The sequence below is a fragment of the Phenylobacterium sp. genome (genome assembly GCF_035569475.1).
Taxonomy (GTDB): domain Bacteria; phylum Pseudomonadota; class Alphaproteobacteria; order Caulobacterales; family Caulobacteraceae; genus Phenylobacterium.
The window spans coordinates 1-57357 of the sequence record NZ_DATMNA010000075.1; the positions used below are offsets into that span (position 1 = coordinate 1).

Annotated in this window: 46 protein-coding genes and 1 tRNA gene (1 of these 47 only partly in view); 17 read left to right on the forward strand and 30 right to left on the reverse strand. The window is 69.4% G+C overall.

Going from position 1 to position 57357, the window contains the following annotated elements; all coding sequences use genetic code 11:
• Positions 1 to 255: 255 nt before the first annotated feature.
• The 9 genes from VNW53_RS10905 to parE form a co-directional block, all read right to left on the reverse strand.
• Positions 256 to 1908 carry a DEAD/DEAH box helicase gene (locus tag VNW53_RS10905; RefSeq protein WP_325555666.1) on the reverse strand — a complete coding sequence of 551 codons (1653 nt, stop codon included), beginning with the start codon at positions 1906 to 1908 and terminating at the stop codon, positions 256 to 258.
• A gap of 188 nt (positions 1909 to 2096) precedes the next feature.
• Positions 2097 to 3689, reverse strand: a complete 1593-nt coding sequence (locus VNW53_RS10910; protein ID WP_325555667.1) for a M56 family metallopeptidase — start codon at positions 3687 to 3689, stop codon at positions 2097 to 2099.
• Entirely contained in the window at positions 3682 to 4059 is a 378-nt protein-coding gene (locus tag VNW53_RS10915; protein WP_325555668.1) for a BlaI/MecI/CopY family transcriptional regulator, read from the reverse strand. The genes VNW53_RS10910 and VNW53_RS10915 overlap by 8 nt, the downstream gene beginning before the upstream one ends.
• A 161-nt stretch (positions 4060 to 4220) precedes the next feature.
• A complete protein-coding gene (locus VNW53_RS10920; RefSeq protein ID WP_325555669.1) occupies positions 4221 to 6002 on the reverse strand; it encodes a M56 family metallopeptidase in 1782 nt (593 codons plus the stop codon).
• A complete protein-coding gene (locus tag VNW53_RS10925) occupies positions 6002 to 6400 on the reverse strand; it encodes a BlaI/MecI/CopY family transcriptional regulator (protein WP_325555670.1) in 399 nt (132 codons plus the stop codon). Before VNW53_RS10925 ends, VNW53_RS10920 begins: the two co-directional genes overlap by 1 nt.
• 101 nt (positions 6401 to 6501) lie before the next feature.
• Positions 6502 to 8421, reverse strand: coding sequence for a PQQ-binding-like beta-propeller repeat protein (locus VNW53_RS10930; protein ID WP_325555671.1), 1920 nt, complete (start codon positions 8419 to 8421; stop codon positions 6502 to 6504).
• An 81-nt stretch (positions 8422 to 8502) separates the two neighbouring features.
• Entirely contained in the window at positions 8503 to 9576 is a 1074-nt protein-coding gene (locus tag VNW53_RS10935) for an XRE family transcriptional regulator (protein ID WP_325555672.1), read from the reverse strand.
• A 3-nt stretch (positions 9577 to 9579) separates the two neighbouring features.
• Positions 9580 to 10212, reverse strand: a complete 633-nt coding sequence (locus VNW53_RS10940) for a hypothetical protein (protein ID WP_325555673.1) — start codon at positions 10210 to 10212, stop codon at positions 9580 to 9582.
• Between the two features lie 75 nt (positions 10213 to 10287).
• Positions 10288 to 12351, reverse strand: a complete 2064-nt coding sequence (gene parE, locus VNW53_RS10945) for a DNA topoisomerase IV subunit B (RefSeq protein WP_325555674.1) — start codon at positions 12349 to 12351, stop codon at positions 10288 to 10290.
• 150 nt (positions 12352 to 12501) lie between these two features.
• On the opposite strand from parE, the gene VNW53_RS10950 reads away from it, so the two are divergent.
• Positions 12502 to 13413: an alpha/beta hydrolase gene (locus tag VNW53_RS10950; protein WP_325555675.1), complete on the forward strand. Its 912-nt coding sequence runs from the start codon at positions 12502 to 12504 to the stop codon at positions 13411 to 13413.
• 66 nt (positions 13414 to 13479) lie between these two features.
• On the forward strand, positions 13480 to 15336 hold the full coding sequence (locus VNW53_RS10955) for an aspartyl protease family protein (RefSeq protein ID WP_325555676.1): 1857 nt from the start codon (positions 13480 to 13482) through the stop codon (positions 15334 to 15336).
• Between the two features lie 16 nt (positions 15337 to 15352).
• Here the strand turns inward: VNW53_RS10955 and VNW53_RS10960 are convergent, their stop codons facing one another.
• Positions 15353 to 17296, reverse strand: a complete 1944-nt coding sequence (locus VNW53_RS10960; protein ID WP_325555677.1) for a peptidase M61 — start codon at positions 17294 to 17296, stop codon at positions 15353 to 15355.
• A 189-nt stretch (positions 17297 to 17485) separates the two neighbouring features.
• On the opposite strand from VNW53_RS10960, the gene VNW53_RS10965 reads away from it, so the two are divergent.
• On the forward strand, positions 17486 to 17827 hold the full coding sequence (locus VNW53_RS10965; RefSeq protein ID WP_325555678.1) for a Kazal-type serine protease inhibitor family protein: 342 nt from the start codon (positions 17486 to 17488) through the stop codon (positions 17825 to 17827).
• A gap of 53 nt (positions 17828 to 17880) precedes the next feature.
• Here the strand turns inward: VNW53_RS10965 and glnA are convergent, their stop codons facing one another.
• Together glnA and VNW53_RS10975 are read right to left on the reverse strand one after the other, a co-directional pair.
• Positions 17881 to 19293, reverse strand: coding sequence for a type I glutamate--ammonia ligase (gene glnA, locus VNW53_RS10970; RefSeq protein WP_325555679.1), 1413 nt, complete (start codon positions 19291 to 19293; stop codon positions 17881 to 17883).
• Positions 19294 to 19332: 39 nt separating this feature from the next.
• Positions 19333 to 19671 carry a P-II family nitrogen regulator gene (locus tag VNW53_RS10975; RefSeq protein WP_325555680.1) on the reverse strand — a complete coding sequence of 113 codons (339 nt, stop codon included), beginning with the start codon at positions 19669 to 19671 and terminating at the stop codon, positions 19333 to 19335.
• Positions 19672 to 19897: 226 nt separating this feature from the next.
• Here VNW53_RS10975 and VNW53_RS10980 point away from each other — a divergent pair, with 226 nt between their 5' ends.
• From VNW53_RS10980 to VNW53_RS10990, 3 genes are read left to right on the forward strand one after another with little or no spacing between them, the layout of a single operon-like run.
• Positions 19898 to 21436 carry an acetyl-CoA acetyltransferase gene (locus tag VNW53_RS10980; RefSeq protein ID WP_325555681.1) on the forward strand — a complete coding sequence of 513 codons (1539 nt, stop codon included), beginning with the start codon at positions 19898 to 19900 and terminating at the stop codon, positions 21434 to 21436.
• Between the two features lie 8 nt (positions 21437 to 21444).
• The gene (locus VNW53_RS10985; protein ID WP_325555682.1) at positions 21445 to 22014 is read left to right on the forward strand and encodes a histidine phosphatase family protein; all 570 of its coding nucleotides are present in this window, start codon (positions 21445 to 21447) and stop codon (positions 22012 to 22014) included.
• 50 nt (positions 22015 to 22064) lie between these two features.
• A complete protein-coding gene (locus VNW53_RS10990; RefSeq protein ID WP_325555748.1) occupies positions 22065 to 23477 on the forward strand; it encodes an NAD(P)H-hydrate dehydratase in 1413 nt (470 codons plus the stop codon).
• Between the two features lie 52 nt (positions 23478 to 23529).
• Here the strand turns inward: VNW53_RS10990 and VNW53_RS10995 are convergent, their stop codons facing one another.
• The 13 genes from VNW53_RS10995 to lptF form a co-directional block, all read right to left on the reverse strand.
• Complete coding sequence (locus tag VNW53_RS10995) at positions 23530 to 26544, reverse strand: TonB-dependent receptor plug domain-containing protein (protein ID WP_325555683.1); 3015 nt, start codon at positions 26542 to 26544, stop codon at positions 23530 to 23532.
• Positions 26545 to 26789: 245 nt separating this feature from the next.
• Complete coding sequence (locus VNW53_RS11000) at positions 26790 to 27254, reverse strand: Lrp/AsnC family transcriptional regulator (RefSeq protein WP_325555684.1); 465 nt, start codon at positions 27252 to 27254, stop codon at positions 26790 to 26792.
• A gap of 162 nt (positions 27255 to 27416) precedes the next feature.
• On the reverse strand, positions 27417 to 27773 hold the full coding sequence (locus VNW53_RS11005) for a MarR family winged helix-turn-helix transcriptional regulator (RefSeq protein ID WP_325555686.1): 357 nt from the start codon (positions 27771 to 27773) through the stop codon (positions 27417 to 27419).
• A gap of 7 nt (positions 27774 to 27780) precedes the next feature.
• A complete protein-coding gene (locus VNW53_RS11010; protein ID WP_325555687.1) occupies positions 27781 to 27981 on the reverse strand; it encodes a hypothetical protein in 201 nt (66 codons plus the stop codon).
• 204 nt (positions 27982 to 28185) lie between these two features.
• A complete protein-coding gene (locus tag VNW53_RS11015; protein WP_325555688.1) occupies positions 28186 to 29211 on the reverse strand; it encodes a DUF2891 domain-containing protein in 1026 nt (341 codons plus the stop codon).
• On the reverse strand, positions 29192 to 30145 hold the full coding sequence (locus VNW53_RS11020) for a DUF979 domain-containing protein (RefSeq protein WP_325555690.1): 954 nt from the start codon (positions 30143 to 30145) through the stop codon (positions 29192 to 29194). The genes VNW53_RS11015 and VNW53_RS11020 overlap by 20 nt, the downstream gene beginning before the upstream one ends.
• The gene (locus VNW53_RS11025) at positions 30142 to 30834 is read right to left on the reverse strand and encodes a DUF969 domain-containing protein (protein ID WP_325555691.1); all 693 of its coding nucleotides are present in this window, start codon (positions 30832 to 30834) and stop codon (positions 30142 to 30144) included. The genes VNW53_RS11020 and VNW53_RS11025 overlap by 4 nt, the downstream gene beginning before the upstream one ends.
• Positions 30835 to 30882: 48 nt before the next feature.
• Positions 30883 to 31740 (reverse strand): 16S rRNA (adenine(1518)-N(6)/adenine(1519)-N(6))-dimethyltransferase RsmA, encoded by an 858-nt coding sequence (gene rsmA, locus VNW53_RS11030; RefSeq protein ID WP_325555693.1) that lies wholly within the window; start codon positions 31738 to 31740, stop codon positions 30883 to 30885.
• A 5-nt stretch (positions 31741 to 31745) separates the two neighbouring features.
• Positions 31746 to 32759: a 4-hydroxythreonine-4-phosphate dehydrogenase PdxA gene (gene pdxA / locus VNW53_RS11035; protein ID WP_325555694.1), complete on the reverse strand. Its 1014-nt coding sequence runs from the start codon at positions 32757 to 32759 to the stop codon at positions 31746 to 31748.
• On the reverse strand, positions 32756 to 34117 hold the full coding sequence (locus VNW53_RS11040; RefSeq protein WP_325555696.1) for a peptidylprolyl isomerase: 1362 nt from the start codon (positions 34115 to 34117) through the stop codon (positions 32756 to 32758). The genes pdxA and VNW53_RS11040 overlap by 4 nt, the downstream gene beginning before the upstream one ends.
• An 88-nt stretch (positions 34118 to 34205) precedes the next feature.
• Positions 34206 to 36632, reverse strand: coding sequence for an LPS-assembly protein LptD (locus VNW53_RS11045; RefSeq protein WP_325555697.1), 2427 nt, complete (start codon positions 36630 to 36632; stop codon positions 34206 to 34208).
• Positions 36633 to 36754: 122 nt separating this feature from the next.
• A complete protein-coding gene (lptG, locus tag VNW53_RS11050; protein WP_325555698.1) occupies positions 36755 to 37849 on the reverse strand; it encodes an LPS export ABC transporter permease LptG in 1095 nt (364 codons plus the stop codon).
• Between the two features lie 10 nt (positions 37850 to 37859).
• Positions 37860 to 38996, reverse strand: a complete 1137-nt coding sequence (lptF, locus tag VNW53_RS11055; protein WP_325555699.1) for an LPS export ABC transporter permease LptF — start codon at positions 38994 to 38996, stop codon at positions 37860 to 37862.
• A 161-nt stretch (positions 38997 to 39157) separates the two neighbouring features.
• Here lptF and VNW53_RS11060 point away from each other — a divergent pair, with 161 nt between their 5' ends.
• The 3 genes from VNW53_RS11060 to VNW53_RS11070 are packed head-to-tail and all read left to right on the forward strand — an operon-like array spanning position 39158 to position 41452.
• On the forward strand, positions 39158 to 40609 hold the full coding sequence (locus tag VNW53_RS11060; protein WP_325555700.1) for a leucyl aminopeptidase: 1452 nt from the start codon (positions 39158 to 39160) through the stop codon (positions 40607 to 40609).
• Between the two features lies 1 nt (position 40610).
• Positions 40611 to 41072 carry a DNA polymerase III subunit chi gene (locus tag VNW53_RS11065; protein WP_325555701.1) on the forward strand — a complete coding sequence of 154 codons (462 nt, stop codon included), beginning with the start codon at positions 40611 to 40613 and terminating at the stop codon, positions 41070 to 41072.
• A complete protein-coding gene (locus tag VNW53_RS11070) occupies positions 41069 to 41452 on the forward strand; it encodes a peptidase inhibitor I78 (protein ID WP_325555702.1) in 384 nt (127 codons plus the stop codon). Before VNW53_RS11065 ends, VNW53_RS11070 begins: the two co-directional genes overlap by 4 nt.
• Here the strand turns inward: VNW53_RS11070 and VNW53_RS11075 are convergent.
• A complete protein-coding gene (locus VNW53_RS11075) occupies positions 41449 to 42705 on the reverse strand; it encodes a glycosyltransferase (RefSeq protein WP_325555703.1) in 1257 nt (418 codons plus the stop codon). The two genes, VNW53_RS11070 and VNW53_RS11075, sit on opposite strands and share 4 nt — an antisense overlap.
• A 98-nt stretch (positions 42706 to 42803) precedes the next feature.
• Here VNW53_RS11075 and VNW53_RS11080 point away from each other — a divergent pair.
• Positions 42804 to 42886, forward strand: a tRNA-Leu gene (locus VNW53_RS11080).
• A 193-nt stretch (positions 42887 to 43079) separates the two neighbouring features.
• Positions 43080 to 44432, forward strand: a complete 1353-nt coding sequence (gene tig, locus VNW53_RS11085) for a trigger factor (protein WP_325555750.1) — start codon at positions 43080 to 43082, stop codon at positions 44430 to 44432.
• 170 nt (positions 44433 to 44602) lie between these two features.
• On the opposite strand, the gene VNW53_RS11090 is transcribed toward tig, so the two are convergent.
• On the reverse strand, positions 44603 to 44764 hold the full coding sequence (locus tag VNW53_RS11090) for a hypothetical protein (protein ID WP_325555704.1): 162 nt from the start codon (positions 44762 to 44764) through the stop codon (positions 44603 to 44605).
• Positions 44765 to 45103: 339 nt separating this feature from the next.
• Between VNW53_RS11090 and VNW53_RS11095 the strand changes: the two genes are divergently transcribed.
• Genes VNW53_RS11095 through VNW53_RS11105 form a run of 3 tightly spaced genes read left to right on the forward strand, consistent with a single transcriptional unit; the run spans position 45104 to position 49793 of the window.
• Complete coding sequence (locus VNW53_RS11095) at positions 45104 to 46891, forward strand: FAD-dependent oxidoreductase (protein ID WP_325555705.1); 1788 nt, start codon at positions 45104 to 45106, stop codon at positions 46889 to 46891.
• The gene (locus VNW53_RS11100) at positions 46888 to 48741 is read left to right on the forward strand and encodes a 2-oxoacid:acceptor oxidoreductase subunit alpha (protein ID WP_325555706.1); all 1854 of its coding nucleotides are present in this window, start codon (positions 46888 to 46890) and stop codon (positions 48739 to 48741) included. The genes VNW53_RS11095 and VNW53_RS11100 overlap by 4 nt, the downstream gene beginning before the upstream one ends.
• The gene (locus VNW53_RS11105; protein ID WP_325555707.1) at positions 48738 to 49793 is read left to right on the forward strand and encodes a 2-oxoacid:ferredoxin oxidoreductase subunit beta; all 1056 of its coding nucleotides are present in this window, start codon (positions 48738 to 48740) and stop codon (positions 49791 to 49793) included. Before VNW53_RS11100 ends, VNW53_RS11105 begins: the two co-directional genes overlap by 4 nt.
• Here the strand turns inward: VNW53_RS11105 and VNW53_RS11110 are convergent.
• Positions 49774 to 50940, reverse strand: a complete 1167-nt coding sequence (locus tag VNW53_RS11110) for a pentapeptide repeat-containing protein (RefSeq protein ID WP_325555708.1) — start codon at positions 50938 to 50940, stop codon at positions 49774 to 49776. The genes VNW53_RS11105 and VNW53_RS11110 overlap by 20 nt on opposite strands.
• A gap of 305 nt (positions 50941 to 51245) precedes the next feature.
• On the opposite strand from VNW53_RS11110, the gene VNW53_RS11115 reads away from it, so the two are divergent.
• Entirely contained in the window at positions 51246 to 52253 is a 1008-nt protein-coding gene (locus VNW53_RS11115) for a sodium:calcium antiporter (protein ID WP_325555709.1), read from the forward strand.
• Positions 52254 to 52436: 183 nt separating this feature from the next.
• Positions 52437 to 53480 (forward strand): hypothetical protein, encoded by a 1044-nt coding sequence (locus tag VNW53_RS11120; RefSeq protein WP_325555710.1) that lies wholly within the window; start codon positions 52437 to 52439, stop codon positions 53478 to 53480.
• A gap of 257 nt (positions 53481 to 53737) precedes the next feature.
• On the opposite strand, the gene purM is transcribed toward VNW53_RS11120, so the two are convergent.
• Positions 53738 to 54763 (reverse strand): phosphoribosylformylglycinamidine cyclo-ligase, encoded by a 1026-nt coding sequence (gene purM, locus VNW53_RS11125; protein WP_325555711.1) that lies wholly within the window; start codon positions 54761 to 54763, stop codon positions 53738 to 53740.
• 79 nt (positions 54764 to 54842) lie between these two features.
• Here purM and rnd point away from each other — a divergent pair, with 79 nt between their 5' ends.
• Positions 54843 to 56024: a ribonuclease D gene (gene rnd, locus VNW53_RS11130; RefSeq protein WP_325555712.1), complete on the forward strand. Its 1182-nt coding sequence runs from the start codon at positions 54843 to 54845 to the stop codon at positions 56022 to 56024.
• A 453-nt stretch (positions 56025 to 56477) separates the two neighbouring features.
• Here the strand turns inward: rnd and VNW53_RS11135 are convergent, their stop codons facing one another.
• Positions 56478 to 57357, reverse strand: the 3' portion of a protein-coding gene (locus tag VNW53_RS11135) for an NAD(P)-dependent oxidoreductase (RefSeq protein ID WP_325555713.1). Its footprint extends 110 nt past the window's final position; only the last 880 of its 990 coding nucleotides appear in the window; its start codon lies beyond the right edge, outside the window; it ends in the stop codon at positions 56478 to 56480.

A 57357-nucleotide genomic window follows, 5' to 3' on the forward strand; every position in this document is an offset into this window, starting at 1 on the left:
GACTGTCGGCCAGACCTGGTGGGCCTCCATGACCTCAAGCGCCATCCGGGCGAGGTCATAGGACTTGGGGCTGCGGAGCGCGGTCTGGACGTCCACCGACATGTTCAGGTCTTCCCGAGAGGCCGGTCGCCTTATGCAAACCGCCTGTAGTCAGGCCAAACCCTATGACCGGAACACCCAACCAAGCGTTAAGGCGCTCGGTTTCCAGGCGTTAAGGGCGTGATTGTCGCGGCTCCATTGTGGCCGGGCGCAGGTCTAGTCGTCGGACCGCGGCGGGGGCGGTCGTGAGAGGAAGGCCGGCACGTCACGGCCGAAGCCCACCACGCCGTCGTCGCCCTCGTCGCGGTCCCGGCGGCCGCGATCGCCGCGCGAGCGGTCCGGCTGGCGGTCCGGCTGGCGCTCGGACGCGGCGCGGCTGCGTTCCGGCCGCTCCCGTGGTCGGTCGGGCTCGCGGCGGAGCGGCGGCGGCTCGCGGGGCGGCGCGGGCGCGACGTCGGCCGCGACGGCCTCGGGCGCGGCGTCCGGGCGGGGCTCGCCGCGCCGGTTCCGGCCGCTGCGCTCGCGGCGCGCGGGGCGCTCGGCGCGCGGGGCGGCGTCGGGCGAGGGCGCAGGCGCGGTCGCCGGATCGAAGGGCGTCATGGACGCCACCTCGCCGTGCGCCGGCACCGGGCGAGGCCGCCGGTCGCGGTCACGGTCGCGGCTGGACGGGGCCGCGCGGCCCCCGCCGCCACGGCCGCCGCTGCGGGCGTTGCGCGGCTCGTCCTTGATGTTGGCCCAGTCGGCGTCGAGCTTGATCTCTTCCGGCACCTTGCCGATCAGCTTCAGCACCTTGTCGAGGTTGCGGCTGTCGGCGGGGGTGACGATCATGAACGTCTGGCCGAGCTTGCCGGCGCGGCCGGTGCGGCCGATGCGATGGACGTAGTCGTCGGCGTGGTGCGGCACGTCGAAGTTGAAGACGTGGCTGACGTCGGGGATGTCGAGGCCGCGGGCGGCGACGTCGGAGGCCACCAGCAGCTTCAGCGAGCCGTTGCGGAAGCTCTCCAGCGTGCGCATGCGCGTCTGCTGGTCCAGGTCGCCGTGGATGGGTGCGGCGTCCAGGCCGTGCGTCTTCAAGGACTTGGCGACGATATCGACTTCCGACTTGCGGTTGCAGAAGACGATGCCGTTCTTCACGTCGTCGCGGTCGATCAGCATGCGAAGCGCCGTGCGCTTGGCCTTCTGGTCGGTGGTCGGGATGCGGACCAGGTACTGGGTGATGGTCTCCGCCGTGGTCGCCGGGCGCGAGGCCTCGATGCGGATCGGGTCGTTAAGGAACTGCTTGGTGAGCCGGGTGATCTCCGGCGGCATGGTCGCCGAGAAGAACAGGGTCTGCTTCTTGACCGGCGTCAGCTTGAAGATCCGCTCGAGGTCGGGGATGAAGCCCATGTCGAGCATGCGGTCGGCTTCGTCGACCACCAGCATCTGCACGCCGGTCATCAGCAGCTTGCCGCGCTCGAAGTGGTCGAGCAATCGGCCGGGCGTGGCGATCAGCACGTCGACGCCGCGGTCGAGCTTCAGCTCCTGGTCGGAGAAGGAGACGCCGCCGATCAGCAGCGCCCAGGAGAGCTTCTGGCCCTTGGCGTAGCGCTCGAAGGAGGCGGCGACCTGGTCGGCCAGCTCCCGCGTGGGCTCGATCACCAGGGCGCGGGGCATGCGCGCGCGGGCGCGGCCGGCGGCCAGGCGGTCGATCATCGGCAGGGTGAAGGCGGCGGTCTTGCCCGTGCCGGTCTGGGCGATGCCCAGCACGTCGCGCCCATGCAGGGCGTAGGGGATGGCCTCGGCCTGGATGGGGGTCGCGGTGGTGTAGCCGGTGTCGGCGACGGCCCGCAGCGTGGCGGGCGAGAGTCCAAGTTCGGAAAATTCGGTCATTCGGTACGATTTTGTGCGGAGAGGCCGCCCACGGGTGGGCGGGCGCGCCGCGGCGGCGCGAACGGAGATCGTCGCACGGGCCGGAACATACGGGGCGCGACCGTCAAGTCAACGCGCAGAGCGCCTTGCGGGTCCGCCGAACGCCGGATTGCGCCTTTCGCGGCGTCGCCGCAGGGCGCGCGCCGGTGTCAGGCGTCGCTGGGGATGCGCAGGACGTTGATGAAGGCGCGGCGGCCCTCGGCGCTCTCCTGCGGCGTTTCCGGGCGCAGGAACGGCGTCACCGTCACCTTCAGGCCGTTGGGCAAGGTGATGGTCCCTGTCTCGCCGGAGGCGAGCTCGACGCTGCCGGAGACCATGGGGTGGAAGCTGCGGTCGAGGCCGGCGGTGACGGTGAGGCGCTCGCCGTGCTGGGTCACGCTGGTGAACAGTTTGTAGCGGCTGGCCTGGGTGCGGATGCAGCCCAGCCGGTACCAGGACTGCGAGCCGAAGGCGGTGAGGTCGGTGGTCAGGCGGTTGCCCTCCGGATCGCTCATCTGGGCCACGACGCGGACGGCGGAGCCCGGCTCGACCGAGGACCAGTTGGCGACGGCGTGGATCTTGGCCGAGGGGCCGAAGAAGCCGGGCGGCAGAAGGCGGGTGTCCGAGGCGCGCGCCGGGCGGTCGTCCGGGCAGCCTTCAGGGGGCTCGGCGGGGGCCGGCGGGGCCGCGATCGGCTGCGGGTCCGGCTCCGGCGGGGTGGAGACCGGCTCAATCAGGCTGCGGTCGACAAGGCTCGCCCAGGCGGCGTCCGTCAGGCGCGGCGTCGGGGCGGCCGAGGGTGCGGCCGGCGTCGCGCGCATCTTGGGCGAGGACGGCGTCGTCGGAGGCGTCGCTGGGCCCGCGAGGGGCGCTCTCGCGGCGAGAACCAGCACGACCTGCGCGGGCCGCGCGGTCCAGGCCATCCAGCCGGCGCCCAGGACCAGGAGGCTCACGACGACCGCCCCGGCCGCTCGGGCCCGCCGACCCGGCGCGGCGCGGGTGAGCAGGCCGATCCGCTCGGCGAGCGGGTGGGCGGACGGCGCCGGCCAGTAGCAGCCCAGCGGCAGCGGCCGGGCGGCGAGCTGGGTCTTCAGCATGGCCTCGGCGTAGGAGCGCCGCGCCGTCGGGTGGGCGGCCACCACCTGGGCGTCGCAGGCCAGCTCCTGGTCGATCCGCAGATAGTGGGCCAGCAGATAGACCAGCGGATTGAACCAGTTGGCGCAGCGCGCCAGGGCCACCGCGGCGTTGATGGCCGGGTCGCGGCGGGTGATGTGGGCCCGCTCATGGGCCAGGACGACCTGCTGCTCGCGCGGGGTGTAGCGGAGGGCGAAGTCGCGCGGCGTGACGATGCGCGGGCGAAGCACGCCGACCACGGCGGGCCCGGCGCGGCCGGCCCGCACGGCGCGGGCGAACTGGACCTGCCGCCAGGTCAGCCAACCCATGGCGGCGAGCGCGCCTGCGATCCAGAGCCCGGCCAGCATCGTCGGGGCGTCGAGAGCCGGCGCCAGGCCGGGCGTCAGGAACGCCGCGTGGCTCGCTGGGACGGCGGCGCGGGCGGCGGTGGGCAGGGCGGGCTCGACAAGGGTCACGACGCGGGGCGGCGGCAGCATGGCCGCCGCCGCCGCCGGGACCAGCGCCCACAGGCCATAGGCGACGCGCGGCCCGAACAGCCGCCGGGCCGGGCGGCGAAGCAGCAGGACGAACGCGACCGCGCCGGCGAGGGCGAGGTTGATCCGCAACAGGGCGAGCAGGGCCTCACTCATCGTCTTCGAGCTTCGCGATGAGCGACTTCAGATGCTGGATGTCCTTCGGCGTCAGGGCGCGATGCTCTGCGAAGTGGGCGACCAGGGGCGCGACCTCGCCGCCGAACAGCCGGTCGACGAGGCCCTGGCTTTCCGCCTGCACATAGGCCTCGCGGCTGAGCAGCGGACGGTAGACGTAGCCCGCGTCCTCGCGCCGTCCCTCGATCGCCTTCTTGCGAAGGAGGCGGGTGATCAGGGTCTTCACCGTGCCGGGCGCCCAGCCGTTCGCCTCGCCCACTTCGGCCACGACGCCGTCCGGGGTCAGCGGCCCGACGCGCCACAGCGCCTCCATGATCTGGCTCTCAGCCCCGGAAATCCTGACCGCCGGCATCGCTTCGACCTTCCCGAAAATCCGTGCGCACCTTGCCCAAGAATACGCATGTATCATAGCGGCCGGGGGCCGTCCGAGCCAATGAATTCGGGGTAAGATCGGCGACCGACCTGGGCCGGAGTTCGAGCGCCAGACCGGCGGCGGCCCGACGCCCTGGGAGGTCAGGGGATCGCGCGGGACGGGGGCTCGTCGGTGGCGTCGAGCTGGTCGACCTCGTTGCGCAGATGCTCGGCGGCGGCTCGGGCCCGGGCGATGCTGGCCTTGAATTCCGGCGATTGGGTCATCTGGCGAGCGGCCTCGCCGGCCTGGCGCGTGGCGTCGATGCGGGCCTTGAACGCCGGGGACTCCGTCATCTTGCGCGCCATCTCGCCGGACAGCCGGGCCTGCGCGATCTGAGCCCTGAATTCGGGGCTTTCGGTCATCTTGCGCGCGGCCTCGCCGGCCGCCCGCGCCGCGTCGCCGGCCGCGTGTGCGGCGGCGATCTGCGCCTTGAACTCGGCGGATTCCGTGTACTTGCGGGCGGCCTCTCCGGCTTCCTTCGCCTTGGCGATCTTGGCCTTGAACTCCGGGCTCTCGACCAGGGCGCGGGCCGCTTCGCCTTCCTTCTCGGCCTGGGCGACGGAGGCTTCCAGGCGGGCCTTCTGCTCCGGGGTCAGGTCCTTGTCGGTCCTGGTGAAGATGGTGATCTCGTGGCCGTCCGCGGAGGTCCAGCGGTGCTCGTGGCCGCCATCGTCGTCGTTGAGGATCACGCCGCGGTGCGAGATGATCACCGAGCGGTGGTGGTTTGGCGCAGGCTTAGCGGGCTGCGCCGGAGCCGCGGGCGCGGCCGGCGCGGCCGCCTCCGCAGGTTCAGCTTCGATGGCGACCACAGGGGCCGCGGCGGCGGAGGCGGCCAAGGCGGTGCGGCTGACCACCGGCTGCTGGGCGCTGGCCGGCGACACATGCAGGGCCAGGGCCGTGGCCAGGAGGCCCGCGCCCAGGGCGCCCGCGCCGCACAGGCGGATGGCGTGGAGCGGGCCGCGCGCGGCGGGCGAGGGGTTCATCAGGTGCATGACGCGGTCTTCCAGGTCGGTGCGGCCGAAGAGGCCGACCAGCAGGGCGGCGTCACGGGCGGGCGGGTTGGCGCCGAGGGCGCGGGCGAGGGAGAGCAGGCATTTGGCGTAGGCCTGGTCGGAGGCCATGGCCGCGGCGGCCATGGCGTCGCAGGCCAGTTCGCGGCTGCGCCGGACGCCGCGCTTCAGGGCGATCAGCGCCGGGTGCCAGCTCACCGGCAGGGTCAGGACCTCGCAGGCCAGGTTGATCGCGTAGTCGTGGCGCACCACGTGGGCGGCCTCATGCAGCAGGGCGGCGCGCAGGTCCTCTCGGCCCACCGCCAGGCGTTCGGGGATCAGGATGACTGGCCGGAAGGCGCCGACCACGGCGGGGGTGCGGACGTCGCGGGAGCATCGGATCGGCGGAGCCGACCGGCCGTGCGACGCGGCGAAGGCTTCCAGGGCCGCTGTCACCTCGCCGGCCAAGGTGGCCGGGCGCGAGCGACGCAGCAGCCGGCGCGCGGCGAAGCTTGCGGCGATCAGGCGGGCGGCGACCACCAGGGCGGCCAGGGCGAAGAGGCCCATCAGCACCGGCGCGGCGTGGGCCGCCAGGCTGCCGGCCATCTCCCGCAGGGCCTGCCATTCCTCGGAGAGCAGGCTGGGCGATCGGGCGGCCTCGATCGGGGCGAGATCGGCGGCGGCGGCCATCGCCTGAGCCGCGGCCGGCCGGGCGACCGGGGCCTTGAAGGAAAGGGCGGGCAGGAGGGCGGCGGCCAGCAGGAAGGCCAGCCAGACCCGGTTGCGGGCCCGTGGCGTCAGGCCGGCGAAGCGGCAGACCAGCGGCGCGCCGGCCGCGGCCAGGGGGATCTGCCAGGCGGCGTTCAGCAGATAGGCTGCGAGCAGGTCTTGCATCACTCGTCCTCCGCCTTGTCGTCCCGGCCCACGAGTTTCGAGGCCCGCGCGATCTCTTCCGGGGTGATCTGTTCGGCGTCGATCAGGGCCATCAGCAGGGCCTCGCCGGAGCCGCCGAACATGCGCGAGACCAGGTCCTTCAGCGCCGTGCCCACCGCGCGCTCGCGGCTGACGGCGGCCTGGTAGGCGAAGGCGCGGCCCACGGCGGCGCGGCGCACCTTCTTCTTGCGCAGCAGCACGTTCAGCATGGTCTGGACGGTGGTGTAGGCCAGGTCCGAGCCCAGCTTCTCCTGCACGGCCGCGACCGTGCAGGGGCCGGCGTCCCACAGGACCTGCATGATCTGCAGCTCCAGGGGCGTCAGCACGCCGGTCGATCGGGCGCGGGGCGAGGCAGTCATGGCCGGGACTCCTAAGACTTTCGGAGTCATCGCCCCGGCCGGGCGGGATCGTCAACTAAACTTTTAGTAGGAATTGGCGCCGGCTTCGCGGGCCGGCGCCGCTACTTGCCGTCGACCGAGTAGGCCAGCAGCACGTTGGTTCCGTTGCCGCCGGTGTTGGCCGCGCCGTTGAAGCCGCTCATCACATAGACCCGTCCGCCGGCGATGGCCGCGCCGAGGCCGTCCAGGCTGCCGCCGGGCTGGCCCTTCACCTGGTTGACGGTGTCATAGGTGCGCTCGGTAGTGCTGTCGGCCCACACCACCTTGCCGGTGGCCGCGTCATAGGCGCGGAACCAGCCGTCCATGGTCCCGGAGAACACCACGCCCGGCATGGCCGAGGGGGCCTGGGATTGGGCCCGCATGCAGCCGCCGCCGCCCCGGTCGCGGGAGCGGTCGCCGGCGTAGTGGCAGGGCGCCACCGGGGCCGGCACGCTCCACAGCACCTGGCCGGTGGCCGGATCGAGGGCCGAGAGCCCGGGCTTGGCAGGCGGCAGGCCGCCGGCCACCGCCTCGCGGCCCACCTTGCGCAGCGCCTCGTCCAGCAGGTTCACGGTGTCGGCGTTGGCCACGTAGAGGCGCTTGGCGTCCGCCGCCATGCCCCACTCGATGCCGCCCAGGGACGAGCCGGAGCCCACGCGGCGGCTCCACAGGGTCTTGCCGGTGTCGGGGTCCATGCCGAAGGCCACGCCGGACTTCTGGCCGGAGAGCAGGATGTCCTTGCCGGAGGAAAGGTGGAACAGGACCGGCGAGGCGCCGAAGTCGAAGTCCGGGCCGTCGGGGCTCGGGCAATTGGCGGGCTTGTTCGCCTGGTTGCAGCCGACGATGAAGTTGTCCGCCTCGGTCACCTGGTTGGACCAGCGGACCTTCCCGGTCCTGACGTCGATGGCGAAGATCGCGTCCGCGCCCTTGGTGTCGACGTCGGTGTAGCTGTCGCCGGTGGCCACATAGACGAGGCCCCGCTTGGCGTCGACGCTGGGGGCCGACCAGATCGCCCCGCCGGCCGGGCCCTGCATCATGGTCCCGGCGGAGTTCTTGTGGGTTTGGCGCAGCGGCTCGGGGATCACCGAGGTCTGCCACCGGATCGCGCCGGTCCTGAGGTCCAGGGCGGCCAGGGAGCCGCGGAAGCTGCAGCAGGCGTAGGAGGCCTGGCGCGCCGCGCCTTCCTCGCCGGAGGTGGTCGGCACGAAGACCTGGTCGCCAAAGATGACCGGTGTGCCGGTGATGCCCGCCACCGGATTGGCGTCGAGCTGGGGCGAGCGCCAGAGTTCCTTGCCGGTCGCCGCGTCGAAGGCGCGTGCGGTGCGGTTGCGCTCCCCGATCACCGTCAGCCAGCCGCTGGGCGAGACCTCGGACTTCACGATCATCGGCGTGGTGCGCGAGACCGCGCCCTCGACCACCCAACGCACGCAGCCGGTGGCGGCGTCCAGGGCATAGAACTTGCCCGAGCGGTTGGTGATGAACAGCCAGTCGCCGATGACGGTGGGCATGGAGCCGCCGCTCATGGCGAACGACCACTTCACCTTCAGTTTCGGGACGTCGGCGGCGGTGAGGCCGGGCTTCGGCTGGTAGCGGTGCGAGGTGGGATCGAAGCCGACGCTGGTCCAGTCGCCGACGGTGGCGCTGATCGGCGGGTTGGCCGCGCACTTCACGTCGACGCCCACCGGAGCCGGCGGTGCGCGGCCGGCGGGCGCGGCGGCGGCCGTCTGGGCGGGCCGCGCGGCGGTGAGGTAGGCGGCCACCGCCTGCTTGTCGGCGTCGGAGAGGCCGGCGGCCATGGGCTTCATGACGCCGTTGGTCAGCGCGTCGACGATGGTCGCGACCGGGTAGGTCGCCAGGGCCGCCTTGCTGGGCGCACGGTCGATGTTGGGCTCGTGGCAGGCCTTGCAGCGGCTGTTGAAGACACCCTCGCCGGCGTCCTGCGCGTGCGCGGCCATAGGCAGGGCCAAGGCGGCTAACGCCGCCAGCCAGATGGGCGCTCTCATGGTCGTTCCCCCGAAATGCTTTTCTTTGAAATCTTTGCCCGGGAGATTGCGGGCGGATTTCACGCGGGGCAAGGCGCCGGCCTAATCGGAGACGAGTCTCAATGGCGGCTTGATGGACATTTCGAGTTGATCCCCTCGAGCCGCCGCCAGTCCGAACAGTAGGTTCTCTAGCTCCGCCGTGGGAATGTGCAGCTCGCGCGCCACCTCGTCCTTGGTGGTTCGTTCGCTCCACAGCGCCGTAAGAACTTTCTGCCAAACAACTGAGAATTCACGCTGCATACCGAACGGCTCTTGTTTCCGATATCCACGCTCGGTCGCCTGAATTGAGAACGTCCTATACTGCCAATCCGAAATAGCACCCACGCGATGAAGTCTGACGATCAGTGCCATCACTGAAACGCCCCACCGCTTCTTACCTTCAATTATCTGGTTTAATCCATGAACTCTGGGGAGGGTGGCCTCAACATCCGCCGCGGGCATGAGGAATGATGCGGCAAATCGGTCTGCTTCATCCTCGGCGTCGCGACCTTTTGGACCGCCGTGCTTGTGCAAGACCAGATGCCCGAGTTCATGAGCTGCGTCGAACCGGCTTCGCTCGGCAGATTTCATCGTATTCAGAAATACATACGCCCGTTCGCTTCGCCACGCAGAAAATGCATCAACGGTCATCGTATTTTCCGCCATCGAGAAGATGCGTATTCCTTTAGATTCAAGTAGTTGAATCATATTCCTTACAGGCTTCTCGCCGAGGCCCCACTTCTCGCGAAGCGATCGCGCTGCGACCTCGGGGGTATCGCCATCAAGGTCGATCAAGTCCGCCTTCGGAAGGTCAAAACGGGCATCGACCCAATCCGACAACATGTAGGCGAGAGTGCCCGCCGCCAGCGCGGCGTCGCGCTCCTTCGCCGAGATAGCGCTCATGCTGCGAAAACTGGCTGCGCCCTCGGGAAGCTGATCGATATCGGGTTCGAAGAAGAATTGGCGCGGAAACTCAAGGGTGGCGGCCAACCGCTCTACCGCGTCGCTTGTAGGTTCGATTTCGCCGCTCTCGTACCTGAGGACGGTATGGGCGCTCAGCCCAACGGCTTCAGCGAGCGCCTTCTTGGTGAACTGACGGCGCTCCCTCGCAAGGGTGAGTCGAGACGGCGTGAACACGGGCTATTTGCGGCGGACATTGATCTCGAAATCTTGGTGATCCGCGTCAACGTCCGTTTCAAGAATGATCTTTTCCCACTCGCCGTCACGAAGGATGAAAATCCGCTCGCTGAATTTCGTGACGTAGCCGCCTTGATATTCGATCGGCATCGATAATTCGGCCCGAACCTTGCCGCCATCGTCGTGGATGCAAAGGTACCAAAGGGAATAGGGCGCTTCATCCAAGGGTCCCATTTCCTCGCGCTTGAAGAGAAGGCCTTGGCTGTTGAAGTCAGCGATCTGCTCGGAGGCAGATCCTTTCAGCGTCCGGTTGCGGGGCGTGCGGGTCGTGTCGCAGGTACCCGCGTCGGTGTTCATCACAGCGACCATCTTCTTCAGGTCGCTATTCCAAATCGTCTCGATGCCGTTGTGGTCGCCCTTTTCCCAGCCCTCGCGCCTGAAGATTTGACGAGCCCGCACAGTGCCAGCGTTCCAAGCCAAATAGCCGGGTGCCGACCTCGCATCATTTTCGGTGCAGCCGGCCCGGGCGGCGACGGCCGACTTAACGATCTCGATCCACTGCTCGCGCGTGGAGTTGAAATATTGGCGCAAGCGACGGTCGCAGACGCGGGGGTCAGAATGGATCAGCGCGGCCATTGTTTCCTCACGTAACTTTTCTCGACCGCATTTGTGGTCCAAAAAAGTTACGTGGTCAAGGCCGGGGCCAGCCCGTTAGACGTCGAGGTCGGCCGTCGCGAACTCGGCGTTTTCCTGGATGAAGCGGAACCGGCTCTCGGGCTTGCGGCCCATGAGGTTCTCCACCAGCTCCTCCACCAGCTCCTCGGCGCGGGGCAGGGTGACGCGAGCGAGCGTGCGCCTGGAAGGATCCATGGTGGTCTCCTTCAACTGCGCGGGCATCATCTCGCCCAGGCCCTTGAAGCGGCTGATCTCCGGCTTCTTGCCCTTGAACTCACCGGCCAGCAGCTCGTCGCGGTGGGCGTCGTCGCGGGCGTAGACGATCTTGGTCCCGTGGCTCAGGCGATAGAGCGGCGGCAGGGCCAGGTAGAGCCGGCCCGACCGGATCATCTGCGGCATGGTCCGATAGAAGAAGGTGATCAGGAGGCTCGCGATGTGGGCGCCGTCGACGTCGGCGTCGGTCATGATCACCACGCGCTCGTAGCGCAGGTCCTCTTCCTTGAACTTCGATCCGCCCTGGACGCCCAAGGCCAGAAGAAGATCGCTCAACTCCTTGTTTTGGCCGAGCTTGTCGAGGGTGGCCGACGCCACGTTCAGGATCTTGCCGCGCAGGGGCAGGATCGCCTGGGTCTTGCGGTCGCGCGCCTGTTTCGCCGAGCCGCCGGCGCTATCGCCTTCGACCAGGAAGATCTCGCTGTCGTCGGTCCCCGAGTTGGAGCAGTCGGCGAGCTTGCCGGGCAGGCGCAGCTTGCGGGTGGCGCTGGCGCGGGCCACCTCCTTGTCCTTGCGGCGCTTCAGCCGCTCTTCCGCGCGCTCGATGACGAACTCGAGCAGGGCCGAGGCCACCTTCGGCTGGGCGGTCAGCCAGTGGTCGAAGGGGTCGCGAAGCGCGGTCTCCACCAGGCGCTGGGCCTCGGCGGAGGACAGGCGCTCCTTGGTCTGGCCCTGGAACTCCGGGTCGCGGATGAAGACGCTGACCAGAGCGCCCGCCTGGGCGATGACGTCATCGGCGGTGAGGATCGTCCCGCGCTTCTCGCCGGTAAGCTCCGCATAGGCCTTCAGGCCGCGGGTCAGGGCCGCGCGCAGGCCCGCCTCGTGCGTGCCGCCCTCGGGCGTCGGCACGGTGTTGCAGTAGGACTGCAGGAAGCCGTCGGCCTCGCCGAAACCGGCCGGCGTCCAGGCGATGGCCCACTCCACCTTGCCGGCCTCGCCCGGGCGCTCATAGCGGCCGGCGAAGGGCTCGGGCGTGACCGTCTCGATGTCCTTGATCCGCTCGGCCAGAAAATCGGCCAGGCCGTTGGGGAAGCGGAAGGTCGCCTCCGCCGGGGTCTGGTCGTGGATGCGGCTGGGGTCGCAGGACCAACGGATCTCGACCCCGCCGAACAGGTAGGCCTTGGACCGGGCCATGCGGTAGAGCCGCGCCGGCTTGAACGCCACGCCCTCGCCGAAGATCACCGGATCGGGGGTGAACGCGATGGCCGTGCCATGCTTGCGGGTGGGGCCCAGCTTCTCGATGGACCCCAGCGGCTTGCCGCGGGTGAAGGCCTGGCGCCACTCGAAGCCGTCCTTCCAGGCGGTGACCTCGACCCGCTCCGAAAGGGCGTTGACGACGCTGACGCCCACGCCGTGCAGGCCGCCGGAGGTCTCGTAGGCCTTGCCGGAGAATTTCCCGCCGGAGTGCAGGACGGTCATGATGACCTCCAGCGCCGACTTGCCGGGATGCTTGGGGTGCGGGTCGACGGGGATGCCGCGGCCGTCGTCGGTGACGGTGAGCTGGCCGTCGGCGTCGAGGCGGACGGAAATGACCTTGGCGTGGCCGGCCACGGCCTCGTCCATGGCGTTGTCCAGCACCTCGGCGAACAGGTGGTGCAGGGCCCGCTCGTCGGTGCCGCCGATGTACATGCCCGGCCGCTTGCGCACCGGCTCAAGGCCCTCGAGCACCTCGATGTCCTTGGCCGAATAGCCCCCCGTTGCCGTTGGCGCGGCGGGCGCCGGGCGCGGCTCATGGCTCTCGGCCAGCGGCGAGGCCGGCGCGGGATTCAGCGCGTCGTCGAACAGCGACGCCTGGGGCTGAGCGGAAGACTTTGCGGGCGGGGACATGTGCGGGGAGGGTGGGACGATTCCAAAGCTCCGCCCGATATGAATCGCGCCGCTCACGAAGGCAATGCGGCGTACTCGCAAACCCTCTCGACAGCCGCAGATCGCCGGTCTCCTATCCAAAGAAAAGGCCAAGGAAAAAGGGTGGAGCGGATGTCGAGCTGGAAGGACCCGGAAATCGCCGGCGTGCGGGCGCTGCTGGCCTCGCGCCAGCCGGCGCCGGGCGAGCCGCTGCCGACCCGCGCCGAGCGCCGCGCGGCGATGGACGCCTTCGGGGAGATGGGCTCCCTGCCGCCCGGCTGCCTGCACGAGCCGGCGGCGATCGGCGGGGTCAAGGCCGAGCGGGTGGTCCCCATCAACGCGGTCGAAGGCCGCCGCATCCTTTACCTGCACGGCGGCGGCTATACGGGCGGCAGCCCGCGCAGCCACCGGCCGATGGTCGCGCGGCTGGCGGAGGCGGCCCGTTCGGCCGTGGTGTCGCTGGACTACCGCTTGGCGCCGGAACACCCGTTCCCGGCGGCGGTGGACGATGCGGTCGACGCCTACCGCGCGCTGCTGGCCGAGGGGGTCTGGCCGGAGCGGATGATCGTCGCCGGCGACTCCGCGGGCGGCGGCCTGGCGCTGGCCCTGGCGCTGAAGCTGAAGGACGAGGGCCTGCCGCAGCCGGCGGGCCTGTTCGCGATCAGTCCCTGGGCCGACCTGACCCAGGCCCACGCCACCTACGAGACCAAGGCGGCCGACGATCCGATGCTCACCCGCGAGCGGCTGGAAGAGGCCGCGGCCGAGTACCTGGGGAGCGCGGATGCGAAAAACCCCCTGGCCTCGCCGGTGTTCGGCGATTTTTCCGGCGTCGCGCCGATGCTGATCCAGGTGGGCTCGGAGGAGACCCTGCTGGGCGACAGCCTGCTGCTGGCCGAGCGCGCCGGGCATGCCCGCGTCGAGGTGCGCCTGGAGGTCTGGCCGGAAATGATCCACGTCTGGCACGCCTTTGGCGGCCAGCTCGGCGCCGCGCGGCGGGCGATCAGGACCGCCGGCGCCTGGATGGACGAAAGACTGGGCGGGTAGACGGCGAAGCGCCCCACGGGCGTCGCATGTACGGGGTCGGTCGACCCTTTTGGGGGAGCAGTCGATATGAAGGCAAGGACCCGGGCCCTGGCGCTCGCCGCGGCCGCCGCCCTCGTGGCTGCGGCGCCCGCCGCGCAGGCGGAGTGCAAGTTCGAAAAGTTCGCCGAGATTCCGGTGACCATGGAGGGGCTGCGGCCCACCATGATCGCGCAGATCAACGGTCAGGACGCCAAGTTCCTGGTCGACACGGGCGCCTTCTTCAGCGGGGTCACGCCGGACACCTCCGCCAGGTACGGCATGAAGCGCAGCGTCGCGCCGTTCGGCATGACCGTCCAGGGCGTGGGCGGCCAGAAGCGCGACATCCAGGCCGTGGCGGCCGACAACTTCACCTTTGCCGGCGTGGGCTTCCGCAACACCCAGTTCGTGGTTCTCGGCCGGATCGGCGGCGACGGCATCGTCGGCAACATCGGCGAGAACCTGATGGGCCCGTTCGACGTGGAATACGACCTCGCCAACGGGGCCATCCGCTATTTCAAGGCCACCGGCTGCGGCTACGACGCCAATCTGGCCTATTGGTCCAAGGGCCTGGCGGTGTCGCGGGTGTCGATCATCGACCCGACGAGGATCCTGCTGAAGGTCGTCACGTCCGCGAAGGTGGACGGCCACACGATCCGCGTGACCTTCGATTCCGGCTCGTCGCTGTCGGTCATGAGCCGCAACGCGGCCGCGCGCGCCGGCATCCAGATCGGCTCCGAAGGCGTGGTCAGCGGCGGGATCACCTACGGCATCTACGGCAAGGGCCTGGAAAGCTTCCTGGCGCCCTTCGCCAGCTTCGCGATCGGCGACGAGGAGATCAAGAACACCCGCCTGCGGATTTCCGACATCGAGCTGCCGGACAGCGACATGCTGCTCGGCGCCGACTTCTTCCTGTCGCACCGGATCCTGATCTCCAACAGCCAGAAAAAGGTCTATTTCACCTACAACGGCGGCCCGGTGTTCCGGCTCGACCAGGCGGCGCAGCGCTTGGCGCAAGGCGGGTCGACGCCCGCGCCCCCACCCGCCTCCGGTGTGACACCGGGCGCGGTGGCCACCGCCACGGCGCCGGCGCCTGCCATCCCCGGCGAGCAGCCCAAGACGGCGGCGGAGTTCGCGCGGCGCGCTTCGGCCGAGGCGGCGCGGCGCGAGTTCCAGGCCGCCATCGCCGACGACACCCGCGCCATCGAGCTCGAGCCGGACAACGGGCGGCACTACCGCGCCCGCGCCATGGCTCGCCTGGCGGCGCGGCAACCGGTGCTGGCGATGGCCGACCTGGACGAGGCCTTGAAGCGGCAGCCGGACGATCCGGAGGCGCTGATGCGCCGGGGCGAGCTCTATCTGGCGAGCCGCGACCTCGCGCGCGCCAAGTCGGACTTCGAGGCGGCGTTCAAGCTGGCGCCGGCCGACTCCAGCCTGGTGGCGACGGCGGGCGTGGCCTATGCGCGCGCCGGCCAATACGAGAGCGCGATCCGCCAGCTCGACACCTGGATCGCCGCGCACCCGAAGGATGAGGACCTGCCGCGCGCGCTCAGCGCCCGCTGCTATTCCCGAGCCGCCTGGGGCAAGGAGCTCGAAATGGCCCTGGCCGACTGCGACGCGGCGCTGCGCCGCGACCGCACCTCGGAGGTGATGACCTACCGCGGCCTAGTGCTCCTCCGGCTGGGCCGCCTCGACGAGGCGATCGTCCAGTACACGGCCGCCATCAAGTCCCAGCCGCGCGCGGCCCAGGCGCTCTATGGCCGCGGGCTGGCGGAGCTGAAGAAGGGCCAGAAGGCCGAGGGCGACGCCGACCTGGCCGCCGCCCTCGCCATCGGGCCGGGGCTCGCCGCGGAGTACCAGCGACTGGGCCTTGCGCCGGAGGCCGCCGGGCCGCCGGCCAAGTCCTGAACCCGGCCCCGACCGCCTACTTCTTCGGCGCGTAGATCGCCGAGAGCAGGTCCGGGGTTCCCTCGATCCGCTCCAGGCGCGGGTAGCGCAGGCCGCCGTGGTAGTCGACCTCGACGGTCTTGTAATGGTCGCCGTTCTTGACCAGCAGGCTCAAGGGGCCGCCGCCCTTCTTGCCCTCGGTGATCGCCTCCTTCAGCCGGTCGGCGTCATAGGCGATGCCGTTCACCGCCAGGAGCTTGCCGCCGATGGTCAGGCCCGCCTTGAAGGCCGGGCCATCCCACTGGACCTGGGTGATGTCGGCGTCCTTGCCGAGCACCAGGCCGAGGGAATAGGTCAGGTCCGTGGAATGCCGGCGCGCCTCGGTCGACTTGAAGTAGTCGGTGGGCGCCTCGGTGTAGACCAGCTTCCAGCCGCCGCGGGCCAGGCCGTCGAGCGGCGGCTTCGGCGCGACGGTGTTGATCCGGTCGTTGAGGAACTTCGCCCAGTCGTAGGGCTCGACCTTGTTGAGCGCGGCGACCACCTCGTCGAAGGTGTAGGTGACCTCCGACCAGTTGCCGTCCTCGACCCCGAAGAAGGCCTTGGCGAAGTCGTCGAGGGATTTTTTGCCCCCGGACTTCTCGCGGATCAGGGTGTCGGCGTCGAGCCAGACGAGCTGGCCCTCCGAATAGTAGTCCTCGCTGCGCTGGAAGGAGAGCCAGGGCTGCGGCCGGCGCGAGGCGATGATCGGGTCGTTGGTGGTGTCCTCCACCGAGCGCCATTCGCGCCCGACGCGGTTGGCGTAGGTGGCGGCGGTGGCGGCGAGCGCGTCCAGCGCCTCCTGCTTGCTCAGGAGGCCCGAGCGGCCGGAGAGCACGAAGCCCCAGTACTGCGTCTGGCCCTCGTAGACCCACAGCAGGCTGTCGCGCATCGGCACGTTGAGGTTGGGGGTCCAGAGGTCCGCGGGGCGCCGGAACTTGCCGTTCCAGGAGTGGGTGTACTCGTGCGGCAGCAGGTCGCGCGACGCCGGGTTCTTGGCCCAGGCGGTGAAGTAGTCGGGAATGGTGCCGTCCTCGCTGGAGCGGTGGTGCTCCAGGCCGCTGCCGCCCATCCGGTCGGAAATCGAGAACAGGAAGTCGTAGTGGTTGTAGTGGTGTGAGCCGTAGAGCTTGTAGGCCTGCTGCACGAGCGTCCGGTGCTTCTCGATCTGGTCGGGCGTCGCCTCCAGCAGTTCGGGCCGGTCGGCGATGACGTCGAGGTTCACGGGCACGGCGGCGCCGGGGTCCAGGTCGATGCGGCGCGCATAGCGGCCGGCGATCATCGGGGAATCCGCCAGGGTGTCGAAGTCGACGGCCTTGTAGTGGACGACCCCGCCCTCCTTACCGCTGGTTTCCAGGGCCGAGAACGGCGTCCAGCCGTCGGGGAAGCGGACGCTGGGCTCGATCTGGATGCGGCGGGCGAAGTGGCCGGCCGGGTACATGGCCAGGTTGATCCACTGCAGGCTCAGCATCTCCGGCGTCATGACGATGCGGCCTTCGTCGCCGGTGACGGCGGAGAGGAAGTCGAAGTCGACGTCGATGCTGGTCGCGCCGGCGGGTACGTCGATGTGGAAGGCGAAGACGTCGACGGGGTCGCGCACCCAGGGGACCGCCTGGCCGCCCGCGCGGAAGACGATGCCGCCGATGTTCTTCATCGGGCCGCTGGGGCCGTGGTTGCCGGGCAACCACTGCGGATAGAGCAGGGTCATCGGCCCGGCCTTGGCGACCGGGATGGTCTCATGGACGCGGAAGATGTGGTGGTCGAGGTCGGTGGCGTCGACCTGCACCCTGAGCAGGCCTGGATAGGGGGTGTCCTGCGGCGCCTCGGTCTTCGGCGGCATCGGGTAGGGCTGCGGCGCCGGGCTCTGGGCGAGGGCGGAGGTTGCGGCGAGCCCGAGGACGGCGGCGCAGGCGAACAGGGCTGGCTTCAACGGTGACGACCTCATGACGGGAAAGGAAGTTCCGTTGTAGGGCCTGTTTGGCGCAAAGCTCAACCGCCAGAGAGGCCGCTGCGTCAGTGCGGCGCCGCGCCCGGGCAAGAGCGCCAAAAGAGCTGAGGTCGGCGAACGTCGCTATTCAGCAGGAGTTGTTGGCGCTACAAGCACAACCCTTACGATCACGCAAGGGGTGGAGACATGCTGAGACCATTGGGACTTATCGCTTTCGTCGCGGCCATGGGCGTGGCGGGCGCCGGGATGACGGCAGAGGCCGCGTCTGGCGCCGGGGTTCCCACGGGAAAAACCTGCGGCACCATCGCCGGGCTGCAATGTAACCAGGGCGATTTCTGCAAGATGAAGCCGGGGGCCTGCAGGACCAAGGACGCCAAGGGGGTCTGCACCAAGAAGCCGACACTCTGCACGCAGGTGTATGCCCCGGTCTGCGGGTGCGACGGCAAGACCTACAGCAACGCCTCCTGCGCCTATGTGGCCGGAATCAGCGTCCTGGCGAAGGGCAAGTGCAAGGCGCCGAAGGGCTGAAAAAAAGGCCGCGGGTCGCCCCGCGGCCTTAGTTCAGCTTTCGGGGAGGACCGTCAGCATTTGAAGTACATGTCGAACTCGACCGGGTGCGGGTGCAGCGCCAGGCGCATCACTTCTTCCATCTTCAGCTCGATGTAGCTGTCGATGAAGTCGTCGGTCATGACGCCGCCGGCCTTCAGGAAGGCGCGGTCCTTGTCGAGGTTTTCCAGCGCTTCCTTCAGCGAACCGCAGACCTCGGGGATCTTCTTCTGCTCGCGGGGCGGCAGGTCGTAGAGGTTCTTGTCGGCCGGGCCGCCCGGATCGATCTGGTTGATGATGCCGTCGAGGCCGGCCATCAGCAGCGCCGTGAAGGTCAGGTACGGGTTGCCCATCGGGTCCGGGAAGCGGGCTTCCAGGCGCTTGCCCTTGGGGCTGTCGGTGTGCGGGATGCGGATCGAGGCCGAGCGGTTGCGGGCCGAGTAGGCCAGCTTCACCGGGGCTTCGTAGCCGGGCACCAGGCGCTTGTAGGAATTGGTGGTCGAGTTCGAGAAGGCGTTGATCGCCTTGGCGTGCTTGATGATCCCGCCGATGTACCAGAGGCACATCTGGCTGAGGCCTGCGTACTTGTCGCCGGCGAACAGCGGCTTGCCGCCGCCCCAGATCGACTGGTGCACGTGCATGCCCGAGCCGTTGTCGGCGAACATCGGCTTGGCCATGAAGGTCGCGGTCTTCCCGTAGGCGTGGGCGACGTTCTGGATGACGTACTTATAGAGCTGCAGCCGGTCGGCCATGACGACCATGGTGTCGAACTTCAGGCCGAGCTCGTGCTGGGCGGGCGCCACCTCGTGGTGGTGCTTTTCCGGCTTCATGCCGAGCTCGCCCATGACGGCCAGCATCTCGCCGCGCAGGTCCTGGGCGCTGTCGACCGGATTGACCGGGAAGTAGCCGCCCTTGGGGCCCGGGCGGTGGCCCATGTTGCCCTCTTCGTACTCCTTGGACGTGTTGATCGGCAGCTCGACGGAATCGTAGGAGTAGCCGGTGTTGTTCGGCTGAACCGACCAGCGCACGTCGTCGAAGATGAAGAACTCGGCTTCCGGGCCGAAGAAGACGGTGTCGCCGATGCCCGAGGCCTTGACGAAGTTCAGCGCCGCCTTGGCGATGGAGCGCGGGTCGCGCTCATAGGGGGTGCCGGTGTCGGGGTTCACCACGTCGCAGAAGATGGCCATGGTGGTCTGCTGGTAGAACGGGTCGATGATCGCCGAGTCCAGGTCGGGACGCAGCTTCATGTCGCTCTCGTTGATGGCCTTCCAGCCGGCGATCGACGAGCCGTCGAACATGGTGCCGTCTGTCAGGAAGTCGTCATCGACCAGGTCGATGTCGAAGGTCACGTGCTGCATCTTTCCGCGGATGTCGGTGAAGCGCACGTCGACGTATTTGACGTCCTTCTCCTTGATCTGGGCCAGGATGTCTTTGGCGGTCACAGCCATGTGGATATTCCCCTTGAAGCAATCTCGAATGAGGGTGGATTAGACGGCGTCGGCTCCGGTTTCTCCCGTCCGGATGCGCATGACGTCGAGGATTTCAGACACGAAGATCTTGCCGTCGCCGATTCGCCCTGTGCGGGCGGCGGCGGAGATGGCTTCGAGGACGCGGCCGAGCTGGTCGTCGCCGATGACCACCTCGATCTTGATCTTGGGCAGGAAGTCCACGACGTACTCCGCGCCACGGTAGAGCTCGGTCTGCCCCTTCTGGCGCCCGTAGCCCTTGGCCTCGATCACCGTCATGCCCTGGACGCCCAGCTCCTGCAGGGCCTCCTTCACCTCGTCGAGCTTGAACGGTTTGATGATGGCTTCGATCTTTTTCATGGGTCCTCAGAACAGCCGCCCCCGACTGTCGGGGCGACCCAGCATGCCTCGCGGGGCCCTCACAAGCGCGCTCACGGGCGGGGGAGGGGCGGACGCCCGCCAAACCGGCAGGCGCCCGAAATGCAGGCGCCACGAGATCGAAAACCAGTCAACGCCGAAATGCCTTCAAGAGCGCGGTTTCGGTCCCTAGGATCGCGCGGCGCAGCGGTCGGAGGGCAGGCGAAGCATGGACGGCAGGACCCCAGTTCTGATCGGAGCGGGCCAATTCACCTATCGGGGCGATGCGGCAGCTTCACCGTCACCGGTCGCCCTGCTGAAGATTGCGGCGGAACGCGCGGCGGCGGACGCCGGCGTCGGGGCCGCCGGCCTGGCGGCGATCGACACCCTGGCGGTGGCCGGCTTCACCATCGACGCCCCGGGTTCGAACCGCGGCATGATCCCCCATTCCAGCAACCCGCCCGCCAGCCTTGCCAAGGAATTCGGCGCCGCCCCCCGCTGGGCGGTCTATTCGCACATGGGCGGAAACACGCCCCAGCAGTTGGTCAATGTGATCGCCGAGCGGATCGCAAAGGGCGAGACCGACCTGGCGCTGGCGGTGGGCTGCGAGTTCCTGGGCTCGGCGATGAAGCGGCTGACCCGGGGCCTGGGCTTCGACGACTGGCATGAGGACGCCGACCTGCCGCCGCCGGAGCGGATCGGCGACCCCCGCAACGGCGTCAGTCCCTACGAGGCGCGCCATGGGCTGGGACGGCCGATCAACTGCTATCCGCTGTTCGAGAACGCGCTCCGGGCGCGCGACGGCCGCTCGATCGCCGACCACCAGGCGCGGCTGGGCCGGCTGTTCGCGCCGTTCACGCAGGTGGCGGCCCAGAACCCGGACGCCTGGTTCCAGACGGCGCGCACCGCCGAGGAACTGGTCGCCGTCTCCGAAAAGAACCGGATGGTGGGCTTCCCCTATCCGAAGCTGCTCAACGCCATCATGGAGGTGGACCAGTCCGCCGGCGTGATCCTGGCCAGCGAGGCCAAGGCGCGCGAGCTGGGCGTGCCGGAGGAGAAGTGGATCTACCTGCACGGCTGCGCCGACGCGGCCGACCTGTGGCATCCCCTGGACCGGCAGGACTTCCATTCGAGCCCGGCCATGCGCCTGACCGGCCAGCGGGCCTTGGAGATGGCCGGCGTGGGCCTGGGCGACATCGGCTTCATCGACCTCTACTCCTGCTTCCCGGTGGCCGTGGAGATCGGCGCCGAGGAGCTGGGGCTGGCGCTGGACGATCCGCGCGGACTGACGGTGACCGGCGGGCTGCCCTACGCCGGCGGGCCGGGGAACAACTACGCCATGCACTCCATCGCGGTGATGGCCGGCAAGCTGCGCGCGGCGCGCGAGGCCTATGGGCTGGTGACCGCCAACGGCTGGTACCTGACCAAGCAGTCCACCGGCGTCTATTCGGCGCGGCGGCCGAAGCGGCCGTTCGAGCGGCAGGATCCCAAGGTGCTGCAGGCTGAGATCGACGCCCTGCCGCATCCCGTTGTCACCGAGGCGCCGCAAGGGCCGGCCAGGATCGAGACCTACACCGTCGTCCACCGCCGCGAGGGGCCGTTCATGGGCATCGTCATCGGCCGCGACGAGGCGGGCCGCCGCTTCGCCGCCTATACGCCCAACGACCCTGCGACCCTGGCCGGCCTGGAGCAGGGCGAGCAGGTAGGGCGGACGGGCCGCGCCACGCCCGGCGCCGACGGTCAGCCCAATCTCTTCATCCCCGACTGAAAGCGCCCATGGCCCGCCTCTATCTGATCCGCCACGGCAAGCCCTCCGCCACCTGGGGCGGGGACGACGACGATCCGGGCCTGGACGAGACCGGCCGGGCCCAGGCCCGCGCGGCGCGCGACTGGCTGATGGCGCTGCCGGTGCACCAACGGCCCGCCAAGGTGGTGAGCTCGCCGCTGCGCCGCTGCCGCGAGACCGCTGAGCCCACGGCCCAGGCCCTGGGCGTGGAGATCGAGGTCGACGCGCGGGTGGGGGAGATCCCGACGCCGGCGGCGCTGTCGGCGGACGAGCGCGGGCCGTGGCTGCGCAAGGCCTTCGCCGGGACCTGGGCGGAAATCGAGGGCGATCTCGACTACGAGGCCTGGCGGCGGGAGATCACCGCGTCGCTCGCGGGCCGGGGAAACACCGCGGTCTTCTCGCACTATGTGGCGACCAATGCGGTGGTCTCGCAATTGCTGGGCGTGCCCCAGGTGCTGGCCTTCCGCCCCGATCATGCGTCGATCACCATATTGGAATCCGACGGCGCAACCCTCACCTTGGTGGAGAAGGGCCGCGAAGCGACCACGGGCGTGCTTTAGGATGGGGCGGTAAGCGTTTGAACCTGCGTCAGATCCTCACGGTCGAGCAGATGGGGCGGGCCGACGCCGCGGCGATCGCGGCGGGGACACCCGGCCTGACCTTGATGGAGCGCGCCGGCGTCGCGGTGGCCGACGCGGTCTGCGCCCGGTTCGCCCGGCAGGCGACGACGGTGCTCTGCGGGCCGGGCAACAACGGCGGCGACGGCTATGTGGCGGCGCGCCTGCTCAAGGACCGCGGCTGGCCGGTGGAGGTGAGGAGCTTCGGCGAACCCGTCACCCAGGACGCCCAGGCCGCCAGCGCCCGCTGGGACGGCCCGACCCAGGCGCTGAACGGGGCCCTGGAGCCCGGCCTGTGGATCGACGCCCTGTTCGGCGCGGGGCTCTCGCGGCCCCTGGAGGGCCCGGCGGCGGCGGCGGCCTTGGCGATGGCCGAGGCGCCGGAGCAGGTGGTGGCGGTGGACGTGCCCAGCGGCGTGCCGGGCGACACCGGAAAGCCGCTCGGGCCCGCGGCGCGCGCGGCGGTGACCGTGACCTTCCACGCCAAGAAGCCGGCGCACCTGCTGGAGCCCGGCCACGGGCGCTGCGGCGAGGTCATCGTGGCGGATATCGGCCTGGGCGCCACGGATAGCCAGACGGTGGAGAACGGCCCGGAGCTGTGGCTGCCGCGGCTGCCTTGGCCCTCGGCGGCCTCGCACAAGCACGCACGCGGCCGCCTGGTGGTGGTCAGCGGCGAGGCCTGGCAGACCGGGGCCGCGCGGTTGGCGGCGCGGGCGGGCCTGCGGATCGGGGCCGGTCTGGTGACGGTGCTGTCGCCGCCGGAGGCCCTGCCGATCAACGCCGCGCACCTGGAAGCGGTGATGCTGCGGCCCTTCGAGACCGACCTGGAGCTAGAGCAGGCGGCCAAGGAGGCGGACGCCGCGGTGATCGGGCCGGCGGCCGGCGTCGGCGAGCCCACCCTGCTGAACGTGCTGGCCCTGGCGCGCACCGGCGCCGCCCTGATCCTCGACGCCGACGCCATCACCGTCTTCCGCGACGATCCGGAGGAGCTGTTCTCGCTGCTCGACCGCGACGACGTGCTGACGCCGCATCCTGGGGAGTTCGAGCGCCTGTTCCCGGGCCTGCTGGCCGCCTCGCCGGAGCGGATCACCGCTGCGCGCACCGCGGCCGAGCGGGCCGGGGCGGTGGTGCTGCTGAAGGGCGCCGACACGGTGGTGGCCGCGCCGGACGGCCGTTGCGCGGTGAACGGCAACGGCTCGCCATGGCTGGCCACCGCCGGCTCCGGCGATGTCCTGGCCGGCTTCATCGGCGGCCTGGTGGCGCAGGGGATGGACAGCTTCGAGGCCGCCTGCGCCGGAGCCTGGATCCACGCGGAGGCCGCCGAGCTGCATGGGCCGGGCCTGATCTCCGAGGACCTGCCGGGCCTGGCGCCGATGGTGCTGCGGCGCCTGTTCGACGAGCGCTGACGGCAAGGGCGGCGGATCGCTCCGCCGCCCCTCTCGTGAGATAGGCCTGAGCCTAGAAGTCGGCGGTGAGGCCGACGAACACGAACCGGCCGAGCGCGTCGTAGACCTGCGGGAAGGTGTTCCCGTTGCCGGTCGTGGCGGGCAGGTTGGTGCCGGACAGCGGCGGGTCCTTGTCGAACACATTGTTCACGCCGACCCGGAAGTTCAGGTTGTTGTGGACCGTGAAGTTCGCCGTCAGGTCGATGTAGTTCTGGGCCGCCAGCACTCGCTCGTTGGGGAACTGGTTGCCCGGGTTGTTGAGCTGCGGGTTGGCGTCGTAGGCGTCGAGCGTCACCTTGCTGAAGTAGCGCCATTGGGCCGACAGGCTCAGGCTCTTGAACCAGTCGCCGTACGAGTACGGGGTGTTCCAGGTCACGCGGGCCTTGTGGCGCCATTCGGGAGACGGTGTCAGGCAGATCGGGCCATAGAGGCCCTTGCAGTCGTACGACGGGCCGCCCGGCAGGGGCTGGGTGATTGTGTCGTTGAGCCAGGTCCCGACCATGGTGGCCGAGATCGAGCCGTTGTCGCCCAGGCCGATGGCCGAAAGCTGGGTGTGGTAGTTGACGTTCAGGTCGACGCCGGAGGTCTTCAGCGAGCCGGTGTTGAGCGTGGTGTCCTGCACGAAGCCCTGGTTGGTGAGGAACAGCGAGCCGTTGGCGTCGCGGTGCACCAGGTTGCAGAACACCGGATTGCCGGTGTTGACGCACTGGTTGAGCTCCAGCGTCGCCCCGATGCGGGTGATGAACTGGTCGACCTTGATGTTGAAGTAGTCGAGCGAGACCGACAGGCCCGGCGCGAAGGTCGGCTGGAACACGAGGCCGGCAGTGTAGGTGTCACTGATCTCCGGCTTCAGGTTCGGGTTGCCGCCGGTCTGGCCGTTGTACTGGTTGGCCGGGTTCTTCTCGATGGCCAGGACCTGGGCCGTGGTCAGGTGGAAGAGGTTGGCGCAGGTGGCGACCAGGGGGCTCGCCGCGGTCAGGCCGGCGCAGGGGTCGGCCGTGCCGTCGAGGACGACGTTCTGCGGCGCGAACAGCTCGATCACGTTGGGCGCGCGGACGGCGCGGTTGTAGCCCGCCCGGAAGCGTACGCCGTCGACCACCTCCCACTCGCCGGCCACCTTGTAGGTGTTGGTGTTGCCGATGGAGGAATAGTCGGAGAAGCGGTAGCCGAGCTCGAGGGTCAGGTCCTTGGCGAAGGGCATGTCGCTGATCAGCGGCACGCGCGCCTCGCCGAACAGCTCATAGACGTCGAAGCTGCCGCTGACCGGCGGATTGGCCCCGCCGTTGCCGTTCACCAGGCCGTTGTTGGCCAGGAAGTCGGCGACGGTGTCGAGATGCTCGCGGCGGTACTCGGCGCCGAGCGCGACGCCCACGCCTTCGCTGGCCCAGGCGCTCTTGATCCCATAGTCCGCCAGCTTGCCGGTGAAGGCCAGGCTCACCACCCGCTCGGTGATGTTGCCGCTGTTGAAGCTGTTGATCGACAGGAAGTTGATCGCCTGCGGTGAGATCAGCGCCGAGGAGAAGATGTTGATCGGCACGCAGCCCGGGTCGGGGTTGGCGGCCGGGTTGCAGATCGGGGCCCCGCCGGGGCCGGCGATGGCGTTCAGCGACTGGTTGATCCGGGTGGTGTCGAAGTTGCCGCTCTGGCGGTTGGCGACGGCGACGGAGCCGTATTGCATATAGCCGTCGTAGTTCCAGTTCTTGCCCAGGTCGCCCTTGAGGCCGAGCACGATCCGGAAGTCGGTGTGGCGGAACTGGGTGAGGCGACCGGTCTGCTCGGCGGAGAGCAGGCGCCGCGCGACGGTGCCGGTGAAGACGCCGTTCGGGTTGGTGGCGCAGGTGCCGCCGCCGGTGGCGGCGGTCGGGACCAGCAGGCCTTTTTCCTGGGCGGTCAGGAAGGGGTTGGCGCAGTTGACGCTGAAGGTGCTGGCGAAGATGCCGCCGGCCGCGATCTGGGCCGTCGACAGGTCGTCCATGAACATGGTGTCCATGTACGCCGTGGCCCAGGGCGCGATCTCGTAGTGGGCGAAGGCGCCCAGGTTGTAGCGCTCGTCAGGCCGCACGAAGAAGTTGGCCGGGCCGAAGTTGAACACGTCGGTCGTCGCGTTGCGCGGCCGGAAGGTGTTGAAGGTGGTCGGGTCGACCGTGAAGCCGCCGACGCGGGCCGGATAGGCGGTGCCGGAGCCGGAGCAGCCGAAGCCGGCCGCCGTTGAGGCCAATGTGCAGGCGCTGAAGTCGCGGTCGGCTTCCAGGATCGGGTTGTTCTGGCGGTAGGTGGCGTAGGCGGTGACGTTGCCCTTGCCGTCCGGCGCGTTGACGCCGATCACGAAGCTCACCTCCGAGCCCTCGCCTTCCCAGATGTTATGCGCCGGCGAGGCGTACTGGGACGGGATCAGGGCGGTCGCCCGCGCGGCCGCCAGGGCCGACTGGCCGATTCCGTTGTCGTTGGTGTGCTGATAACCCGAGTACTGGGCGTCGATCCGCACGCCCTCGAAGTTCTTGACCATGATGAAGTTGACGACGCCGGCCACGGCGTCGGCGCCGTAGGTCGCCGAGGCGCCGCCGGTCAGCACGTCCACCCGCTCCACCAGGGCGGCCGGGATGAAGTTCAGGTCGGCGGCCGAGCCGGTGACGCGCGCGGTCGGATCGCCCCCCATCAGGCGGCGGTTGTCGATCAGCACCAGGGTGCGGTTGGGGCCGAGGCCGCGCAGGTCGACGGTGGCCGCGCCGGTCGCGCCGTTGGTGATCGAGGAGCCCTGGCCGGCGAAGACCTGCGGCAGGGAGTTGGTGATGTCTTCGATCCGGGTGACGCCCTGGGCCTTGATGTCGGCGTTGCCGACCGTGGTCACGGGCGCGATGGAGGTCAGGTTCGGCGACGGGATGCGCGTGCCGGTCACGACGATCTCGGCGACGTCCCCGTTCGCATCGGCGGCCGCGGCGAAGGCCTGGGTCGCGGACAGGCCGAGGAAGGCCGCGCCGCAGATCATGGAAGAAGCCAGCAGGCGCTCCCGGGTGTTTTGAATTTTCAAGGTCAACTCCTCCAGCCGCCGTGCTCGCGACGAGCCGGCCAGCCCCCAAACAAATCTCAGTCCCGGGGACTCCTCGTGGAGACCTCGGTTGGGGTGGAGTTACTTAGTGCTGTAGGAAAGCGTCAACGCGGATATCGATGTAACATTGGTAATGTGGCGTACGTGTCTCGAAATGGACACAAAGAGCAAAGTAATCATATCGGATTAGATTGTAGTCGACTTTGAATGTATCTGGATCTGGCCCCCTATAGCGGGATCGCCGTGGTGAATTTTACGCGCTTCTTGACGAAGCTCGCCTCATAGCGCCGAACCGCGGGATGACCGGCGATGTTGGCGTCGGTGAAGGCGTTGAACTCCTCCATGCCGCGGAAGATCGCGATGCAGGAGATGTCATAGGCGCCGGAGATTTCCATGCACACCTGCACCTGGGGCGAACGGCAGAGGTGGGAGCGGAACTCGCTGACCGCCGCGGGGGAGTGGCGCTCAAGCTGGACCATCATGATGACGGAGATCCGCTCGCCGACCTGCGCCGGTTCGATGATGGAGACGTCTGCGGAGATGACCCCTTCGTCCCGGTACTGCCGGATGCGGCGCAGGATCGCCGAGGGCGACAGGGGCACCCGGTCGGCCAGGACCTGGGCCGTGGCCTGGTTGTTCTCCTGCAGGGCCCCCAGAATCTGCACGTCCAATCGGTCAAGTGGATAGGCCATAGCGGTTCGCGCGTCCCCAGGTGAGGGGAGCCAACCACAGGAATCGCCGCCGCGACAGTTAACTTGCGTTCATCTGACGTAACAGCGTGACATTCGAGTATTCGGTCGTGAGATTGCCGCAACTATGCATGGAATTTTCTGGGCGAAAACTGGAAACCCCGGTCAACTTTGATAGTCGATGGTCACGGCGCGGCGGATCATCTCGTCGAGGCGGCCGCGCAGCGCCCGGCCCCCGTCGCTCAGGTGGACGACATGGCTGCGGCCGTCGGCGGGATTGAGGAAGGCATCCACCAGGCCCAGCGCCGGCGCCTGGGCCCAATCCGATCCCGGCCGGCCCAGGGCGCGCAGGCTGCGCGAGGCCGTGGACTGGGTGAGGCCCGCGATGAAGGCCAGTTCCTGGACGCTGAGGCCCTCGTTCTCGCAGACATAGAGGAAGGCCACGATCTCGTTGACGCTGATGCGGGCATCGAGCGCCTTCATGGCGAGGATCGCCTCCAGCAGGGAGTCCCTCGGGCGCACCGAAGCCCTATTCGTCGGCGTAGCGGTTCAGGGCGCCGGTGGCCGCGGCCCGCGGCGCGGCCCGGGTCAACGGCAGGGCCTTGCGCTGCCGGCGTTCGCGCATCGCCAGGGTGGCCTCCGGATAGGCGTCGCGCACCAGCTTGAGGATGTCCTCCAGCCGCTTCTGGTGATCGGCGGCCTCGATGTAGTCCCCGACGCTCAGTTCCACTGAGATTTGACCGCAGAGCTTCATAGCCGACCTCGCAAACGAACTTCCCTCACTGCCGGAAAGCGTAGGCTGGTTCGGCTGCGGTTTTGGCGCTTTGGCCGGGGGGCGGCGCACAATTTCCGCGTTCTGAGCACGCCGTTCGCTGAAAAAGCGCTCCTTTCGATTGTGACGAAGATGTAATCTCGAATGTGAAGATTGTGTAATCTATCCAACGACTTCGCCGGCTGTGAGCGCCAGGAGGGCGAAGGAGGCCAGCCAGTGCTCGCCCATGTAGTCACCGGCGACGTGGGGCAGGCTGGCGGCCAGGTGTTCGCGCGCCGTGGCCTCGGCGACGGCGGCCAGGGGATCGCCCGCGGGAAGCGCGGCGGCCAGTTCGCGCCAGCACCAGGCGCGCGAGAAGTTGAGGCCGTCCAGGTGGGCGATCTTGCCATCGCTGCGGTCGGAGACCGTGGCCGGGGTGAACAGGCTGGCCGGCTGGCGCCGGGCGGCGCGCGGCAGGAAGTCCGCGAACCAGGCCGCGAACTCGGCCGCCGGCAGCAGGCGGCGCAGGCACTCGGCCTCCATCAGGGTGGCGGAGAGGAACTCGTCGCCCGAGGGCTCCCAGGCCGGGGCGTCGCGGTCGGCCAGATACCAGGCGCGGCACTTGTCGGTGAACAGGGCCGAGAGCGCCGCATCGCCCCTGGCCGCCGCGTAGTCCTGGGCCAGGGCGATGGCGAAGGCGGTGGAGGAATGCACCCCGGTGCGGATCGGATAGGACGCCTTGGGCAGGAAATCCTGGAAGCGCTGCGCGAAGGCCTCGGCCAGCGGCTGGTGGGTCGCGGCCCACGGCGCGTCATGGGCCATCAGCTCCGCCTGCAGCTTGAGCAGCCAGCCCCAGCCGTAGGGCCGCTCGAACCCGCGCGACGAGGGCCGGGCGAGATAGGCGACCTCGCCCGCGACCTTGTCCGCCGTGAAGGCGTCGTCGAACAGCGCCCGGATGGCGCGGGCCTGCGGGATGCCGGGCTCGCGGCGCAGCAGGGTCGCGAGCAGCCAGTAGCCGTGGACGCAGGAGTGCCAATCGAAGCTGCCGAAGAAGATGGGGTGCAGGTCGCGGGGCCCGCGCGCATCGGCCGGATCCTCCAGCACATGGTCGAGCTTGTTCGGGTACTCGCGGGTCACATGGCCCAGCGCGATGCCGGCGAACTTGGCGGCGAGGTCCGGGGTGAGGCGGCTATCGGAAGGCGAGGACATACATCAGCACCGTGTTGACGATCAGCATGAGGAGCGCGGTCGGGACCTGGGCCTTGATCACCGCATAGCGATCGGGAAGCTCCAGCAGGGCCGACGGCACCAGGTTGAAGTTGGCGGCCAGCGGGGTCATCAGCGTGCCGCAGAACCCCGACAGCATGCCGATGGAGGCGATCACCGCCGGATTGCCCCCGAAATGCCCGACGAGGATCGGGATGGCCACCCCGCCGGTCAGCACCGGGAAGGCGGCGAAGGCGTTGCCCATCAGCATGGTGAAGGCGGCCATGCCGACGCAATAGACGCTCACGGCGGCGAAGCGGGTGTCGACCGGCAGGTAGGCGGTGACGAGGTGGCCGATCTGGTTGCCGACCCCGGCCAGGGCGAAGACCGCGCCGAGCGCCGCCAGATACTGCGGCAGCAGGGCGGCCCAGCCGATGGTATCGGCCAGCCGGCGGCCCTCCTGGATCGGCGCGGCCGGCGGTTGCCGCAGCAACGCCAGCGCTGTCGTCAGCGCGGCCACGACCGCCAGGGCGAGCGAGATCAGGGTCGCCTGTTTGGGATCCATCAGCGGCACGCCGCCGAGCTGGACGGGTTTGAGCGCGAGCACGCCCAGGGCGACCGCCAGCGGCAGCACCAGGGCGGGAACGAACAGGCGGTTTCCGAACCGCTCGGCCATCGCCATCCGCTCGTCCGGCGAGGTGGTCGCCGGGCGGCTGCGGCCCAGGAAGCCCAGGCCCGCCAGCAGGGCCAGGCCGAGGACCAGCACCCCGTTGCCGAGGTCGCCCAGCCGGTCGCCGGCCAGGAAGCTCACCGCCACCAGCGTCCAGAAGGCGGTGTTGCCCCAGCGCTTGGGGTTGGCGCGGTCGAGGCCGCTGAACGCCGCGAAGCCCGCGAACATCAGGCCCGCCAGCAGGTAGACCGCGCCGAGCTTGATCACGGCTGGACCGCCTCAGGGGCCGCCGCCGGGGCCGGGCGGGCGAGACGGCGGTCGAACAGCACCAGCCGCGTGGCGTGGATGGCGAAGGCCGCCAGCGCCGAGGGGATCGCCCAGACCGACAGGTGGATCGGGTCGAGCACGATCCTGGCCGAGGTCAGGAAGCCCACCATCAGCAGGACCGAGCCCATGGCCACGAAGATGTCCTCGCTGAAGAACACCGCGACATTGTCGGTGGCCGAGGCCATGGCGCGGATGGCGTAGCGGGTGGCGGGCGCCGGGGGCCCGTCGCGGGCCTCGGCGGCGGCCTCGGCCATGGGGGCGACGATCGGGCGGATGGTCTGGGCGTGGCCCGCGATCGGCTGCAACCCCGCGGCCGTCGTGAGCTGGCGGAAGACCATGTAGCTGATCAGCAGCCGCCCGGCCGAGACGCCCCGCAGCCGCCCGATGATCCGGCCCGCCTGCTCGCGTAGGCCCGCGCGCTCCAGCACGCCCACCAGGGGCAGGACCAGATAGGCGGCGCTGACGAAGCGGTTCTCGTTGAAGGCCTTGCCGAAGGCCGCGATCACCTGCAGCGGCGACAGGCCCGCGAACCAGCCGCTGGTGAGCGCCGCGGCCACCACCACCAGCAGCGGATTGAGACGGATGGCGAAGCCGACCACGATGACGGCCACGCCCAGCAGGATCAGCATCCGGTCTCCTTCGCGAACAGCGCCGCCATAGGAGCCGCAGACGCCGCCCTAGGCAACGGCGCCGGCGGCCTGCGTCGCCCGCGCGGCGAGCCAGGCGTCCGCCAGCCGCAGGAAGCCGTCGACGTCGACGGTCTCGGCGCGGGCCTGCGGATCGAGGCCGGCCGCAGCGATCAGCGCCTCGCCGCCCAGGCCCTTGAGGCTGGCGCGCAGCATCTTGCGGCGCTGGCCAAAGGCCGCGGCGGTGACCTTCTGCAGGGCGTCCAGGCGGGCGGGCGCCGGACGGTCCGAGCGGGGCGTCAGGCGGACCACGGCCGACTCCACCTTCGGCGGCGGGGTGAAGGCCCGGGCCGGCACGTCCATCACCGTCTGCGCCGCGCAGGTCGCCTGGGCGATCACCGCCAGGCGCCCGTAGGCGTCGCCGTCGACGGGGGCGGCGATCCGCTGGGCCACCTCCTTCTGGAACATCAGGGTCATCGAGGCCGGCGTCCACGGCCCGGTCAGCCACTTGATCAGCAGGGCGGTGCCGACGTTGTAGGGCAGGTTGGAGACCACGTGCCCCGGCTCGCCCGCCATCAGCGCCGCCTCGTCGACCGCGAGCGCGTCGGCGAAGGACAGCGTGAGCGCCCCGGTCGGGGCGGCGGCCGCGAGGTCCTCCAGCAGGGGCCGGAACCGCTGGTCCTTCTCGATGGCGGTGACCCGCGCGCCGGTCTCCAGCAGGGCGCGGGTCAGGCCGCCGGGGCCGGGGCCGACCTCGATCACCCGGGCGCCCGGCGCAAGCTCGGCCAGCCGCGCGATCTTCCGGGTGATGTTCAGGTCCAGCAGGAAGTGCTGGCCGAAGGCCTTCTTGGCCATCAGGCCGTGCGCCGCCAGGGCCTCGCGCAGCGGCGGGAGGGCGTCGAGACTCACCCGGTCTACGCCTCTTTGGCCCGCGCCTGGGCCAGCCGGTCGGCCAGGCGGATGGCGGCGATCAGGCTGTCTGGGCGAGCCAGGCCGCGGCCGGCGATGTCGAAGGCCGTGCCGTGGTCGGGCGAGGTGCGCACGATCGGCAGGCCCAGGGTGACGTTCACCCCGCCCCAGAAATCCAGCATCTTCACCGGGATCAGCGCCTGGTCGTGATAGAGGCAGATGGCCGCGTCATAGTTGGCGCGCATGGCCTCCGGGAACAGGGTGTCGGCCGGGTAGGGGCCGGAAACCTCGATGCCCAGGTCGTGCAGGGCGTCGATCGCCGGGACGACGATCTCGATCTCCTCGCGCCCGATCCCGCCGCCCTCGCCGGCGTGGGGGTTGAGCCCCGCCACCGCCAGCCGTGGCCGGGCGATGCCGAAGTCGCGGCGCAGCGCGTCGGCGGTGACCCGCCCGACATTGACGATGGCCTCGACGCTCAGCGACGAGGAAACCTTGGCCAGGGGCGTGTGGACCGTGACCAGCGCCACCCGCAGGTCGCCGGCGATCAGCATCATCACCGGCCCGCGCGCGCCGTCGAACCGCTCGGCGGCGGTGAGTTCGCCCAGGAACTCGGTGTGGCCGGGGAATTTGAACCCGGCCTCGTAGAGCGGCCCCTTGGCGATCGGAGCGGTGACCACGCCGGGCACGGCGCCGGAGAGCGCCAGGCCCACGGCGGTCTCGATCCACTGGATGATCGACGGCGCGGCGGAGGATGACGGCTGGCCCGCCACCACGGGGCTCCTGAGGGGCAGGTCGAGCACCGGCAGGGCGTCGGCGAAGACCGCCAGGGCCTCGGCCGGGGCGATCACCTGTTTCAGGATCGAGCCCCCGCCGCCCGAGGCCGAGGCCAGGGACTGGTAGTCGCCGACCACCATGAACGGCGGCCCGCCATGGCGCAGCTCGTGCCAGGCCTTGACGATGATCTCCGGTCCGATTCCGGCCGGGTCGCCAAGGCTCAGGGCGAGCGGCCCCGGTTTCACCTGGTCTCGATGGTCGCGGAATTGCGCAGGTCGCGCATGTAACGCCGCGAGATCATGCTGAGCTGCTGGCCGGTGAGGCGGCTCTCGATCTGGTCGTGGTCCACCTGGGCGGCGCCGGCGGCGCGCTTGCCGCAGACCGCCAGCACGTGCAGCCCGACCTTGGTGCGGATCGGCTGCGAGAGCTGGCCGGGCTGCAGGGCCTTGGCGGCCGTGGCGAACTCCGGCAGCAGGTCGCCGATCTCGGCTTCGCCCAGGTCGCCGGCCACCACGCCCGGCGTCTTGCCGACGGTGGCCTCGAGCGTGGCGCAGTCCTTGATCTGGGCGCGGACGCCTTCCAGCTTGGTCTTGGCGGCCGCCACGTCGGCGGCGGTGGCCTCGGCCGGCAGGGCGATGGCGGCCTGTTTCAGGCTGACCAGGGTCTGGCCGGAGCCGGCTCGCTTGTCGCGCAGGTAGACGATGTAGACCCCGTCCTTCACCGGGATCGGCTGCGAGAGCTGGCCGGGCCGGAGCTGCTCGAGCGCCGTGTCCACCTCCGGCGGCATCTCGCCCTGGCTGATCCAGCCGGCGTCGCCGCCCGACGCGGCGGTCGAGGCGCCGGAGAACTGGCGGGCCACGGCCGCGAAGGGCGCGCCCTGCTGCAGTTGGGCGACGAGCTGAGCGGCGCCCTTCACCGCGGCGTCCATGCCGCCGGTGCGGCCGGCGTCGATGAACACCTCGCTGACCTCGTACTGCGGCTTCGAGGCCGCGGCGATCAGCCGGGCCTGGGTGGCTTTGATCTGGTCCTCGCCGATCCGCAGGCGCGTGCCGTAGCGGCCCCGTATCCAGCGCTGCCAGCTCATCTGGGCGCGGATCTGGTCGTAGAGGGTCTGCGAGCTGATCCCCTGGCTCTTCAGGACCGCGATGAAGTTGTCGGGCTTCATGTTGTTCTGCTGGGCCATGCTGCTCAGCTCGTCCTGGACCTCGTCGTCGGTGGCGATGATCGACACCTTCTGGTCCTTCTGGACGCGCTTCAGCTCCTGGATCTGCAGGCTCTCGTCGACCAGCGACAGCAGGGCCTGCTGCTGGAATTCCTGCAGGTTGTCCTGGGTCGGCTGTACGCCGGTGGTGGCGATCAGCAGGCGCATGCGCTGGGCGAGGTCGTAGGTGGAGATGATCTCGTCGTTGACGATGGCGGCGACCGACTCCGACATCGGCCGCATCGGGGTGTAGGCGGCGGGCGTGGGCGCCGGGGCCGAGGCCGGCGCGGCGGCCGAAGGCGCCGGCATGGTGGCGGGCGGCGGCGCGCCGACCGCCCCGCGCAGCGGTTGGGCCTGGAGGCTGATGGGCAGGGCGACAGCCAGCATGGCTGTTGCGATCACCGCGCCCCGCGCCCCTCGGCTCGTGACGTTACGCGCGCGCGTCATGAATAAGTTCGTTCCCTCGTTCGGCCGCGTGCGGCCGCAAAGCCTACCTGCCATAAAATGGTGCGCCCAATGTGGCGAGCGTTAGGCGTACGGACAGTTGGTCGCTGGAGCCCAGCCGCCCGATTATAACGTCTTCGTGGCGATAGAACACATCCACGCGGATGCATTCGTCCTTGTAGAAGACGCCGACGTCGCGGATCACCCAGGCGTTCTGGATCAGGTCGCGGTTGCCGTAGGCGCTCAGGCCCCAATGCTGGGTGAGGTTCAGGTCGCCGCCCATGTCCATGTTCTTGAGCGGCGTGCCGTTGATCCCCTGATCGTCCTTCAGGTAGCGGATGTAGCCCGAGCCCCACTTGCCGTTGAAGTTCGCTCCCGCCTCGATGCGGTGCACCTGGAAGGTCTCGGTGTCGAGCCGCGTGCGGGCGAAGAAGGACAGGCCCTTCATCGGCTGGGCGTCGCCGGCGATGACCCAGTCCGACGCGCGCGTGGTGAGGCCCGAGCCCGGGGCGAAGACGTTGTTGGGGCTGTCGCGGAAGCTGCGGCCGATCAGCAGGCTGGCGCGGCGCCCGTCGTCCCACAGGATCGAGCCGCGACCCGCGACATTCAGGCGCACGCCGTCCTCGTAGAGGTCGTAGCCGGGGAACTTGTCGGCCTGGAAGAGGGTGGTCTCGTCGAATTCGAAGGCGATCGAATCCTCGTCCAGGTAGATCGGCTTTCCGGTCGTCGGGTCGTGGCCGATGGTCACCTGGTCGGCGTGCGGCGAGACCGCGATCTGCGCCAGCGGCTCCAGGATCACCGTGGCGTCGTGCCAGCGGCGGTAGAGCGGGTAGGAGATGTCGGCCCCCGCGACGCCGACCGCGCGCGCCTCGGTGAGGTTGGCGGTGCTGGTGGTGGTGACGCCGGTCAGGATGTTGCGCACGTCGTAGCCGTCGAGCCGCATCTGCACGAACGGCTCGACCCTCAGGCCGCTGTCCGAGGTGAAGATCCGCCGCCAGTCGAGGCCGCCGCTGATGCGGGCGCTGTCGAGACCTGGCTGGTTCAGGGCCGGGTTGTCCGGCGATTGGGAGCGGGTCAGGGAGACCGCGCTGGCCGTGAAGCGCAGGCGCCCGCCCAGCACGTCGTTGGGGTCGTCGAAGCGCGTGTCGACGATCGGGGCCACGACCGGGAAGGTGCGGTTGTTGTCGCCCGGGCGCAGGCCCTGGATGCTGAAAGCCGCCACCGAGGCGTAGGAAGTGTCGTCCTCGCGGATGGCGTAGACCTGGCTGATCAGGCGGCGGTCGTCGGCCACATAGGGGCCGCGCGCCAGGTAGACCTTGCCGATGTCGTACTTGTCGAAGATCAGCGAGTCGGAGGCCCGTTCGGCCGTGAAGCCCAGCGTCCAGTCGTCGTCGGGATGGAAGACGCCGCGGCCCAGGATGTAGCTGCGGTTGGTCAGGTCCCCGAACTTGGTGCCTTCGCCCTCCAGGTCCTTCTCGTAGGTATAGCCCGCGCGCAGGTCGAGTTCGCCGTTGGCGAAGCGCTCCCGGAAGTGGAGGTTCAGGAACGGATTGACGTTCGAGTTGATCTGCGGGGCGATGGTCAGGTCGGCCGAGGGGCTCAGCACCAGGAGGTAGGGCTGGTCCCAGGAGAAGCCGCGGCGGCTGCTGACGCCGATCCGCGGCGCCAGGAGGCCCGACGAGCGCTCCGCCGACGGGTCGGCGTGCCAAAACAGCGGCAGGTAGATGATCGGCACGCCCAGGACGTGGATCTTCGCGTGGCGGTAGTAGATCAGGTGGTGGACGCTGTCCTGCACGATGCGGTCGGCGCTCACCGACCAGGTCGGCCGCTTGGGCGTGTTGCCGGTGCAGATCGGGCAGGGCGTGTAGATCGCCTTGTTGAGCTCCTGCAGGTCCTCCGAGCGGCGTACGGCGGTGTCGCCCGAGATCTTGATCTGCTGGTTGGCCTGCTTGTCCTTGAACGTCTCCGAGAAGCCGATGGCCACGGCGGACTGCATCTTGTCGTCGAGGGTGATCTGGTCGGCGTATTCGACCTCGCCGTCGTCGTGGATGATCTGGACGTGGCCGTAGGCGCGGATGACCCCCTGGGCCGGGGCGTCCTTGTCGTGCGGCGGCCGCGACTGGCCCTGCGGCGGGGGCGGCGGCTCCTTGTAGACCAGCTTGTCGGCGCGCAGCGTCCGGTCCTCGTAGCGGACCTCGACATGGCCTTCGGCGGTGGTGATTCCGTTCTTGTCGTCGCGGGAAAGCTCGTCGGCCTCGATGTAGAGCTCGCCCGTCTTCAGGCCGTCGGTGACCGTGGGCGCGGTGGTCTTGGGCCGCTCGGGGGTCCGGCTGGTGTCGTTGAGGATCTGGCCGCGCTGTTCCTTGCCCAGCGGGCTCTGGTCATAGCCGGGCGGCTGCTGCCCGGCCTGGGCGAGGGCGGCGACCGGCCACAGCACCGCCGCCGCGGCCCCGGCGAGCAGCGCGCGCTTCATGGCCCAGGGGGCAAGGCAGGGGCGAGCTGCAGGCAGCGCGCGCCGACGCGGACTCATCTTGGCCTTCCCGATCCCCATAAAGTCCCGCCTCACCTGCCTGCATAGCCGGGCAGGCGGAGGATTCAACCGTCTTCCGTGTAGCAGAGCAGCGTGAGGCCAGACAGCAGCGCGACGGCCGCGGGGGCCCAGGCCGCGGCGAAAAGCGGAATGATGTCGGCGCGCCCCAGCGCGCCGGAGAGTTGGTTGAAGAAGAACACCACGAACCCCAGGGCCACGCCGGCGCCGGCGAGGCCCGCGAGGCCGCCCAGCCTGACCAGCCTGAGCGAAAAGGCCGCGGCCAGGACCGCCATGGCGGCGAACATCAGCGGGGTCGACAGGAGCTGCTGGAAGCGCAGACGGTAGCCGGAGGCCGAAAAGCCCGAATCCTCGGTCTGCTTGATCGCCGCGGGCAGCTTCCAGAAGGCGATGGCGTCGGGGGAGGCGAAGCGCTCGACGGCGGCCTCGGAATCCAGGGTCGAGCGAATCGACAGGCTGTCGGACTGCACCGAGCTTTCGCCGGCGGTGGCTTCGCGCACGTCCTTGAGCTGCCAGAATCCGGGGCGCAGCACCGCCTCGGCGGCTTCCAGGCGGCGGCTGAATTCGGGCTGGCCGAACCGGTTCTTCTGGTAGACGAACAGCGAGACGCCGCGCAGCCGCACCTCGCCCTGCACCGTGTCGCGGGACTTGGCGTGGATCACCATCTGGGTCCGTTCGTCGCCCTGGCGCAGCCAGATGTCCTTGGGGACGTCGCCCAGGTAGTTGGCCATGATCCGGGCCCGGTCGGCCTCGTAGCGCGCGTTGAGCGCGGCGGACATCGGATTGACCGCCATCACCGCGAAGACGCCGATCATGAAGGCGGCGATGGCCCAGGGCATGATGAACCGCCAGGCCGAGATGCCGGCGGCGCGCATGGCCACGAGCTCGCTGCGCCGGTTCAGCCCGACATAGGCGCTGATGCCGCCGCCCAGGAAGGCGAACGGCAGCAGGATCTGGATCACCGCGGGCGACTTGAGCAGGGTCAGGCCGAAGATATCGCCCGCGCTGACGTTGGCGCGCTCGCCGACCGAGCGGGACAGGTCGACGAACTGCACGAGCAGGATCACGGCGCAGATCACCACCAGGGCCCCGGCGGCGCCGACCAGTGTGCGCGCCAGCACGTAGCGCTCAAGGCGGTTCATGGCCTGCGCCTCACGCCGGGACCGGCGCGATGCGCGCAGGCCGGCGGCGGATGTCGATGAAGCGGCTCACCCGCTGCCGGAAGATGGCGCGCAGGCCGAAGGCGGTCGCGCTCAGGGGGATGGCGTACTGCAGGGCGTTGATCCACACGTCCCGCTCGCTGGCCGACTGGGCGACGAAGCCCAGGATCCGCACCAGGATGGCGACGCCGCCCATCATGGCGATGCGCCGCGCGTAGCCCAGGCGGGAGAACCCGCCGCCGATGATCGCCGACAGGGCCAGCGCCATGGCGGCGATGTTGTAGAGCGGCGTGGCGATCCGGGCGTTGCCCTCGGCCAGCAGGGCCTTGCGGTTGCGCTGCTCCCAGCCCTGCTGCAGGTCGGGGAAGAACAGCTCGTGGAGATAGAGGTCCGACGGCTTGTAGTGGATCATCTCGTCCTGGTTGGTGAGCTCGCTGAGCTCGAACGGGTATTCGTTGAACGTCAGGTAATTGAGCACTCCGCGGTCCGAGAATTCCTGGGTCGAACCGTTCTCCAGCATCAGCACCGGGGCGCCCTTGCGCCTGGCGATGTGGCCGGTGTTGGCCATGTAGGTTGTGGCCCCGCCGTTCTCCTTCACCTGGTGGATGAAGAGGTTGTGCATGTCGCCCTTGTTGTCGACGCTCTGGGCGTAGACGGTCAGCCCAGGGGCCGGCTCGGTGAACTCGCCCTCGCGCACCAATGTGGCGGCCAGGTCCGTGCGCACGTCGAACAGCACCTGGCGCAGCGCCCGGTAGGCGAGGGGCTGCGCCCAGAGGTTCATGACCAGCGCCAGCAGGGTGACGGTGGCCGCCAGGCGGATCGCCGGCGAAATCACCCGCCACCGGCTCATGCCGCCGGCGAAACAGACGACGATCTCCTGCTCGGTGTGCAGCCGGTTGAGCGCCACCAGCGCGGCCACGAACATCGCGATCGGCAGGATCAGATTGGTGAGCTGCGGCATGGCCAGCAGGGTGAGCTTCAGGAAGACCATCGCGCTTTGATGCTGGTTGACGATCAGGTCGAGGGTCGAAAGGCTCGTGCTCAGCAGGGCCACCCCCGTCAGCGCCGCCGTGGCGAGAAGGGTCGGGCCGAGCAGTTGCCGGAGCAGGTAGCGGTCGATCAGGCGCATCGGTAAGAAATAGGGCTCACTCGGAGTTTTTAGCCGCGCCCCCGCCGCGGAGGTGATCTAAACCATGCGTCGCCGCGCCATACAACCGCCGGGCAGGGCCCGCACATGGCGGTTGGAGCGCGGCAAAGCTTTTTCGCCACACCCCACCTGAGAGACCTTGAATGGATATCGAGTTCGTCGCCGCCGGCGCAGCCCTGTCGCCGAAAACCGCCCTGGCGCGGCTTGTGTACGAGGGCGCGGCCCTCGACGGCGTCCTGGGCCAGGCCGCGGCCGCCAGCCGGTTCACCGGCGCGAAGGGCCAGACCCTCGACGTGCTGGCCCCGAGCGGCGTCGAGGCCGCGCGGCTGGTTCTGGTCGGGCTGGGCAAGGCCGAGGCGGCGGACGCGCTCGGCGTCGAACATGCCGCGGCCACGGCCTATGGGGCGGTGAAGGCCTCGGGCCTGACGACGCTGCGCCTGGAGCTGCCCGACGCCTCGGCGGAGCTCGCGGCCCGCGCGGCGCTGGGCGTTCGCCTCGGCAGCTACCGCTTCGACAAGTACCGCACCAAGGAGCCGGCCGAGAAGAAGCCGTCGGTGGTCAAGGCTGAGGTGGCGGCGTCCGACGGAACCGCGGCCCTGGCCGCCTTCACCCCGCTCGCCGCCCTGGCCGACGCCGTGGCCTTCACCCGCGACCTGGTGTCCGAGCCGCCGAACGTCCTCTATCCCGCCGAGTTCGCCGCGCGCGTGAAGGCGCTGGAGAGCCTTGGCCTTGAGGTCGAGGTGCTGGGCGAGGCCGAGATGATGAAGCTCGGCATGGGCTCGCTGCTGGGCGTGGGCCAGGGCTCGGTGCGCGACAGCCAGCTCGCCATCATGAAGTGGTACGGCGCGGCGGACAAAACCGCCCAGCCCATCGCCTTCGTCGGCAAGGGCGTCTGCTTCGACACCGGCGGCATCTCGCTGAAGCCGCCCGAGGGCATGGAGGACATGAAGTGGGACATGGGCGGCGCGGGCGCCGTCGCGGGCCTGATGCATGTGCTGGCCGGCCGCAAGGCGAAGGTCAACGCCATCGGCATCCTGGGCCTGGTCGAGAACATGCCCGACGGCAACGCCCAGCGGCCGGGCGACGTTGTCACCTCGATGTCCGGCCAGACGATCGAGATCATCAACACCGACGCCGAGGGCCGCCTCGTCCTGGCCGACGCCATCTGGTACTGCCAGGACCGCTTCAAGCCGAAGTTCATGGTCGACCTGGCGACCCTGACCGGGGCGATCATCGTCGCGCTCGGGAACGACCTGGCCGGCTGCTATTCGAACAACGAAGAGCTGGCGGCGAACCTGATCGCGGCCTCCAACACCGAGGGCGAGCCCCTGTGGCGCATGCCGCTGCCCGCGCAATACGACAAGAACATCGACTCGATGATCGCCGACGTGAAGAACACCGGCGGGCGGCCCGGCGGCTCGATCACCGCGGCCATGTTCATCCAGCGCTTCACCAATGGCGTGCCGTGGGCGCACCTCGATATCGCCGGGACCGCCTGGAAGAAGCCGTCCACCATCCCCACCAGCCCGGAGGGCGCCACCGGCTACGGCGTGCGCCTGCTGAACCGCATGGTGGCGGAGAAGTACGAGGGCTGAGGTGGCTGACGCGCCGGCGACAGAGGTCTGGTTCTACCATCTGGAGCGGACGGGCCTGGAGCAGGCCCTGCCGGAACTCCTGGAGAAGACCCTGCAGCGGGGCTGGAAGGCGGTGGTGCGCGTGCGCGAGGCCGGGCGCATGCAGCACCTCGACGCCGCGCTGTGGAGCTATCGCGACGAGAGCTTCCTGCCGCACGGACCGGACGACGAGCCGCAGGCGCCGCGGCAGCCGATCCTGCTGACAACCGGGTTCGACAATCCCAACGCGGCCGACGCCCTGTTCCTGGTGGACGGGGCCGAGCCCGGCGACCTGGGCGGCTACGCCCGCTGCGTGGTGCTGTTCGACGGCGGCGACGAGGCGCAGCTCGCCGTGGCCCGCGCCCAATGGAGCGCGGTCAAGGCGACCGGCGTCGCGGTCTCCTACTGGAAGCAGCAGGCACGCGGCTGGGAGCGGCAGGCGTGAAGGCCTGGGCGGGATTGGGCCTCGCGGTCCTGCTCGCCGCCTGTGCCGACGCGCCCAGCTATCCCATAGCCAGGACGGCCCCCGCGCCAGGGCCCGCGCCCGCCCCGGCGGCGGCGCAGCCCGCGCCCGCGCCGACTTTGGCGACGCCGGTTCCGCCGGCTCGGACGCTTGGCGCGACCGTGGGCCGCGACGCCTGCGGCGCCTCGCAGATGCAGGGGCTGGTGGGCCGGCCCCGCAGCATGATTCCGGTGCCGGTCGACCCGAGCCGCCAGCGGGTGGCCTGCACCACCTGCCCGGCCGCCGAGGACGCCGATCCGGGCCGGCTCAACTTCCTGTTCGACGCCGACACCGGCGTGATCCGCCAGGTCCGCTGCGGCTAGGTTTCCGCCGCCGGCGCCAGGTCGGCGTCCGGGATCGCCACGCCCAGTTCGCGCAACAGGCCGAGCCAGGCCTCGCCGCCGGCGCGGCTGGAGAACTTGGCCACCGCCGTCGCGCGGGCCGCGGTGCGCAGATAGTTGAACCCCTGCGGATAGCGGCAGGCCTCGATCAGCGCCTGGGACAGGGTGTGCGGGTCGAAGAACGGCAGCAGGCGGCCGTTGACCCCGTCCTTGATGGCGTCATGCAGCGGCGCGGTGTCGGACCCGATCACGTAGCAGCCGCTGGCCATCGCCTCGACCAGGGACCAGGAGAGCACGAAGGGGTAGGTGTAGTAGACGTGCGCCGTCGACAGCCGGAACGCGGCCAGCAATTGGGCGTGCGGGGCCTTGCCCATGAAGTGCAGCCGCGAGGCGTCCAGCGGCAGGTCGCGGAAGATCAGGTCCTGCCACGCGCCGCCGTCGGGGGCCGAGCCGCCATAGGGCCGCGCGCCCTCCTTGCCGAAGATCAGCACCTGGGCGTCGGGGACCTGGTCCATGAGCCGGGGCAGGGCGCGGGCGAAGATGTGCAGGCCGCGCATCGGCTCCATGTAGTTGTTGGCGTAGGTGATTACCGGCGTCCCAGGGGCGATCGTGCGGCCGTCGGGCAGGGCGAACGGCGCCGCGGGGCCGGGCTGGATCGCGTCCACGTCGACGCCCTCATGGATCACCCGCACCAGCGGCTGGAACACCGGCGGCAGGGCAGAGGCCTGGAACTCGGTGGGCGCGACGATCGCATCGGCGCCGGTCAAGGACAGCGCCAGGATCGCGTTCTTGGCGTGGGCCGTCAGCATGGCCGCCTCCGTGGGCGCGTGGAACTCCGGATCGAAGCCCACGTCGAGGCCGTGCGCCTTGTAGAAGAACTCTGAGAACATCACCTGCCTGGCGTCCGGCCAGACCTCGTCGAGGAAGATCATCTCGCCCCAGCCGGGGTGGCCGACGATCACCTGCGGCTCGAAACCCTCGTTCTTGAACAGCCGCGCGACGCGCAGGGCGTTGCTGCCCCGGATCAGGTCGGCCTCGGCGCGAATCGCATAGGGGAAGATGTCCGGCGTCGTGCCCCGGTCCAGGGCGTAGCGGCCGATCCGCACCCCCTCGACGCCCGCGGAGGAGGACGAGCCGATCGCCGCGCAGGTCACGCCGCGCGCCACGAGGGTCTTGGCAAGGCTGCGGAACTGGCCTGGGAAATTGTTGTGTACGAAGAGGACGCCGTTCGCCATGGCCGCCTTCTGCCTGCGTCGCGGCCGCCTGTCACCTGTCGGCCGCCGCGGGATCGGCGCTTGGCGCTTAGCGCCATCCCGGCTAAGGGCGAGGCGATGCGGCTATGGCGGAATTGGTAGACGCAACGGTTTTAGGTACCGTCGGGCAACCGTGGGGGTTCGAGTCCCTCTAGCCGCACCATCCTGCCCGGCGCCGCGCTGCGCGGGACGGGTTCTCAAGGCGGTGTGAAGGGCGATGTCCTTCGAAGCCTTGGCGAAGAAGGACCGGCGTGACATAACCGCCGCCCTCCGCCGGGGCCCCCGGCGTTCGTTTTCATCCCTATGGCGGCTGTTCGGCGCTCCTGAGCGCGGTGGCTGGAAGTTCGAGAATGTCGATGCAGATCGTTGAAAAATCTGGTGAAGGCCTGAGCCGAGTGTTCGGGGTCACCGTCCCGGTGTCCGACCTGAACGCCGCCCTCGACGCGCGCATCGCCGAGATCACCCCGACGCTCAACATCAAGGGCTTCCGCCCCGGCAAGGTGCCGACCGCCCACGTGCGCCGCCTCTACGGCAAGGCGCTGATGAGCGAGGTGGTGGAAAAGACCCTCAACGAGACCACCCAGAAGGTCCTCGACGAGAACAAGCTGCGCCCCGCCGGCGACCCGGACCTGAAGCCGGAAGGCGACATGGAGGCGGTGATCGAGGGCAAGGCCGACCTGGCCTATGAGATCGCGGTCGACGTGATGCCCGACTTCGAGCCGGTAGACGTGACCACGCTGTCGCTGAAACGCCCGGTCTACGAGCCCACGGCCAAGGAGGTCGACGATGCGGTGGCCGAGCTCGCCAAGCAGAACCGCACCTACGAGGCCAAGACCGGCAAGACCGTGAAGGCCAAGGACGGCGACATGGTCGTCATCGACTTCCTCGGCAAGCTGGACGGCGTGGCCTTCGACGGCGGCGCGGCCGAAGACGCCGAACTGGTGCTGGGTTCGGGCCAGTTCATCCCGGGCTTCGAGGAGCAACTGGTCGGCGCCAAGCCCGGCGACGACGTCGAGGTGAAGGTGACCTTCCCCGAGACCTACCAGGCCGAGAACCTGAAGGGCAAAGAGGCCGTCTTCGAGGTCAAGGTGAAGGGCGTGAAGGCCCCGGTTGACGCGCCCGCCGACGACGCCTTCGCCGAGCGCCTGGGCATCGAGAACCTGGAGAAGCTGCGCGAACTCCTGAAGGGCAACCTGGAGAAGGAATACGCCGGCGCCAGCCGCTTCAAGCTGAAGCGCGCCCTCCTGGACCAGCTCGACACCAAGCACGACTTCCCGCTGCCGCCGAAGATGGTCGAGGCCGAGTTCGCCGCCATCTGGCAGCAGGTGGAGCAGGACAAGGAAGCCGGCGACCTGCCGCCGGAGGACGCCAAGAAGTCCGACAAGAAGCTGCGCGAGGAATACCGCAAGATCGCCGAGCGCCGCGTGCGCCTGGGCCTGATCCTCGCCGAGATCGGCCGCGCCAACAACGTCCAGGTCACCGAGCAGGAGCTGGGCGAGGCCATGCGCGCCGAGGCCATGAAGTATGGCCCGCAGGCCCAGCAGGTGTTCGATCTGTTCCGCCAGAACGCCAACGCCCAGGCGCAGCTTCGCGCGCCCCTGTTCGAGGACAAGGTGGTCGATCTGATCGTCGAGAAGGCCAAGGTGAAGGACACCAAGGTCTCCAAGGACGAGTTGATGAAGGACGACGACCTGCCCGAGGGGTACTAGGGCCTTCAAGTGTCATCCCGGAAGCCGCGTCAGCGGCTATCCGGGACCCATACGCGCGATGGGCGATAGTGGGCGCGCGGCCGCAACGCCGCGATCCAGGTTCAGAAACTAGAGTCTATGGGTCCCGGTCTTCGCTTCGCGACACCGGGAGGACAGCGGCGCGCCGGGCCTCAGAGCCCGCGCAGGTGCTGCAGCAGTTCGGTGTTCTCGACGCGGGCGCGGCGTTCGTTGATTTCCTGGAAGAGGGTCAGGGCCGCCAGGTCGTCCTCGCGCGGTTCGGGCGTGAAGGCCGCCGACTCGTGAGTGGGGACGACGTCGTGAGGCGTGGTCATGAGGCTTCTCCCAACCCCGGCCGGCCGCGGGGTTCGCCGAATTAATTTATCATTAGGATCCGCCGCCGCCCGCCAGAAAAGCTGGGCGCCCGCTCACGTTCGCTTGAGGCCGCGAAAGCCGCCGCGAAGGGCAGGAATTTCGCCGCTTTGGCCCGCGGCGGGCGTGAAATCGCCGATCAACCCTCCGGAATGGGCTTGGCTTGACCGGCGAACGGGGCCTAACCTGATCAAAGAACGCCGCGTTGTGACGGCCTAAGCCCCTCCCAAGCCTCGCGCCTGACGCCCTTGGGTCCGACTTGCCGCCGCGAGAGTAGAGCGTCGCGGGAAGGGAACGAGGCTTTGCAACGTACCAGTGCGTGGACTCCCGACTACTTCCACAAAGTTGTCGATTGCCAGTTCGCCTGTCCCGCCCACACCCCGGTGCCGGAATACATCCGCCTGATCGCCGATGGGCGCTATTCCGACGCCTACATGGTCAACTGGCAGTCCAACGTCTTCCCCGGGATCCTGGGGCGGACCTGCGACCGCCCCTGTGAACCCGCCTGCCGGCGAGGACGCGTCGAGGAGGAGCCGGTCGCCATCTGCCGGCTGAAGAGGGTCGCGGCCGACAACAAGGACGACGTCTCCGCCCGCATGCCCGCGCCGGCGTCGACGACCAACGGCAAGCGGGTGGCCATGGTGGGGGCCGGCCCCGCCTCCCTTACGGTGGCCCGCGACCTGGCGCCCCTCGGCTACGAGATCACCATCTTCGACGGCGACGCCAAGGCGGGCGGCATGATCCGCAGCCAGATCCCGCGCTTCCGCCTGCCTGAGGAGGTGATCGACGAGGAGGTGGGCTACATCACCGGCCTCGGCATGACGCTCAGGCTCGGCGAACGGATCGACAGCCTGAAGGCCCTGCTGGGGCAAGGCTATGACGCGGTCTTCATCGGCTCCGGCGCCCCGCGCGGCCGCGACCTCGACATTCCTGGGCGGGAAGAGGCCCGCGCCAACATCCACATCGGCATCGACTGGCTGTCCTCGGTCTCGTTCGGCCACATCGAGAAGATCGGCCGCCGGGTGATCGTGCTGGGCGGCGGCAACACCGCCATGGACTGCTGCCGAACCTCGCGCCGCCTGGGCGGCGAGGACGTGAAGGTGATCGTCCGCTCCGGCTACGAGGAGATGAAGGCCAGCCCCTGGGAGAAGGAAGACGCCGTCCACGAGGACATCCCGATCATCAATTTCCGGGTCCCCAAGGCGTTCACCCACGACAATGGGAAGCTGACCGGCGTCACCTTCGAGGTGGTGGAGGCGCAGTACGACGACCGGGGTCGCCGCCGCCTGGTCCCCTCCGGCGCGCCGGACGAGCACTACGAGTGCGACGACGTGCTGGTGGCGGTGGGCCAGGAGAACGCCTTCCCCTGGATCGAGCGCGACCTGGGCCTGGAGTTCGACGAGTGGAACGTGCCCAAGGTCGACCCGATCACCCTGCGCGGCGGCATCCCCAACGTCTTCTTCGGCGGCGACGCGGCCTTCGGGCCGAAAAACATCATCTGGGCCGTCGCCCACGGCCACGACGCGGCGATCTCCATCGACAGGTTCTGCCACGGGCAGGACGTGGCCGACCGGCCGCCGCCGGAGTTCTCGCTGGTCAGCCAGAAGATGGGCATCCACGAGTGGAGCTACGACAACGACATCGCCAACGACCGCCGCTACCGCGTGCCGCTGCGCGAGAAGGCCGTGGCGCTGAAGAACGTGAAGATGGAGGTCGAGCTCGGGTTCGACCGCGAGACCGGCTACCGCGAGGCCGAGCGCTGCCTGAACTGCGACGTCCAGACCGTCTTCGCCGACAACCTGTGCATCGAGTGCGACGCCTGCGAGGACATCTGCCCCGTCGACTGCATCACCTTCACCCGGGAGACCGACGAGGCGGATCTGCGCCTGCGGCTGAAGGCGCCGGCGTTGAACCTGACCCAGGACCTCTATGTCTCCGGCGCGCTCAAGACCGGCCGGGTGATGGTCAAGGACGAGGACGTCTGCCTGCACTGCGGGCTCTGCGCCGAACGCTGTCCGACCGGGGCCTGGGACATGCAGCGCTTCACCCTGGAGATGACCCACGCGGGGGCGGCATGCCAATCCCGGTGAAAACTGGCGCGGTGACCGCAGGCGCGGCGAAGCCCGGGGCGGCGGCGGTCAACGACTTCGTCGTCAAGTTCGCCAATGTGAACGGCTCCGGCTCGGCCAGCGCCAACGGCATGTTCGCCAAGTCGATCCTGCGGATGGGCGTGCCGGTGGCGGCGCGCAATATCTTCCCCTCGAACATCCAGGGCCTGCCCACCTGGTTCGAGGTGCGGGTGACCGAAGCCGGGCGCCTGGGCCGCCGCGGGGGCGTCGACCTGATGGTCGCCATGAACCCGCAGACCTGGGACAAGGACCTGGCCGAGATCGAGGCTGGCGGCTTCCTGTTCTACGACTCCACCAAACCCCTGCCGCCCGGCAAGTTCCGCGACGATGTGACCGTGATCGGCGTGCCGCTGACGGCCATGTGCAACGACCGCTACGAGCTGCCCCGGGAGCGGCAGCTCTTCAAGAACATCGTCTACGTCGGCGCCCTGGCCGCGCTGCTGGGCATCGACCCGGCGGTGATCGAGCAACTGCTGGCCGAGCAGTTCGCCGGCCGCCAGAAGCTGATCGACGCCAATGTCGAGGCCCTGCACATGGGCGTCGCCTATGTGAAGGAACACCTGGAGCCGATCCGCCTGCAGGTGCGCAGGGCCGACAAGGTGGGCGACCGGATCTTCGTCGAGGGCAATGCGGCCTCGGCCCTGGGCGCGGTCTATGGCGGGGCCACCGTCTGCGCCTGGTATCCGATCACGCCGTCGACGTCGCTGGCGGAGGCCTTCACCGGCTATTGCGAGGACCTGCGCACCGACCCGGACGGCAAGGCGCGCTACGCCATCGTCCAGGCCGAGGACGAGATCGCCTCGATCGGCATCGTGGTGGGCGCGGGCTGGAACGGGGCCAGGGCGTTCACCTGCACCTCGGGACCCGGCATTTCGCTGATGACCGAGTTCATCGGGCTTTCCTATTTCGCCGAGATCCCGGCGGTGATCTTCGACGTCCAGCGCGGGGGGCCTTCCACCGGCATGCCCACGCGCACCCAGCAGGCCGACCTGATCGGCGCGGCCTACGCCAGCCACGGCGACACCAAGCATCCGATGCTGCTGCCCGCCGACCCGGGCGAGTGCTTCGAGATGGGGGCCCTGGCCTTCGACCTGGCCGACCGGCTGCAGACCACGGTCTTCGTCATGCTCGACCTCGATATCGGCATGAACGAGTGGCTGACGGCGCCCTTCGCCTGGGACGACGCCAGGCGCCTCGATCGCGGCAAGGTGATGACCGCCGAGATGCTGGAGGCGGGCGCCGATTTCGGCCGCTACAAGGACGTCGACGGCGACGGCATCCCCTACCGCACCTATCCCGGCGTGCACCCATCGAAGGGCGGCTATTTCACCCGCGGCACCTCGCGCAATCCCTATGCGCGCTATTCCGAGGAGGGCCCGGTCTACGTCGACAACATGCAGCGCCTGCTGCGCAAGTTCGAGAGCGCCAAGGCCCTGATCCCGGCCCCCGTGGAGCGCCCCGCCAAGCGCAAGACCACCGACGGGGTGATCTACTTCGGCTCATCGACGCCCTCCATGCACGAGGCCCTGGACGCGCTGGAAGGGCAGGGCCGCCACCTCGACGCGCTTCGCGTCCGCGGCTTCCCGTTCAGCGACGAGGTCTATGATTTCGTCGCCGCCCACGAGCGGGTGTTCGTGGTCGAGCAGAACCGCGACGGCCAGCTCAGGACCCTGCTGATGAACGAGGGCGAGATCGACCCGGCCAAGCTCGCGCCGGTGCTGCACTACGACGGGACGCCGATCACCGCGCGGTTCATCGCCGGCCAGATCGGCGGCGTGCTGGCCCTGGGCCAGATCGAGGCGGCCGAATGACCTACATCCTCAAGCCCCAGCTACATCACCCGAAACTGGCGGAGAACGCCCTGGGCTTCACCCGCCGCGACTATGAGGGCTCGGTCTCCACGCTGTGCGCCGGCTGCGGCCACGATTCGATCAGCGCGGCGATCATCCGCGCCTGTTTCGAGCTCAGCATGGAGCCGCACCGTATCGCCAAGCTGAGCGGCATCGGCTGCTCGTCGAAGACGCCGGACTACTTCATGGGCGCGAGCCACGGCTTCAACACCGTGCACGGCCGCATGCCTTCGGTGCTGACCGGCGCCAACCTGGCCAACAAGGACCTGATCTATCTCGGGGTCTCGGGCGACGGCGATTCAGCCTCGATCGGGCTCGGCCAGTTCGCCCACGCCATCCGGCGCGGGGTGAACATGCTCTACATCGTCGAGAACAACGGGGTCTACGGCCTGACCAAGGGCCAGTTCTCGGCTACCTCCGACAAGGGCTCGAAGTCCAAGCGCGGCGTGGTCAACCACGACGCCGGCATCGACCTGGTGGGCCTGGCCCTGCAACTCGGCGCCACCTTCGTCGGGCGCTCGTTCTCCGGGGACAAGGACCAGCTCGTGCCGCTGATCAAGGCCGGGCTGGCGCACAAGGGCGCGGCCTTCATCGACTGCATTTCGCCGTGCGTGCAGTTCAACAACCACGCCGGGTCCACCAAGAGCTTCGACTATGTGCGCGAGCACAACGAGGCGGTGAACCGGCTGGACATGATTCCCGCCCGGGCGGAGATCAAGGTCGACTACGCCCCCGGAACGACGGTGAAGGTGGCCCAGCACGACGGCAGCGTGCTCTCGCTGCACAAGCTGGCCGAGCTCTACAACCCGAACAACCGCGCCCAGGCCCTGGGCTACCTGCAGGCCCGGCAGGCGAGGGGCCAGGTGGTCACCGGCCTGCTCTACATCGACCCGGAGGCCGGCGACCTGCACGACGCCCTGGAGACGGTGGACACCCCGCTGAACGCGCTGGATGGCGCGCAACTGGTTCCCGGCTCCAAGGCCTTGGACGCGATCAACGCCGGTCTGCGCTGACGCGCGGCGGAGGGACCGTCTCGGTCAAGGTCAGTGGCGCGATGCCGGTCCCGTCGAGGCTGGCGTCCTCGAACCGCGTAGGCAGCATCCGCCCGCCGGGCAGCTCCAGCGGTCCGGTGTCGGCGCCCTGCAACTGGGCGTGCGCCAGCTTCGCGCCGACGAAGGACGCGCCGCGCAGGTCGGCGCCCTTGAAGTTGGCGTGCCGCAGGTCCGCGCCGTCGAAGACGGCGCCCTGAAGCTGGCTGCGGGAGAAATCGACGGAGACCCCGTTCACCCCGGGCGCCGAAAGCCCGCCCAGGATGCGACCGCTGAAGGCGCCCGCCACGACGCGGATGTCCAGGCCGTCCAGGTGGCCGCGCGCGCCGCGGGCGCCTGCGGTCTCGATCCACAGCTCTGCGGCGTCGAGGATCTCGCGGATCTCCGCGGCGGCGCCGAAGGCCGATGGCGTCGCATCGAGGACGCAGCCCTCCAGCCTGTCCGGCGGCAGGTTCAGGCCGGAGATGTCCACGCCGGTGAGGATGGCGCTCCGCAGCGTTGCGCCTTCCAGGCGCGCGCCGTGCAGGTCCGCGCCCGCGAGGTTGGCGTCGGTGAGGTTGGCGTCGCGCAGGTTCGCGTTGCGCAGCTTCGCGCCGCGCAACGAGCAGTTGGTGAAATCCACGCCCAGGGCGACCAGGTCGTCCATCTGGGCGCGGTCGAGGCTCGAGCCGCGCAGGCCTGCGGTTTCGCCGATCGCGCCTATGCCGTGCGCCCCGTCGCCGGCGACCAGCACGGCCGCGCGCAAATCGGCCTCGTCCAGGACCGCGCCGCCGAGCTGAGCGCCGGCCAGGCTCACGCCGCGCAGGTCCGCCCAGCGCAGGATCGCGTTGCGGAAGTCGCAGCGGAGCAGGGTCGCGCAGTAGAAGACGGCCCGCGTCAGGTCGGATCCGGCGAAGCTGCCGCCGCTGAGGTCGGAGCCGGTGAAGTCGATGTCCATCAGGCGGCGGCGCTCGCAGCGCATCCCCTGGGCGACCACATAGCGCGGAATCTCGCGCCCGACGCCGACCTGCAGCGAGATGAACCGTTCGTGCCCGCGGATCATCGAGGCGAACTCCGCCGCGCCGATGGCGCGCGGGCGCGGGGTCAAGGGGGTTCGGACGACCAGAGACATGGGCGTCTTTTGCGCCAAGCTTGACTAATCGCAGGTCAAGAACCCCACGATTTTCGCGAAATCGAAGGTCCCGCGTTGACCGCGGCGTGGGGCCTCCGTAAGACCCGAGCACTCTTTGGGGAGTAGCCGGCCTCGCGTAGCAGAGGCGCTCGCGTCAACACAATTGGCCCGAACCCAGTCTTGGGCGAGGGCTGTGGCGCAGCGGTCAGTCCGACTTGGCGAGACCAATGGGTTCGGCGTTCGCACCTGGGGTGGGCGAGGTCGCCGATCCCTTGGCTCGTGCGCCCGCCCCTTGAAAAGTTTTGATGAACCCTTTGATTTTGCCGGTCATCCTCCTGCTCGGTTCGGCGGCGGTGATCTATCTTGCCTGCGAGTTCTTCGTGAACGGGGTCGAGTGGGTGGGCCACCGGTTCGCCGTGGGCGAGCAGGCGACCGGTTCGATCCTGGCGGCCTTCGGCACCGCCCTGCCGGAAAGCGTCGTCACCTTCGTGGCCGTGGTGTTCGGCGCGACCGCCGCCGAGAAGCAGATCGGGATCGGCGCGGCCCTGGGCGGGCCCCTGGTGCTGTCGACCATCGCCTACGCCACCGTGGGCCTGGTGCTGATCTGCTGCCGCATGCGGCTTCCGAAGACCGCGGCGATCCGCGGCGACTTCCGGAACCTCAGCCGCGACCAGGGTTGGTTCCTGGCGATCTTCGCCGCCAAGATCGCACTGGGGCTCGTGGCCTTGGCCCTGAAGCCCTGGCTGGGCGTCCTCTTCCTGGCGGCCTACGCCGCCTATTTCTGGAAGGAGATGCGCGGCGACGCCGACGTCGAGGCTGTCGAGCTCGAACCTCTGAAGCTGACGCCGCGCGCCGCCGAGCCCAAGACCTCGATGGCGGTGCTGCAGACGCTGCTGGCGCTGGGCGTGATCTTCGCCGCCAGCCGGCTCTTCGTGCTGCAACTGGGCGCCCTGGGTCCCGTCCTCGGCGTCAAGCCGCAGCTCCTGGCCCTGCTGCTCAGCCCTATCGCCACCGAGCTGCCGGAGACGCTGAACGCGGTCATCTGGGTGCGGCAGGGCAAGCACCGGCTGGCGCTGGCCAATATCTCCGGCGCGATGATGATCCAGGCGACCGTGCCGACGGCCTTCGGCCTGTTCTTCACGCCCTGGATCCTGGACCGTTCGCTGCTGGTGGCCGCCGCGGTGACGGTCCTGGCCGTAACGGCGATGTTCGCGGCCTTCCGCCTCGGCTTCATCAGCCGCGTGTTCCTCACCGCCATGGCCGCCTTCTACGTCCTGTTCGCCGCGATCATCGTGGTGCTGCGGTTGGGGTAGAGGTGCATCGGGCGCGGGACGCATCGGGCCGCTCCAGCTGATGGAACCAGGCGAATGACCGGGGCGATCCCCGAGCCGGCCAAATCTCATGCCGTGGCTATCCATCGCGGCTTGGCGGAGAGTAACTTCGCCTCAGGCTCCGCAGATTGCTGACAGAGAGCGAAGGCCGAGGAGGACGAGGTGATGAAGACAGGCACGATATCTGCGGCCGTAATGCTGGCCGTGCTCCTCGCCGGCCCGGCCTTCGCCCAACCCCAGGGCCAAGCGTCACAGCCGCAGGCCGCCGCACCCGCCGCATTGGCGCGCAATTTCGACGGGGTCTGGACGAACGCGACCGTCACCCAGCTTGAGCGACCTGCAACCTATTCTCAGCTTGTCGTCCCGAAGGAACGGGCGGACGCGGTGGCGAAGGCGACGATCGCGCGGCGCGAAGCGGCGAACGGCAACTCGGATCTCAGCGAGGGCGCCTTCCACGATGAGAACAGCACGGCCGGATACAATTCGTTCTGGATCGATTCCGGCGACGGGCTGATGCGCGTTCGTGGCGAAGCGCGGTCTTCATTCATCACCAGTCCCGCCGATGGGAAGATGCCCTTCCGAGATCGGCAGAAGAGCCTCGCCCTCACCATCCGCGACGGGGTCGAGTATCGCTCTGGCAAAGGCGCCTACACGGATCCGGAGGATCTCCCGCTCCGCGAGCGTTGCCTGATCGCGCAGAGCGACGCCGGCGGGCCGATCATGCTCAACGCGCTGTACAACAACAACTACAGCTTCTTCGTCACGCCCGGCTATTTCGTGATCGACCTGGAAATGAACCACGATGTCCGGGTCGCCCCGATATTTAGCTCCGCTGAAAAGGCTCGCGTGTCTCACCAGCCGGCCGTGATCAGGCCCTGGCTGGGCGATACGGTGGCCTGGTGGGAAGGCGACACGCTGGTCACCGAGACAAAGAACGTGAACCCCGTCCAGGAGGGGCGGACCGTGACGCCCGTTTCATCGCAAGGCACGGTGACGGAACGGTTCACGCGGATCGCCAAGAACGAACTGCTCTATCAGTTCAAGGTCGAGGATCCGGTGCACTATACGCAAGCCTGGTCGGGCGAGTATTCCTTCAAGCCTGCCAAGGGGCAGATCTACGAATACGCCTGCCATGAGGGGAACTACGCGATGGCAGGCATCCTTCGCGGCGCCCGGCTCCAAGACGCAGCCGCCAAAGACGGAAAGTGATCTGGCGCTGATTGCGCCACGCGTCGCCGGCGCGGCCAGCCGCAACCCATATGTTCTCGCCGTGTTCTGCCTCCCGCGCGTAGCGGCGGGAGGGGGACCGCCCGCCGAAGAGCGGGGGTGAGGGGGCAAGCGGCCGACTGGGACATGCGACGGACACTCATCACCAACCCAGCACCATATCGCCCGCGTCCGCTTGTCGGGCGCTCCAGGACCCACCAGGCGATGGCCCGGTGCGTTCCGACTTAGGAAGCCACGGCCTAAGCCCGGGCCAGTTCGCCGATCACGAAGGCGTCCTCGCCATCGCGGACCAGGCCCTCCAGCACGTCGGGCAGGTCGTGGGGGTCGACGATCAGCATCAGGCCGACGCCGCAGTTGAAGGTGCGGCGCAACTCCAGGTCGGAAACCCCGCCCACCTCCTGCAGCCAGCCGAACACCGGCGGCGGGACCCAGGCGTTCCAGTCGAAGCGGGCGACCAGGCCCTCGGCGATGGCCCGCGGCGGGTTCTCGATCAGGCCACCGCCGGTGATATGCGCCAGGCCCTCGACGCGGCCCTTCTTCAGGTGAGGCAGGACGGTCTTCACGTAGATGCGGGTGGGCGCCAGCAGGGCCTGCGCCAGGGTCTTGCCGTCCTCGAACGGGGCGGGCGCGTCCCAGGCCAGGCCCGACCGCTCGACGATGCGGCGGACGAGGGAATAGCCGTTGGAGTGCGGGCCCGATGAGCCCAGGCCGATCAGGATGTCGCCGGGCTTTTGGGCGTCCAGGCGCGGCAGCACCTTGTCGCGGTCGACGGCGCCGACGCAGAAGCCCGCCATGTCGTAGTCGCCCTCGGCGTACATGCCCGGCATCTCGGCCGTTTCGCCGCCCACCAGGGCGCAATTGGCCTGGCGGCAGCCCTCGGCGATGCCGGCGACGACCGCCGCCGCCGCGTCGACGTCCAGCTTCCCGGTCGCGTAGTAGTCGAGGAACATCAGCGGCTCGGCGCCCTGGGCCAGCAGGTCGTTGACGCACATGCCCACGAGGTCGATGCCGACCGTGTCGTGGATGCCGGTCTCGATGGCGACCTTGAGCTTGGTGCCCACCCCGTCGGTGGTGGTGACCAGGAGCGGGTCGTCATAGCCCGCGGCCTTCAGGTCGAAGAGCGCCCCGAACCCGCCCAGCGACGCCTCCGCGCCCGCCCGCCGCGTGGACTTGGCCAGGGGCTTGATACGCTCGACAAGCGCGTTCCCGGCGTCGATATCGACACCGGCCTGCGCATAGGTGAGGCCGTTGGGCCGCTCGGACATGACACGCCTTGAACAGAAATCAGCGACTTGCGCAACGCGGGCTTGCAGACTCGCCGCCTCGCGGGGCTATAGCTAGTCGATGACTCCGATTACGACCACCGCGGAACTGGCGGTGTTTTGCGACAAGCTCAAGGGCCAGCCGTTCGTCGCGGTGGACACCGAGTTCATGCGCGAGACCACCTACTGGCCGAAGCTGTGCCTCATCCAGGCGGCCGGCGCCAATGGCGTCGAGGCCTGCATCGACCCCTTGTCCGAGGACATGGACCTCGAGCCGTTCCTGGAGATCCTTCGCGACCGGGCGATTCTCAAGGTGTTCCACGCCGCGCGCCAGGACGTGGAGATCTTCAACAACCTGAACGCCATGCCGGTCCCACTGTTCGACACCCAGGTGGCGGGCATGGCCGCGGGCTTCGGCGAGCAGATCGCCTATGACGCCCTGGTCCGCCAGATGCTGAAGATCGAGCTCGACAAGTCCTCGCGCTTCACCGACTGGGCGCGCCGGCCGCTGTCGGACAACCAGCTCACCTATGCGCTCGCCGACGTGACCCACCTGGCCAGCCTCTACCCGATCCTGCGCGAGCGGCTGGAGAAGGACGGCCGTATGGCCTGGGTCACCGACGAGATGGCCAACCTCACCGACCCGGCGGTCTATGACGTGGAGCCGGAGAACGCCTGGAAGCGCCTGCGCCCGCGCAAGCACACGGCCAAATATATGGCCGTCTACAAGGCGGTCGCCGCCTGGCGCGAGCGCACGGCCCAGAGCCGCGACCAGCCGCGCGGGCGCATCCTCAAGGACGAGGCGATCGACGAGGTCGCCACCCAGGCGCCCACCGACGCCGACCAGCTCGACCGCCTGCGCTCGGTGCCGAAGGGCTTCTCGGGTTCGCGGTTCGGGCCGGACCTGCTGGCCGCCGTGCGCGAGGCGCTGCGGGACCCGGAGGCCTACGCCCCGGTGGTCGAGCGGCATCGCGCCTCGCCGTCGCCGGCCGCCGGCGCGGTCGTCGAGCTGCTGAAGGTGCTGCTGAAGGCGCGCGCCGAGGAGGCCGGCGTGGCCTCCAAGCTGATCGCCACGGTTTCCGACCTGGAGCAGATCGCCAATGACGACGAGGCCGAGACCTCGGCGCTCAAGGGCTGGCGGCGCGAGGCGTTCGGCGAGGACGCGCTCAAGCTGAAGCGCGGCGAACTGGCCCTGGTGCTGGACGGCGCCCGCGTGCGGGTCGTCGAGGTCCGCCGCGCGCCGAAGGCCGCCAGCGCGGGCTGAATTCCGCGCCCCCGGCCGGTTCCTGAGGATAAGCCCAGCGCCGTTGATTTCGCTGGCGTTTGGGATCGTGTGACAGTCTTCTCCACAGGCCGTCCACCGGGTTGGCGGGACTCCGCTCACAGCCTCGTCCGGCCGGCCCATTGCGGCCGGCCCGCACCTGCGCAACTCTCCACTTGCCGAGAGGGACTGCGGCGCGGCGGACCGGGCGACCGGACCGGAAGCGGGCAGGAGGCTCCCGGGGGGTAGGAAGTCAGGGGCGACCCGAAGCTCTCGATCCTCGGGAACACCGAGGCGGTCTTCAAGTCGAGCTGGGGCGACCCAGTGCAGCTTAAGGGTCCCTCCACCTCGAAGGCTCAGATCCCCCAACGGATCTGGTTCAGAGGGCGGTGTTTCGGGAAACCGAGACGCCGCCCTCTTGCTATGCGCGTCTTTCCTGTCAGGCGCGGCGGGCTCTCAGAGCCCGACCTCGCTCGGATTGGCCTCGTTGAGCAGCGGCTCCTTGGCCAGGTAGCGGCGCAGGTTCTCGAGGAACAGCTCGTCGCCACGGCCGAGGTTGCCGTCGCCGGAGTTGGAGGAGTGGGCGGTGACCCGCACCTTCGGGTGATCCCAGAACCAGCTTTCGGCGGGCAGCGGCTCGGCCTGGAAGACGTCGAGCACGGCGTGGCCGGGCTGGTCGCGATCCAACCCCGCCCTCAAAGCCTCTTCGTCCACCAGTCCGCCGCGGCCGATGTTGATCAGCACGGCGCCCGGCTTCATGGCGCGGAAGAAGGCGTCGTCGCACATGCCGCGGGTCTCGTCGTTGAGGGCGCAGGCCAGGACCACGACGTCGGCCCGGGGCAGTTCGGCCTGGACGTCCTTGAGCGTGATCACCCGGTCGGCCAGGTCGCCCTCGGCGGCGGGGTTGCGGCGGACCACCGTCAGATGAACGCCGAACGGCTTGATGCGCTTGGCGATCTCGTGGCCGATGTTGCCGAAGCCGGCCATCAGCCAGCGGGTCCTGGCGACCTCGCGATAGGGCGTCGTCTTCCACTCGCGCCGGGCCTGCAGCGCCGCGGCCTGCCGGATCGGCACCTGCAGGCTGAGCGCATGGGCGACGACATATTCGGCGATGGGCGTGGCCTGGGCGCTCGACTTGGAGATGCGCACGCCCTTTTCCATGATCGAGCGGAACATCGGGTTGTCGATGCCGGCGGCCATGATCTGGGTCCAGCGCGGGGCGGCGGTCTTCATCAGCCGGCCGAACAGCGGGCCCAGCGTTCCCGAGGCGTAGCTGTCGAGGCTGAGCCAGACGACCTCGGGATCGATGTCCTCGACCGCGATGGGCGCGCCGTCC

Coding starts and splice junctions, on each gene's coding strand:
- VNW53_RS10905 (WP_325555666.1), bottom strand. CDS start 1,908: ATGACCGAATTTTCCGAACTTGGACTCTCGCCCGCCACGCTGCGGGCC.
- VNW53_RS10910 (WP_325555667.1), bottom strand. CDS start 3,689: ATGAGTGAGGCCCTGCTCGCCCTGTTGCGGATCAACCTCGCCCTCGCC.
- VNW53_RS10915 (WP_325555668.1), bottom strand. CDS start 4,059: ATGCCGGCGGTCAGGATTTCCGGGGCTGAGAGCCAGATCATGGAGGCG.
- VNW53_RS10920 (WP_325555669.1), bottom strand. CDS start 6,002: ATGCAAGACCTGCTCGCAGCCTATCTGCTGAACGCCGCCTGGCAGATC.
- VNW53_RS10925 (WP_325555670.1), bottom strand. CDS start 6,400: ATGACTGCCTCGCCCCGCGCCCGATCGACCGGCGTGCTGACGCCCCTG.
- VNW53_RS10930 (WP_325555671.1), bottom strand. CDS start 8,421: ATGAGAGCGCCCATCTGGCTGGCGGCGTTAGCCGCCTTGGCCCTGCCT.
- VNW53_RS10940 (WP_325555673.1), bottom strand. CDS start 10,212: ATGGCCGCGCTGATCCATTCTGACCCCCGCGTCTGCGACCGTCGCTTG.
- parE (WP_325555674.1), bottom strand. CDS start 12,351: ATGTCCCCGCCCGCAAAGTCTTCCGCTCAGCCCCAGGCGTCGCTGTTC.
- VNW53_RS10950 (WP_325555675.1), top strand. CDS start 12,502: ATGTCGAGCTGGAAGGACCCGGAAATCGCCGGCGTGCGGGCGCTGCTG.
- VNW53_RS10955 (WP_325555676.1), top strand. CDS start 13,480: ATGAAGGCAAGGACCCGGGCCCTGGCGCTCGCCGCGGCCGCCGCCCTC.
- VNW53_RS10960 (WP_325555677.1), bottom strand. CDS start 17,296: ATGAGGTCGTCACCGTTGAAGCCAGCCCTGTTCGCCTGCGCCGCCGTC.
- VNW53_RS10965 (WP_325555678.1), top strand. CDS start 17,486: ATGCTGAGACCATTGGGACTTATCGCTTTCGTCGCGGCCATGGGCGTG.
- glnA (WP_325555679.1), bottom strand. CDS start 19,293: ATGGCTGTGACCGCCAAAGACATCCTGGCCCAGATCAAGGAGAAGGAC.
- VNW53_RS10975 (WP_325555680.1), bottom strand. CDS start 19,671: ATGAAAAAGATCGAAGCCATCATCAAACCGTTCAAGCTCGACGAGGTG.
- VNW53_RS10980 (WP_325555681.1), top strand. CDS start 19,898: ATGGACGGCAGGACCCCAGTTCTGATCGGAGCGGGCCAATTCACCTAT.
- VNW53_RS10985 (WP_325555682.1), top strand. CDS start 21,445: ATGGCCCGCCTCTATCTGATCCGCCACGGCAAGCCCTCCGCCACCTGG.
- VNW53_RS10990 (WP_325555748.1), top strand. CDS start 22,065: ATGGGGCGGGCCGACGCCGCGGCGATCGCGGCGGGGACACCCGGCCTG.
- VNW53_RS11000 (WP_325555684.1), bottom strand. CDS start 27,254: ATGGCCTATCCACTTGACCGATTGGACGTGCAGATTCTGGGGGCCCTG.
- VNW53_RS11015 (WP_325555688.1), bottom strand. CDS start 29,211: ATGTCCTCGCCTTCCGATAGCCGCCTCACCCCGGACCTCGCCGCCAAG.
- VNW53_RS11025 (WP_325555691.1), bottom strand. CDS start 30,834: ATGCTGATCCTGCTGGGCGTGGCCGTCATCGTGGTCGGCTTCGCCATC.
- VNW53_RS11045 (WP_325555697.1), bottom strand. CDS start 36,632: ATGAAGCGCGCGCTGCTCGCCGGGGCCGCGGCGGCGGTGCTGTGGCCG.
- lptG (WP_325555698.1), bottom strand. CDS start 37,849: ATGAACCGCCTTGAGCGCTACGTGCTGGCGCGCACACTGGTCGGCGCC.
- lptF (WP_325555699.1), bottom strand. CDS start 38,996: ATGCGCCTGATCGACCGCTACCTGCTCCGGCAACTGCTCGGCCCGACC.
- VNW53_RS11060 (WP_325555700.1), top strand. CDS start 39,158: ATGGATATCGAGTTCGTCGCCGCCGGCGCAGCCCTGTCGCCGAAAACC.
- VNW53_RS11075 (WP_325555703.1), bottom strand. CDS start 42,705: ATGGCGAACGGCGTCCTCTTCGTACACAACAATTTCCCAGGCCAGTTC.
- tig (WP_325555750.1), top strand. CDS start 43,080: ATGCAGATCGTTGAAAAATCTGGTGAAGGCCTGAGCCGAGTGTTCGGG.
- VNW53_RS11090 (WP_325555704.1), bottom strand. CDS start 44,764: ATGACCACGCCTCACGACGTCGTCCCCACTCACGAGTCGGCGGCCTTC.
- VNW53_RS11105 (WP_325555707.1), top strand. CDS start 48,738: ATGACCTACATCCTCAAGCCCCAGCTACATCACCCGAAACTGGCGGAG.
- VNW53_RS11110 (WP_325555708.1), bottom strand. CDS start 50,940: ATGTCTCTGGTCGTCCGAACCCCCTTGACCCCGCGCCCGCGCGCCATC.
- VNW53_RS11115 (WP_325555709.1), top strand. CDS start 51,246: ATGAACCCTTTGATTTTGCCGGTCATCCTCCTGCTCGGTTCGGCGGCG.
- VNW53_RS11120 (WP_325555710.1), top strand. CDS start 52,437: ATGAAGACAGGCACGATATCTGCGGCCGTAATGCTGGCCGTGCTCCTC.
- purM (WP_325555711.1), bottom strand. CDS start 54,763: ATGTCCGAGCGGCCCAACGGCCTCACCTATGCGCAGGCCGGTGTCGAT.
- rnd (WP_325555712.1), top strand. CDS start 54,843: ATGACTCCGATTACGACCACCGCGGAACTGGCGGTGTTTTGCGACAAG.